Below are 57,671 nucleotides of genomic sequence, written 5' to 3' on the forward strand. Positions count from 1 at the left end.
GGCTACCAAAGTCTTCGCCCCATTCAATGTGATCATAATCATTGTTTGCTTCTTCTTTTTGTAATAACTCAATCGCATCATCGTAAGTAATACGTTTGAATGGTTCCGAAACATATTTTTCCAGTAAAGCTGTATCACGTTCTAAAACATCCAATGGATATTGTTGATTTTTCAATACTGATTTAATTAAATGTTTTACGTAAGCTTCTTGAATATCTAGTGATTCTTCATGAGTTGTGTATGCCATTTCTGGTTCAATCATCCAGAATTCCGTTAAGTGACGACGAGTTTTGGATTTTTCCGCACGGAAGGTTGGTCCAAAAGTAAAGACTTTTCCAAATGCCATCGCACCAGCTTCTGCATATAATTGACCTGTTTGTGATAAGAATGCTGGTTGTCCGAAGTAATCTGTTTCAAATAATTCTGTTGTGCCTTCTGGTGCTGAGCCTGTTAAAATTGGGCTATCAATTTTAATGAATCCTTGTTCGTTAAAGAACTCGTAAGTAGCACGAATAATTTCGTTACGAACTAACATGATTGCATGTTGTTTGCTTGAACGTAACCATAAATGACGATGATCCATTAAGAAATCTGTGCCGTGTTCTTTCGGCGTAATTGGGTAATCTTCTGAAGCGCCAACGACTTCTAAATCAGTGATATCCATTTCATAGCCGAATTTAGAACGGCTATCTTCTTTGATAACACCAGTAACCATGACTGCTGTTTCTTGTGATAAATGTTTAATTTCTTGGAATTTTTCTGTACCAGCTTCTTCACCAAAGGCTTCAATGAAGTTTGGTTTGAACACGACACCTTGGAAAAAGGCTGTCCCGTCACGTAATTGTAAAAAGGCAATTTTTCCGCTTGAGCGTTTGTTAGCAATCCAAGCGCCAATTTTTACTGTTTCTCCAACATGTTTGTTTGAATCAATAATTTGAATTTGTTCCACGTTTGTCTCTCCGTTCATTTCTTAGTTTATTCTTTTAGGCGTTGTGCTGAATTCGTTTCTTTTCTATAAAGTCGTTCATTCGCTCAATCGCTTTTTCTAACGTCATTAAATCTGTCGCATAGCTCATCCGCACATGTTCTGGTGCACCAAAGCCTTCTCCTGTTACCAGAGCAACATGCGCTTCTTGTAATAAATCTTCCACCCAATTAGTCACGTTATCATACCCACAAATTTCTAACGTTTTTTTGACATTCGGGAATAGATAAAATGCGCCTTCAGGTTTTATTAGCGAAACACCTGGCAAAGCTGCTACTTTTGGATAGATATGATTCAGGCGTTTTTCAAAGGCCTGACGCATGTCTTCAACTGTCGACTGTTCACCTGTTAAAGCCTCAATTGCCGCATATTGGCTAACCGCGACTGGATTACTGGTGGATTGTGAAGCGAGTTGTGTCATTGCTTGAATAATTTTTTCATCACCGACTGCAAAACCAATGCGCCAGCCTGTCATTGCATATGTTTTGGAAACACCATTAATAATGATTGTCTGTTGACGAATTGCTTCTGAGATGGTTGCAATTGGTGTGAACCGATGTCCATTGTACACCAAACGACCATAAATATCATCTGCAATAATGAGGATATTATGAGCAACTGCCCATTCACCAATTTGGCGTAATTCTTCTTCCGTATAAATAACACCAGTTGGGTTAGATGGTGAATTTAAAATGATTGCTTTTGTTTTGTCCGTTCGTACAGCTTCTAATTGTGCGACTGACACTTTAAATGATTGCTCTTGCGTGCTTGATACAAATACTGGCTTGCCTTCTGCTAACTTGACTTGTTCACCATAACTTACCCAATAAGGGACAGGGATAATCACTTCGTCCCCAACGTTCAAAATGGCTTGAAATAATAGATACAGCGCATATTTGGCACCATCTGTCACAATAACTTGCTTGGGTTGATAACGAAGTTGATATTCTCGTTCCACATAAGAGACAATTGCTTGCTTTAATTCAGGAATGCCGCCAGAAGGTGTGTAATAACTTGCTCTTCCATCCTCAATTGAAGCAATTGCTGCTTTTTGAATATTTTTCGGGGTTACAAAATCTGGTTCCCCAACCGTTAAGCTTAAAACATCTACACCTTTTGCTTTTAATGCTTTCGCTTTGGCGGCAGCTGCTAATGTAACAGAAGGAGTCAATTGCTGTGCTCGATTTGATACGTTCATACACCTTTCACTCCCACTTTCATCAAAACCTATCTAAATTAAATATCTTTGACAACGTTGATCTCTTCGCCTTTATCAAAGCTCATCAGATAATACGTCAGTACTCCTTGATCATTTTCGGTGACCACTTCCCATGCAGGGCGCTTATCATAAAGCCCTAACGTAGCTTTCATCACCGATTCATCGGGATGGGCTTTAGCAACAATGTCTGTTATTTGTTGTTCTGTTTGACCATCTTTTTGATTTAAGACCGTGACTTTTTCTCCCGATTTAGGGACAATCACGACAATCTCTGTGCCTTTATCATTTTTGCCGGTTAAAGTAAAATACGTATTTTTGCGTGTAAACCAGTAAAATTTATCAACTGTTTCTAAATTAGCAGAAGTTTTGGCAATTGCGGTTGCTTCTTTTTTGGCTTGAGCCATTGGTTGATTGGTTCGTACAAAAAAGATAATTATTGTTACAAGAATTGCTAAAAGGATTGCCAATAGGGTTAAAAGGACAGTAATCCGTTTCTTCTCTTTCTTTTCTTCTAATTCCTCCAAAAATCCTTCCATCCTCTCTAAACTTACTGGGTCTTATTATAGCAGAAAAATAGCGGCCTTTCACAAATATGACCTAAAAATAATCAATTATTTGTTTAAAAATTCCTTTAATTCTTCTAAAATTTCAGGCATGGGCGCTTCTTTTACTGAGAGTCCCTTGGGAAACGCTTTGATTAATCGTTTGCCATATTTTGCAGTGACTAAACGACGATCCAGAATCAGCAATGCCCCTCTATCTTCTTCAGAACGGATTAAACGGCCCAGTGCTTGTCGCAAACGTAAGGCTGCTTTCGGTACCGCTTCTTGAGCAAATGGTTGTATCCCTTCTGCTTCTAAATACGCATATTTTGCTTGCACAAGTGGTCGTTTCGGGTTTTCAAAAGGCAAACGCGTGACTATCAATAACTGTAAAGCTGTTCCTGGTAAGTCCACACCTTCCCAAAAGCTATCGGCTCCTAGCAAGACATTTGGTTTTCCATTAGAGAACCGTTTAAGAATTTTTTCACGACTGCCGCTAATCCCTTGGGCGAGGACCTCTTGTCCTTTTTCCAATAACCTTGGCTGGACTTGATGATACACGGTGGACAATAATTCATGCGAAGTAAAAAGAACCAACATTGAACGTTCCTCTTGCGCCATCAATTTTTCAATGGTATCTGAAATGTATTGACCCATTTCATAGGAAGAGGCATTTTGAATGGCTACTGCTTCTTCCGGTACATAGACTCGCGCATTTTCTGCATAGTTATATGGCGTTGGCAGGGTTTTGAACGTCACCTCTGTTAAACCTAACCGTTGCGGTAAATACTTTTTATTGTTGCCAAACTTCAATGTGCCGCTTGTATAAATAATTCGTTCATACCGCGGATACCACTTTGTTTCGGGAAGCAAACTAGCTTCTAAGTCATGAATTTCAATCAAGCCATGGTCTTCATTTTGTGGTAAATATTCTTTTACCCAACGTGGACTCCAATCATCAAGATAAATGGTAAAACAGTGGTGAATACGTTCAATTTCATCAAAAAATTGAAACAAGCGAACAAAAACGATGCGATCAGCCAAACTAAAGGTTTCCAACTGACTCATAATTGTTTGCTGTAACTTACTTTGAATAGTTAACAGCTCCTGCAGTAAAAGCTGGAGCGTTTGACTATGTTTTTCTCCCGCAGCAGATAAATAATCAATACGTTCTTTGGTTAAAAGCAACTCCTGATGGTCTATCCGCTTCTGTGTTTTACTAAATAAACGATGCAGTTCAAAAAGAAAATCTTGCCATTCATCCACAAAATCCAGTAAACCTTGCTGATAAACTTTTACAAGCCGCTGCTCTTCAGAAAACTGTTGAAAAATTTGCTGTAAAGCAACAAAAAGTTGTTCTTTTTCAATAAAATGCGTGACTTGTTTTTTTAGTATCACGCTGTTCACTCGTTCGCTCGCCATCCGACTAGCGATGTCTGGTAAATGATGTGCTTCATCAATAATTAGCCACGGACTTTCAGGTAATAACGGTTGTTTTCTTAGCGACTCTTGCGCCAAAAATGCATGATTAACAATCAACACGTTACTTTGAGCGACTTTTTTATACAAATGTCTTAAAAAGTCAACTTCATAAAGTTCATCTTTTTTTGAAAGAAAATCCAATCCGCGATGTGTAACTTCTTTCCAGAATAAATGATTTAAATTCGTCAATTGTAGTTCATCTAAATCGCCCGTTTCTGTTTCTAGCAACCAGACGAGAACGCCCATTTGATAAAGAGCGTATTGTTTTTGCGGAGTTGGCTGATTCAACGTTGCCTTAAAGCGTTGTAAATCAAGATAGTGTCGATGGCTTTTAATAACAATGCCTCGTAATTTTCCTTGGCAGATTTGATTGGCTAATGGTAAATCTTTTTCCACTAATTGATTTTGTAAAACAATCGAAACTGTTGAAATGATAACTGGTTTTTCTGGCGTTGCTAAATAGCTCATCGGCAACAGATAGCCTAATGTTTTTCCCGTTCCAGTCGCTGCTTCAATAAATAAATCTTTTGTCGTTCCTTCTGTAAAATGATCATAGACTAAATTCATCATCCGACTCTGTTCCACACGATAAGCGAAACGTTCCCCAAACAGTTTTTCTTTGGCTTTTTTAGTTTTGGGATACGTGCTAGTCTGATAGAACGTTTCTTCAAAAAGAGGAACTTCTTTTTTGCGTAAAGCAATGCCACTGACCACTTGATAAGCTGGATTTAATGGTGTGACTTGTTTTTTCATTTGTTCATACGTTTGTTGAATAAAGGCACTGGTTTCCCGCGCTGTCTGTTGACTTAATTCCGCAATTTTTTCCATAGTGACTAATGGTAAAGATTTCATTTTTTCTTGAATTAATAACAAAAGTTCGGCTGTAACCTGCGCATCACTATCTGCTTGATGGGGATTCTCATGAGACAAACCTAAACTTTCCGACAAATCACTTAAACGGAAACTTTTTTCTGTCGGTAAAAAAATCTGTGCCAATTCCACTGTATCAATGGCTGGAATAGTAAGTGGCGGCGTGCCACACCGTACCAGTTCACGAGCTAAAAAATTATAATCAAAGTGGACGTTATGCGCCACAAAAATAGTATCTTCCAGATAATGATAAATTGTATGTGCTACATCTTCAAAATAAGGCGCTTTTTGAACTTGCGTATTACTAATCCCCGTTAAACTTTGAATTTGTTTTGGTACTACTTGATTGGGATTCACATCTGTCGCAAAGTTCGCAATAATCTTTCCATCTTGAACGAGAACGCATCCAAACTGAATGATCCGATCACTTGTAGGATCTGTTCCAGTCGTCTCAAGGTCAACTACTGCATACACTTGTTTGTCTTTCAATGACTTCACGCCTTTCATTCATCTTTGAAAATTATACTACAATTTATAGGATTTTCACTAGTATTTCAAAAATTCTCTTGAAATCTTTTCCAGAGATAATAAGAAAGAGCCTGAAACAAAAATCCAAAGTGATTTTTGTTTCAGGCTTAAAAGCTGATAAACTGAACGGTTTTGTCTTACCTTCTCCTAAATAAACGATTAATAACAGTCAAGGATTTTCTGCATATACTGGTTTAATTGCCCATAGCCTTCCAATTCTCTGATTACTGGGAGCGGACAACGAACCTTTTTATTAAATAGTGTCCGCTTTTCAACATATTCTGTAACTTCGTCTAAAAATTTATCTAATCCTTTTTCTAATTTCATACAACTTAACTGATTGCAAATTCGCACGTCTCCTGCCTTTTTCTTTTGAACTTGTTTAAATGATTGTGAGAATGCTTTTGCTTCAAACATTTGTGCTTCTAACTGTCTTTTTTCAATCGTTATTTTCGGTACTGCTTGATTTCCATCAGTATCCTCTAACTGGCGACTCATAAAGCGACGATAAATTTCCTCTTCTAATTCGTCCAATTGTCGTTGAAAGTCCGCAGGAATTGTCCGACTTGATGAATTTTCTTTCTCACTTTCCATAGAGACAGCTTCTTTTTCTGGCTTCTGCTCCTCTTCTTTTTCGGCAGACTTATCCACTGAATTTAGCGAGCTTTTTTCTGTTTCTTGTGGAAAAGTAAATAAAGGTTTTGCCGCAGTGCTCTGCTGGTTTTCTTGTTTTTTTTCTAGCTGCGCTTCTTTAATTGGCGCTGGTTCAGATAACACTGGTTCTTTCGCTGGTTCTTCAAGCACTAGTTTGTTAACGGGAAGCACTGCTTCACTTGTTGCTACAGTTGTTTCACCTTCTTGATTTTCCAGATTATCAGGCGAGAGATTGACGTCTGGTTGTTCCGGATTAGTATCCTCTGATACTTTTAGCGATGCCTGTTCTGCGGCTATCACAGGAGAAGCTCTTTTCAAATGGATCGTTTTTATTTGTCTAGAAATGACGGGATTTCTCGTTTGCTTAACGGCTTCATTCAAGGAGGCTAAATTTTCTTTTAAAAGTGTCAACATTTCACGTAAGACAGCAATTTCACCAGCTAATTCCGTTAATTGATTTTCTTGCGGCACTACTTGCACATTGGTTTCATTCATACGGACTGTTTTTTTATTTTTAGTTGTCGGTATTTCATACATCCATTGTTTCAATGCGAATCGTAAGTCACGAGTGGTCGGCTCAAAGCTTCCAAAATAAACAGTGTAGTACATTAACTCCGTTTCAACATAGACATAAATCTTTTTAACAATTAACTCTTCAAACTGTTCTGATTCATCCCAACTTTCACATAAAGCCTCAAAAAATTGTTCCCCTTCTGCTAAATTTTGGTACTCTTTCGCTAAATAAAGCTTGCGAATTAAGTAAAAATTATACGGTGTTTCAACATTATCCGCATAAATTTCTCGTCCTAAAAAATCTGGATTCGTTTCTTTACAAAGAAAGACCGTTTTCTCTTCTGGTTGTGTTTCAAGTGTTTTAGTCATGAGGTTCACTTCCTTTTTCTCCGTTAATAACCATTTTTAATGATAGATACCTTTAGTATACAGGAGAAATTCTTCTGATTTTCTCATATTTTTAAGAGACAATAGAAATTTTAGAGAAAAATCGACAGAAAAAAACGTGAGACAAACAGTCCTATTGACCATTTATCTCACGAAAAATACTTAAACTGGCTATTTTATCCTTGAAACATGTAACCAATTATTCTGCTGAATCAATTGGCAAAATCGTGTCTTTTTTCTCACGACGTGCAATTGCTGGTAAAATCATTCCTAATAGAATTAAGACGATTGGTGTTACAATGTTAGAAGCTAATTGGAACAACCAGCCTTGAGGGTCTGAGGCATACTCAAATTTAGGCACCATTCCTAGGATACAAGCAAAGGCTGTAAATAGGAAACACCAGAGACCAAACACAAAACCAATTTTAGGATTTTTAACAAATTTATATTCTGAATTAAATTGTTTGTATGCTTTGTTTAGAAGCATATAGGCAAAGAAGACCCACAAGTAACGCATTGGCATAACTACAGAATTTAAGTTAGTTAGCCATTTAACCACTTCGTTCATGTCCTTCAACCCAAACATCGGTAAAGCGATAATAATACTTACTAAAATACCTGTTAATAGGTAACCATTAATTAACGTACCTTTTTTCGTACGTTTACGTAACCAACTTGGAACAAATTCTGGATCTGCTTCAGCTAAAAGAATTTTCAGTGGAGCATCAATTGAAAAGGCTAACGCAGCCACTTGACCCACTGTATTCGTTAACGCATAAACAATCATTAAGAGATTACCGACACCATAATACGCGCCTAATTTTTGGAAGGCACTATAGGCACCATTTGCCATTAAATCTTTAGGAATATTGTCACTTGAGAATAACATTCCCATTGCAAATGAACCTAAAACAGCCGATAAACCAACCATTGCTGCTAGGAAAATCATTCCTTTAGGGAACTCTTTGGCTGGATTTTTAGTTGCATTTACGTAAGGAGAAATTTTTTCAGCGCCACCTACCGCAAAAACTAACATTGATACGGTTGTAAAATAACTAAAATCAAATTTAGGAATGTAGGTGCTGACTTGTGACATGTTTGGCGTCGCAAATTCAACCGTTGAATTAATAAATGGTGCGCCTACCGCTAATAAAATGAATAAAATAGACATCACAAACATGGCGGTTCCAGCTAAACCACCAATAACTTTTAAGGTGGTTAACCCTTTTGTTGATAATAACAAGAAAACCAAGAAAATTATTAATGAAATAAATGATACCGTTACGATTGGCATCGTATTGACTAAGTTTCCATTCCCTTGAACTGCCCAACCTAAGGCAATTAAAATTGCTTGTGGTTTTTGTGCCAAGTAAGGAATGTGCACTACCCAATAAGTCCATGCTGCATAATAGGCTAGACGTTTAGTACTGGTATTTTGCACCCACGAACTAACCCCACCATTACTGTCTTTAAATGTTGAACCTAACTGTCCTACGATTAACGCATAGGGAATAAAATATAAAACTAAAATCAAAAGCCATGAAGTGACCACTGAAATCCCTTGTTGTGCATAATTATTCACAACATTTCCAAGACCCCAGACCATGTTAAAGGCAATTAACCCGACGGTGAACCATCGTAATTGCTTTTTGTCCATATAACCAATTCCTTTCTTATTAAAAAATAAAGCTCTTCATTTATCATAAGCATTTTACTTTTTATGCACAAGCTCAACATAATTAAATAAAGATGGCTTTTTAATAAGTAATTAAAACGCTTCTAGCAATGATTTTCTAATTTATTTGATGACTAAAAAAGGCCGGTGAATAAGTTGCTTCACCGGCCTTTTTCTAAGAGATTTTTCTTTTATAACATATCAAATAATGATAATTGGTTTTCATCTGGCAAGTCTTTTAAGACACCATTTTCATTCATGTATTCAATTAACGTTTTAGAAACTTTGCCTCGTGTTGCCAAATCTTCTTTCGACAAGAACGGTTGCTCTTCTCGCGCAGCGACAATGGCTTTCGCTACGTTGAGTCCTAAACTTGGCACTGCTCGGAAAGGTGCAATCAAGGTATCCCCTTCAATCACAAAATTTTCAGCGTCCGATTTGTACAAATCAATCATGCCAAATTTATAGCCCCGTTCCAGCATTTCATTACATAATTCTAAAACCGTTAATAAGTTCTTCTCTTTAGTGGAGGCGTCCATCCCTTTGTCCGTAATTTCTTTCATTCGTGCTTTCACAGCTTCTTTCCCTTGTGACATTGCCACTAAGTCAAAGTCATCCGCCCGAACGGAGAAAAATGCACAGTAATATAAGATTGGGAAATAAACTTTAAAGTAAGCGACCCGCAATGCCATTAATACGTATGCTGCCGCATGGGCTTTCGGGAACATATATTTAATTTTAGAACAAGAATCAATATACCAGTCAGGGACGTTGTTTTCTTTCATCGCATTTAAATACGTATCCCGTAGTTCATCAGGAATCTTATTCCATTGTCCTTTACGTACCGTTTCCATAATCTTAAAGGCCATCCCACTGTCCAAACCAGCATGAATTAAATATACCATGATATCATCCCGACAACCAATTACTTCAGCAAGATTGGCTTCGCCACGGCGAATCAACTCTTCTGCATTCCCTAGCCACACATCGGTTCCGTGAGACAGTCCAGAAATTTGAAGTAATTCTGCAAAAGTTGATGGATGGGTCTGCTCTAACATGCCTCGAACGAAACGTGTTCCAAATTCAGGAATTCCTAACGTTCCTGTTTTAGAATAAATTTGCTCTGCATCCACACCTAGAACCTCAGGTCCTTCAAAAATACGCATCACTTCTGGATCGTCTGTTGGGATGGTTTTTGGCTCAATCCCAGATAAATCTTGTAACATCCGAATCACGGTTGGATCATCATGTCCCAGAATATCAAGTTTTAAAATATTATCGTGAATGGAATGGAAATCAAAGTGCGTCGTTTTCCATTCTGCCTCTTGATCATCAGCAGGGTATTGAATTGGCGTAAAGTCATAAACATCCATGTAATCAGGAATTACAATAATACCGCCGGGATGCTGCCCAGTCGTCCGTTTAACCCCTGTTGAACCTTTGGCTAAGCGATCAATTTCAGCACCACGCAAATGTAAATTATGATCTCTTTCATATCCTTTAACAAAGCCATACGCTGTTTTGTCAGCTACTGTACCAATGGTTCCTGCCCGATAGACATATTCTTCACCAAAAAGAACTTTCGTGTAGTTATGGGCTTCGGCTTGATAATCGCCAGAAAAGTTCAAATCGATATCGGGAACTTTGTCGCCATGGAACCCTAAGAACGTTTCAAAAGGAATATCGTGACCATCTTTAAACAATCGAGCGCCACATTTTGGACAGGCTTTTTCAGGCATATCAAACCCTGAACCATAGGAACCATCTTCATAGAACTCAGAATATTGACACTCAGGACAATAATAATGTGGCGCTAAAGGATTTACTTCAGTAATCCCTGTCATTGTCGCAACAAAACTCGAACCGACAGAGCCCCGTGAACCGACTAAATAGCCGTCTTCATTACTTTTATGCACCAGTTTTTGAGAAATTAAATAAATGACCGAGAAACCATTCCCGTTAATCGAATTCAGTTCCTTTTCTAACCGTTTTTCGACAATTTCTGGTAAAGGATCGCCATACAATTCGCGCGCACGATTGTAGCTTAAATCAGTGATTTCTTGTTCAGACCCAGGAATTTTTGGCGTATACAAATCGTCTTTTACTGGAATAACTTCTTCACATAAATCAGCGACTTTGTTGGGATTTTCTACTACAATTCGCTTAGCGACGTCTTGTCCTAAAAATTGGAATTCCGTTAACATTTCATCGGTGGTTCTGAAATGAACCTTTGGTAAACTATGGCGATTTAACGGATTAGCGCCACCCATAGACCCGACTAAAATTTTCCGATAGATGGCATCTTCTTCATTTAAATAATGAACATTTCCAGTGGCGACAACCAGCTTGCCAAGTTCGTCACCGATTTTCACTAGATTACTAATAATTTCTTCCAAATCTGCTTCATTTTTCACCAATTCTTGTTCAATTAATGGCGCGTAAACTGGTTTGGGCATAACTTCAATATAATCGTAGAATTTGGCACGATTTTTTGCTTCTTCGACACCTTTTTGCATCATTGCTTCAAAAATTTCGCCGTTTGAACATGCGGAACCAATTAAAAGCCCTTCTCTTAACTTCGATAATTGCGAACGAGGAATCCGTGGTACTCGGAAAAAATAATCTACATTGGACATGGAAATCAATTTAAAAAGATTTTTTAATCCTGCTTGAGTTGTTGCTAAAATCGTTGCATGGAAAGGTCGAGCTCGTTTGTATGAGTCTCCTTCGCCAATATGACGATTCAAATCATCATGGAAATGCATATCATGATTCTCTTTCGCTTCTTTTAAGAAAATCCAGCACAAATGACCCGTTGATTCCGAGTCATAGATGGCGCGGTGATGTTGTTCTAAGTTGACGCCAAATTTTTTCGATAAGGTATTTAGACGATGGCTTTTGAAATGTGGATACAAGAATCTGGATAATTCTAATGTATCGATGACGGGATTAGCCGCTTCAGGTATTCCATGTTTGCCATAACTTGTGTTTAAGAATCCCATATCAAAAGAAGCGTTGTGGGCCACTAAAATAGTTCCTTCTGAAAACTCTTTAAACATGCGTAAAACTTCTTCTTCGGATTTTGAACCGCGCACCATTTCATCTGTAATCCCAGTTAAATTGATTGTCGTTTGAGATAATGGATGGCCAGGATCAATAAACTGCTCAAAAGTCTCAATGACATTTCCTTTGTGCATTTTGACAGCGGCCAATTCAATAATTGTATCATAAACAGCGGAAAGCCCCGTTGTTTCCACGTCAAAGACCACATAGGTAGCATCTGTTAATTCAATATGTTCTTCGTTGTAAGCAATGGGTACACCATCATCAACAATATTAGCTTCCACGCCGTATAAAATTTTAACGCCTGCTTTTTTACCTGCAGCATGGGCATCAGGAAACGCTTGGGCGCCGCCATGATCCGTAATTGCGATGGCCTTGTGACCCCATTTCCCCGCTTGCGCCACCAAGTCACCGACTTTATTGGTCGCATCCATTGTACTCATGTTACTATGCATGTGTAATTCTACACGTTTTTCACCTTCTGGCGCGTAGTCTTTTCTTGGCGCATGGGCGACTTCCATCAAATCTTGGGCATTCATGACTAAATCACGCATGAAGGTATCTTCTTGTACACTACCACGAACACGAATCCAACTTTGCGGTTGAATCGCATCAAAAACTTGTTCATCTTTTTCCCCATTCGAAAATTTCTTCACCACGAAAGAGGAAGTATAATCAGTTATTTTCAAAATTAAAATTTTTCGTTTAGAACGCAATTCACGCACTTCTTTATCAAAAATAAAGCCTTCAATCGTTATCCGACGTTCTTCTTCCAGTATATTTCCCATTGGCATAATGGGTTCATCATTGGGAATATTCCGACCTAAACGAATTGGACCATCAAACGCAGGCGCTTGTTGTTGTTTTTCTTTTTTCATTTGTTCATGTTTAACAAGCGATTCAGCAGCTTGTTGTTGAAAGGCTGCGGCTTGTTCTAATTTTTGCTCTTCAAACTTTTTCAGCACTTCTGCAGCTTGCTGTTGATCCATTTTTGGTTCAATATGAAATTTAGGAAACCCGTAAGAGAAATAAAGTTCCTCAATAATTGGTAAATATTGTTGCTTCAAATAAGGAATAACTGCTTCATTATCAACAGGTAAGATAATTTTCCGATCTTCAAATTGTGGTGTCTGTGTTTTTAAGACTTTCTGAACTAACGGTGTATTGCATTGACTATTTAACAAGGCCAATTGCCAATAATCCGTTAATTGTTCCTCAGTAAATGTTGTCTGATTTGTGGTTATTTGAACGGAAACCTGCGCAATTTGTTGAAAAGCTAGTTCCAATTGTTGCATAAATGTTTGATATAGCATCACTGGCATCAATTCATCAAAACTTAAATGAAATTCCCATAAGCGACTTTGTTGGTGAACAATGACCTTGTCAATCCGGCCATTTTGAATTAAGGGATGTTCTTTCGCTGTGTCATCTAACTGAATTTGCGTCATCAGTTTATCAAATAAATCGCGTGCTTTTTCTGTCACAAAATGAACCTCCTTCTATCATTGAAAAAAGGCCCTCAGACAAATCTGTCAAGTGCCTTTTTTCGGTTTCTCTGCATTCGCTTCTCTATTAAGTATACTCGTTTTTTGTAAAAAAACAATCTTGTTTCTTTTCTAAAAAGAGCTAAGAAGAGCTTGAAGCAAAAATCACTTTAGATTTTTGCTTCAAGCTTAAACGCTGATAAGTGGCGGAAACAGTTTATCCTAATCATTCTGTCCGCCCTTTTCATTATTATTCCACTTCTGATGTTGTGTTCATCAAAATAGAAAGTGTGCTTTCTAATTCTTCTTTGCGTACTTCCAACATTTCACCAGTACGTTTGATTTTGACTTCTACCACACCATCGACTGCTTTTTTCCCGACTGTAATACGGATTGGACAACCAATTAAATCAGCATCAGCAAATTTTACGCCTGCACGCTCGTTGCGGTCATCAACTAATACTTCGTAGCCCGCTTCGGTCATCATTGCTTCAACTTCTTGTGATAGTTTTGTTTGATACTCATCTTTCACATTCATTTGGACCACGTGTAAATCAAATGGCGCAATTCCTGTTGGCCAATTAATACCGCGCTCGTCTGCATTTTGTTCAACGATTGCTGAAAGTAAACGACTAACGCCGATGCCATAGCAACCCATGATCACTGATTTTTCACGACCGTTTTCATCTAAAACTGTTGCGCCCATAGCATCACTGTAACGCGTTCCTAATTTGAAGATATGACCAATTTCGATTCCTTTGGTAAAGGCTAAGACACCATTGCCATCAGGAGAAGGATCGCCTTCTTGAACAAAGCGTAAATCTTCGTAACTAATTGGTTGGAAATCACGATCTGGATTTACATTTGTCAAATGATAGCCATCTTCGTTAGCTCCAACAATGGCGTTGGCTAAATCTTGAACAGCTAAATCTGCATAAATTTTAACATCTTCGGAAACATTGACTGGACCAATTGAACCAAAGCCCGCTCCTAAGACACGGCGAGCATCTTCTTCTGTTGCTTCATCTAAGAAATCAGCGCCTAAGAAGTTTTTCAATTTGACATCATTGACATCATGATCGCCACGAACCAAGACCATTACTGGCTCTTCATCGGCAATAAATAGTACTGATTTAATAATACGTTGTGGCTCAACTTCAAAGAAGTTTGCCACTTCGGCAATTGTACCCACTTCTGGTGTTGCAATTTTTTCTAAATCTAATTGTGTTTCATGTGATTTTTTCGGCGTATAAAGACTTGTTGCCATTTCTAAATTGGCAGCATAATCACTTTCTGTTGAATAACAAATAGTATCTTCCCCAATTTCAGAAATCGCCATAAATTCTTTAGAATCTTTACCACCCATGGCACCACCGTCCCCAATAATGGCACGGAATTCTAGTCCACAGCGTTCAAAAATGCGTGAGTAAGCTTTTTCGTAATCACGGTATGATTGATCTAAACTAGCTTCATCGGCATGAAAAGAATAGCCATCTTTCATGATAAATTCACGGCCTCTTAATAAGCCAGAACGTGGGCGTTTTTCATCACGATATTTTGTTTGAATTTGGTATAAATTCAAAGGTAATCGTTTGTAAGAATTGATTTCATCACGAATTAATTCTGTGAAGGTTTCTTCATGCGTTGGGCCTAAGATATAGTCACGGTCATTGCGATCTTTTAAGCGATACAAGTTAGGTCCATAAGTTTCATAACGGCCTGATTCTTTCCAAAGTTCTGCTGGTAATAACGCAGGCATTAACATTTCAACTGCATCAATTTTCTCAAATTCTTCTCGCATAATCGTTTTTAATTTTTCTAAAACACGATTGGCTAAAGGTAAATAAGAATAGATCCCTGCAGCGACTTGACGAATATAGCCTGCGCGCAACAGAATTTGATGACTTAAGACTTCTGCATCATTTGGTACTTCTCTTAACGTTGGAATTAACATTTTTGACTGTTTCATTAAAACTCTCCTCTATTTTAAAATCAACTATTTTTGATTTCTTTACACACTTTTTTACTTAAGCTTTCTCCTTAAAAGAAAAAGCGTTGAATATCGTTCCAAGTAACTAACACCATTAACACCATGACAAACCCAAAGCCAATTAACGTAATGATGCCTTCTTTTTCAGGACTAATTGGTTTTCCACGTACACCTTCAATAATGTTTAAGACAATTTTCCCGCCATCTAAAGCTGGGATTGGCAACAAATTAATAATCCCTAAGTTCATTGACAACATGGCCATTAAGAATACAACTGTACTTACTCCAGCATTGGATGCTTCTTCCGATAATTTAAACATCATGACTGGCCCACCTAGTTTGTTTAAGCTAAAACCGGTGAATAGTGAGCCGAGTGCTTTAAAAATCTGTGTCGTACTATTTAAAGTATCCTGAATACCGCCCATCAATTTTGACGGTAAATCGGTTTTCATATAAGGATAAACGCCGACTTTACCAATCGTTTGTTTTTCCACTTTTTGTTTTTCTGGTGTCACTGTTAGTTGCTCTTCTTTGCCGTTACGCTCAACTACGAACGTTAACGGCTTTTCGGGGTTCTTCTGCACAATGGTTGTAAAATCTTCGTATTTTTTGATTTTTTGATTATTAATCGATAAGACTTTATCATTTTCTTTCAACCCAGCTTCTGCGGCTGGGCCATTAGGAATCACTTGTCCAATTTGATTCGTGTTTAAATCAGTAACGCCTCCTTGTAGAAAGACCGCTAACGTAAACAGAATAAACCCTAAGATAAAGTTATTCATGGGTCCCGCAAAGTTCGTCAAAATGCGTTGCGATAATTTCGCTGATTGAAATTGAACGTCAAGTGGCGCAATCCGCACCTCGGTTCCATCACTTTCAATAATCGTTGCATCATGGTCAACTTTATAAACGGTTTCTTCTTCCTCGTTTCCATTGACATAGCCCTTGATGAATAATTCTTTTTCAAGATCAAAATCAACGACTTCCATCGGAATACTATGAGGTAATTGTACTTTTTTACTTGTATTAATTTTAACCACATTACCCACGGCATTTAACTCAACAGATAGAGGCATACCTGGTGTGATTTCTGTCATGTCTTCGCCCATCCCAGCCATTCGCACATAGCCACCAATTGGCAATAAGCGAATCGTATAAGTGGTGCCATCTTTTCCACGATGCGCAAAAATCTTTGGTCCCATTCCGATTGCAAACTCACGAACTAAAATACCCGCTCGTTTTGCAAAATAAAAGTGGCCAAATTCATGTACGAGGACAAGAATACCGAAGACAATAATGAATGTGATAATTGTTTTCATAGATGTCCTTCTTCCTTCATTCACTGACGTTCAGTGCTTTTTATTATTACATGGGAAAGTCTCGTAAAACTTGCTCTGTTCCCTTCCCGATAAACCAGTGCAACTGTTTACTGAGAACAGTCGCCACTGTTAGTGAACAAATCTTTCCTTATGTAAGACAAGTTTTATTTTAGCATATTCACTCATAAATAACCATTGGACTTGACCACTTCGCCTAGATATTTTGTGTTTTTTTAGAAAACTCTATAAATGAGAGGAATTGATTACTACGACCAGTATTTTTTTAAAGACCTTCAACAATAGTAGCTAACTTTAGACCATAAACTTTTCCGACAGTTTGTCGTATTTTATCAACACGCTGATTGACATGTGCTACCATGAAAGTATTAATAGTAATTTTAGGGGGAATGAATCAATGTATGGAGAATTACATGGTAAAGTGGCCGTTGTCACTGGTGCAGCTACGGGTTTAGGATTATTTATTACTCTGCGTTATATCTTAGAAGGTATGAATGTTGTTGCTGACTATGTCGGTGAGCTGCCTAAAGAATTTGAAGATGTCCAAGCCAAGCACGCAGACCGCGTAAAATTCGTGAAGGCTGATGTCTCTAATGAAGAAGATATTAAAGCGTTAGCTGAAACCGCTTTAAAAGAGTTTGGTCATGTTGACATTTGGGTAAATAACGCCGGTGTGGAGGCTTCTTTTCCGACAATTGATATGCCATTAAAAGAATGGCAACGTGTCATTGATGTCAATTTAAACGGTGTCTTTTTGGGTTCTAGAGAGGCACTCCGAATATTTAGAGATCAAAAAATCAAAGGGTCAATCATTAATATGTCCTCCGTTCACCAAAGAATTCCTTGGCCAACGTTCGCCCACTATGCGGCAAGTAAAGGCGCCACCGAAATGTTCACGAAAACAATCGCTTTGGAATATGCGGAATATGGTATTCGTGCCAACTGTATTGCGCCTGGAGCGATTAACACACCTATTAATGCTGAAAAATTTTCCGATCCCGAACAGTTAAAACAAACAACGAGCATGGTTCCTATGGGCATTATTGGTAAACCAAATCAAGTAGCTGCTGCGGCCGCTTGGTTAGCTTCTGATGAATCCTCATACGTAACCGGAACAACACTCTTTGTAGATGGCGGGATGTCTCTATACCCTTCGTTCCAACACGGAGCTGGTTAAAAAGTAGTCTGCAACAAAATTCTCTATGAATTTTTGTTGCAGACTTTGTACTATCACACACAAAATCTATTCAGGAGGCTTACCATGAAACTAGTCAAAAATGTTCTTTTAATTTTAATTGGTTTAGTTATTATCGGGATTGGCGCATCCACTTTAAGAGTGGCAGGTTTAGGAGTTGATCCTTTCACTGCTATGAATATCGGACTTTCTTCGATGTTTGGTATGCAATTAGGCATTTTTCAAATTATTGTCAATGCGTTTATTTTATTCTATGTCTATTTAAAAAACAAAAAAAGCCATTGGTCTAGGAACTATTTTAAATATGCTTTTAGTAGGGATTTTGATTCAACAGATTTCTACTTGGCTTCAACCTTACGCCAATAGTTTAGGAGGCTCAACAATTGGCAAACTACTTTCTTTATTCTTCGGAGTCCTGATTTTTACATTTGGCTGCGCCTTATACATGGCTACAGATCAAGGCGAATCCCCCTATGATGCGATTGCGCCAACCATCTGTCAACAAATCAACAAACCTTACGCTTCTGTTCGAAAAGCACAAGATTTGTTGGTCCTATTAATTGGCTTTATTGCTGGTGGTCCAATTGGGATTGGTACAATTATTTGTGCATTTGGTGCTGGCCCACTCATTAGTTTCTGGAACAAGTTACTTCAACCTTTAGTAAAATAATTTTTTAACTAAAATATAAGAAAAAGCGATGACTTCATAGAGACTTTCTTCTCGAGTCATCGCTTTTTTATTTGTGCTTCTTTGAAGAAGCATGATTAGTATGTTTCTTGTTTGGCTTTCCGTTGTTGTTTTGGTTGATTATTTGTTGGTAGAGTGAAAAACTAGCCGACAGAGCCTTCCATATTGGAATCGACTTCTCAACCAGTGTCATTAACTATCAAACCAAGTTATTAAGAGTTCTTATTGTAGTTTAAAGACTCAATATTTATCAATGATTATCAAATTAGGATGGTCAAAATCTGGTCAATTTTGATGTGTTATTGGTAGCAAAAAATGTTGGGACATTTCCCAACATTTTTTATTAATTTTATACATATCAATTCAGATACCTTATAGTATTTTTTCTTTTTAAAGAAGTTTTTAAATGAATTATGGTAACTCTTTAGAGTGTCAATTGACTGTACTTATAAAAAAATAAAGTTTGATAACCAAATCCTTAGAGTAATAAATGAAAAAAAATTCTAGATAAAATCAACCAAAAGATCAATCATGCTAGACATTCTAATATTTTTCTACATACTTCGGATAACTCTGAACCAGTATTTATATTAAAATTTAATAGTTCTATACGTTCAAATTCAATTAGTATTGAATCAAATATTTTTAACCCAGAAATTTCTTGTTTATATTTTTTATTGAATATTTTTGCTTTTTTTCTAAATTCAAATATATCTATGTTATATCGTTCTTTACTAGAAAGATTTTTAATTTTTTTCGAATTATTTATTTTTTTTAATTTTTCAGAGTCTTTAACGATACATTTAAATAAATTTTCTAATGTAATATGTTTTTGAATATTATTCAAAAACATATTACATTCCCAATCTAAATAAGCCAATACTTCTAATAAATCCTCCTCTGAATTTTTAATATCTAAAGGATAAATATTAGCATGAGCATATTGATGACGAGGTTGAATCATACTATCGTAACTTTTAATCTTTGAAAAGTTTTGATTTAAAACAAATTTAAAATTACTATTTAAAGATTTTAATTCCTCTTCAAAAGATTTAAATTTAGGATTAGGACTAAACTTCTCTGGATTTAGTTTTCTGAACATAAAATTATTTACATAATCGTTACTATTATTTTTAAATTCCAGACAATGATAGATAGTATTTTTTAATAATTTTTCCGAAAATGTATAACAATCAATCAACAAAGAATACTCTGATTTTTTTATTGATTCCTTGGCTATATTAAAATCTAGACCAATTTCCTCATAAAATCGTCTATAGCTAGAAGAATTATCTGATAGACTGTTTGATACATCAACAATTCTCGAAAAATTCCTTTGAATATCAATTAAAGTGTCCTCACTATTAAATTCATAAATCATCAATACTATCTCCAATAATTTTATCGAATATACTTAATCTGGCATTAATTGATTCCGCTGTTCCTGTTGATATACTAAAAGGATTTACACCAGTTTCTTTTGCTTCTTTATCTATACTAGCCATCTTTTTTTTATAATTAATTAATATTTTCTCATCGTTGATTATTTTGTTATGCATTATTCTATCTATAACTGATGAAATCATTGCCTCAAAAATACTAATATTCATACTTCCAACAAATGTAAAATTATCTTTTTCATACCCAGCTTCTTCATTTTTAAACTCTACCCGCTTACAAAAAGAACTTTTTTCAAAAGTATTAAAAGTTATTGATATTGCTTCCTTTATCTTTTTCCCTTACTCTTCTCTACAGTATATTTCTTTCCATTCTTCTTAATCTTATTCTTTATAATCTCTTCAACACTCAAACCTAAATCATCAGCTAAAATCAAGCAATAAATCATCACATCAGCAATCTCATCTTTAATATTTTCTAAATCATCAGCTATTGCTTCTTCACTCGACTTCCATTGAAAGTTTTCCAGTAATTCTGAAGCTTCAAGAGAAACTGATAATGCTAGGTCTTTAGCATTATGAAATTGTCTCCAGTCCCTGTCATCTCTAAATTGGTTAATTTCTTTTATTAAGTCTTCCATAATGCATTCCTCCTATAAGCCCACTCGTTCTTTAACTAGTTTCTCTACATTTTTATCTTCAAAGTAAACAGCACAACCATCTATACCTCTTGAAAGTAGTACATAATAAATATTTAATATATACTCTGTTAATTCAGATAAATTAAATCCCTCTTTTAGAGGTGTCCCGCCGATATCTTTGTAGTTTTCTGGCACCGCCACAATTTTTCCATCTTTTACTGTTATATCATTGCCTACTATAACTCCGGAATAGTTTAGATCATATCCTTGAATTGCATGTATTGAACCTATTTCCTTTTCTGAGTTTGGTTTCTTTACCCAATCTTCATAAGTAGAGTTCCATCTTTTTTGTATACCATCTATATTCCAATCGTATGGCAATTCTTCAAATTTTTTACCTTTATTTTCTTTTTTCCCAGTATTTGATACCCACTCTCTGCAGTAACCAGCAATCAGTCTATTGGTCGTTTCTGGATAAGCGTGAGAATAATCATCAACATAGTCAATAACTTCTTTAAAAGTGGCTACAATTTTAAAATAGTCATCTTTAAAAACTTTAGAATTAAAACTTTTGTCATTACTTAATTGAAAACCGTATAATATGCCTTTTAAAAAATCTTCTCCTGAGAAATCTCTATCTCCTCCGATTCTAAACTGTTGCATTAAACAAACTTTTTTATAATCACTCGTAAGGCTTCTTATTTCTGCAGGTCTAATATTCTGAGGTTTAATACCTTGATATGGATCATATAACAGAACTAATCCATCTGTTAATTTTTCAAGAAGAGTGATCTCATCATCACCTTCATCAAGATGTCTTCTTGCATTCGGATGTCCTTTTCTATAGTATTTTTTCAATTTATGAGCTTCATCTACAATAATAATATCGTATTTTTGCTCATTTTTCTTTGCATCCATTATTAGTTGAGAACCTGTTTTTACTATTAATCTATTGTTCAGACCGATCGACTTAAATATCAAATTAAATTGTTTAGTTAAATTTCCTGTTGTTATCAAACCTATTCTTAAATCAGGATACACTTCAGCTAAGGAAAAAGCTAAGTTTGTAAATAGAACTGACTTACCAGAACCTGCTGGTGCTTCAATTAAATATTTTTTTGTTATGTTTTTTTCAATTTCATCAACTATTTCTTTTTGCTTAAATGATAGCTGTTTAAAAGGAGAGTACTTAAACAGAAGTCTTTCTCTTAACTCTTCAACATTAGGATTATCTACTAACCCCAGTGTATACAATTCATTATTCCATAATTTATTAAAAACTTCTGTTAATATTTCTTCCTTATTTTTATATACCAACTTAGTTTGTCCATTATTTCCATTAGCTAATACAAATTTTGTCACATCAGATTCAGCAATCATATAGTTCAATATTAATGATTCCAAATCCAGAATGGACGATTTATCAAATAGACTGGAGTATATGACTAAGCAATTTGTATAATCTCTATAATCCACTTTCGGATTGCTTTCAATCAGATGCTCATAGTGTCTTCTAATGAAGCCATTAGTCTCTCCAACATAAATTTTTTTAGTTTTAAGATTATAGTAAACATAGGTGACTGGATTATTCTCTAATACATTAACATGAATTTTTTCCAATTTATTTGATATTTCCCCATTTTTAAATATTAAATTCATGACTCTGTAACTTGACATTTTATTCACTCCAATTGTTAATTTCCTATCTATAATAAATTGTATCATACTAAGTATAAGATATATAATTAATTATTTAAGTGTATTAAATAAAAAAATAGAAGTGACTATCTCTATATTAAAATATCTCCTAAAGCCCTAATTCATGAGTAGCTTATTCTGCATCTACTCAATCAATTAACAATAAAAACTTATAGATATGAAACATTGTACAAATATTTCATATGAGTATTACAACCTGAAATAATTGTAGGTCTGTTTCATCTGCAATAACTGCCACAACTATGTAGTACTTTTTAACTATTTTTAGCAGAAAACTATTTTTTTATTTCCACATAAATGAAACAGAACATCCCTTTGTATCAGCATTCTTAACCCTAATTTCATTTAGTTTCATCTATCAAAATTTATTAACCTTTTGCAAAAGACAAAAAAAGAGTATCCCAAGTGAGCCGTGTAGCTCAATTAAAGGGTACCCTTAGTACGGTCAAATATCAACGGGGTGGGTTTCTCTATCCTATTCAATTCCTTGTATGATTCTGCCAAAGATATGATTAGCTTGGGTTGGTTGTCCATCAATTAGAGTAAGAGTGTACTCCGTTTCCAGCGGCTCTTTTAAGCTTACTGTAATCCCTTCTCCACCTTCTGCTGAACAGATAGGCAATTGCTTTCAGATGTTCAATTGCTTCTGATATAGCTTGCTGATCATTTGGAATAGACTCATCAACATAAATAGAAAAGTAACGTAATCTATCTATACAGATATTGCGAACAGCGCCCCTAAGAAAACTGGTCAAGAGTTTGCTGATATGATGGCTCATCAGTAAAAAGCTGGTCATTTCTACTATCAAGACAAAATAAAAAAGCTAGAATCCTTATACATCAAGGGTTCTAGCTCCTATAATAGGTTTATCCAACACTGCCTTCCATCTCATAACTAATCAACCGATTCAACTCAACCGCATATTCCATCGGTAATTCTTTCGTAAATGGTTCAACAAAGCCCATAACAATCATTTCTGTCGCTTCGGCTTCAGATAAGCCGCGACTCATTAAATAATATAATTGTTCTTCAGAAATTTTTGAAACTTTGGCTTCGTGTTCTAAGGACACTTGGCTGTTATGGATTTCGTTAAACGGAATCGTATCTGATTTTGATTTTTCGTCCATGATAATCGTGTCGCATTCGATGTGGGAAATCGAGCCTGCGCTGTCTTTTCCAAAAGTCACTTGGCCACGGTAGTTAACTTCGCCGCCGTCTTTAGCAATTGATTTTGAAACAATTGAGCTAGAGGTATTCGGCGCATTGTGAATCATTTTGGCCCCAGTATCTTGGATTTGGTTAGCACCAGCAAAGGCAATCGATAACATCGTGCCACGGGCGCCTTTGCCATCTAAGTAAACGCTTGGATATTTCATGGTTGTTTTAGCTCCTAGGTTACCATCAATCCATTCGACAGTGGCACCTTCGTAAGCTTTAGCACGTTTGGTTACTAAGTTGTAGACGTTATCTGACCAGTTTTGAATAGTGGTATAACGACAATAAGCATCTTTTCTTGTAAAAATTTCTACGATGGCCGCATGCAAGCTGTTACTTGAATACGTTGGTGCCGTACAACCTTCAACATAGTGAACGCTAGCCCCTTCATCGACAATAATCAAGGTCCGTTCAAATTGGCCGGTATTTTCAGCGTTGATTCGGAAATATGTTTGTAATGGTACATCAACTCGAACGCCTTTTGGTACATAAATAAAGGTTCCACCTGACCAAACAGCTGAGTTTAAAGCGGCCAGTTTATTATCTGTTGGTGGCACAAGTTTTGAAAAATACTCTTTGAATAAGTCAGGATATTCTTTTAAAGCAGAGTCAGTATCTGTAAAAATGATGCCTAATTTTTCAAATTCTTCTTTCATGTTGTGGTAAACAACTTCTGATTCATATTGAGCCGAAGCCCCAGCTAGATAAGCACGCTCAGCTTCGGGAATCCCAATTTTTTCAAAGGTTTCTTTGATTTTATCAGGTACATCATCCCAATCGCGTGCGGGTTTGTCACTCGGTTTTTGGTAATATTTAATTTTACTAAAGTCAATATCTGACAGGTCTGGACCCCATTCTTGCATGGGCATTTTATTGAATTGTTCTAACGATTTTAAACGGAAGTCAAGCATCCATTCTGGTTCGCCTTTCACGCGAGAAATTTCGCGAACGACGTCTTCTGTTAGGCCGTCTCCGGTACTAAAGACTGGTTCCACATCGTCGTGAAAGCCAAATTTATATTCTTCTAATTCAGGTACTGTACTCAATTCGTCGTCACCCTTTCTTTATTTTTCACAATGTAAATGACCGGCTTCGCCTTGGCCGTTATTAGCAACAGCCTGCTCTAAGGCTTTCCAAGCCAGGGTTGCACATTTAATCCGAGCTGGAAATTTAGCTACGCCGCTTAACATTGCTGCATCGCCTAATTTTTCATCTTCGGCCACTTCATTTCCTTGAACAAGTTGAGAGAAATCCTCTGCTAAGGCCGTTGCTTCGGCGATTGTTTTTCCTAAGACCGCATCAGTCATCATACTAGCACTTGCGGTACTGATGGAACAGCCACTTCCTTGAAAGGCGATATCTTTAATCACACCGTCTTCAATGGCCACATCCAGTTCAATCACATCTCCACAAGTAGGATTATTCAGTTCAATTGTTTGGCTAGACGCATCTAGCGTTCCGTGGTGATGTGGGTGGCTAGAATGGTCCAAAATGACTTGGCGATATAAGTTATCTAATTTAGAAAGTGCCATGCTGGAAAAACTCCTTTGTCGCTTTAATCGCTTCAACTAAGCGATCTGCGTCTTCTTTGGTATTGTATAAATAAAAACTTGCCCGTGCAGTTGCTGGCACGCTCAGATAGTTTAATAACGGTTGCGCGCAATGGTGACCCGCTCTGACAGCGACCCCTTCCATATCTAACGCCGTAGCCACATCATGTGGATGTAAACCTTCAATATTAAAAGCAATCACACCTGTGTGGTCTTTTGGATCCTGTGGACCATAAATCGTCAAGCCCTCGATAGCTTGCAACTTCGGCAAAACATAGTGAACAAGGGCTGCTTCATGTTGATGAATGGCCTCTAAACCAATTTCAGTTAAATAATCAATGGCGGCACCTAAGGCAATTGCCCCGGCAATATTAGGTGTGCCAGCTTCAAATTTCCAAGGAAGCTCTTTCCAAGTACTTTCTTGAAGATGAACAAAGTCAATCATTTCGCCACCAAATTCCACAGGTTCCATTTGTTCCAATAAATGACGTTTGCCATAAAGGACACCAATTCCAGTTGGTCCACACATTTTGTGACCACTAAATGCATAAAAATCAGCATCGATGGCTTGAACGTCCACAGGCATATGAGGAACTGCTTGCGCGCCGTCTACCACCATCACAGCGCCATTTTGATGAGCTAATTGTGTTAATTCTTCGATTGGATTAATGACCCCTAACACATTTGAAACATGAGCAATCGAAACAATTTTCGTTTTTTCTGTAATTTGTTGACGTGCACTTGCCATGTCTAAAAAGCCGTCTTCAGTGACGTCTATATACTTCAAAATGGCCCCTGTACGTTGAGCTAATTGTTGCCAGGGAATAATGTTTGAATGATGTTCCATGTAAGATATGACGATTTCATCCCCGGCTGTAACTGCCAAGTCACCATAACTTTTGGCAATCCAATTCAAACTGGTTGTTGTTCCTCGTGTAAATAAAACTTCCGCTGTTTCTTTGGCATGGATAAATTGGCGAACCTTTTCGCGGGAGGCTTCATAGTCCTTCGTTGCTCGTTCGGCTAACGTGTGCACCCCACGATGAACATTGGCATTATCGGTTTCATAATAATGTCGTAAAACATCTAACACTGCCGTTGGTTTTTGGGTTGTTGCAGCATTGTCTAAATAAACTAGCGGTTCATCATTAACTTCTTGAAATAAAATAGGAAACGATTGACGAATGGTTGCTGCATCCATCATGCGTTTAACTTCCCTTCAATTACTTCTACAAATTCATTTTGTACTTCTTTAACTGGAATTGCTGTAATGACAGAACCTAGGAAGCCACGAATCACCAAACGTTCCGCTTCTTCTTTACGCAAGCCGCGGCTCATTAAATAATACATTTCTTCTGGATCTACTCGACCAACGCTGGCTGCGTGTCCGGCAGTCACTTCATTTTCATCAATTAAAAGAATTGGATTGGCATCACCACGAGCTTTATCAGACAGCATTAAAACACGACTTTCTTGCTGTGCGTCGGCTCCTTTTGCGCCTTTTAAAATGTGGCCAATTCCGTTAAACGTTAAAGTACCACGTTCACGAATAACTCCATGTTGTAAAATATGACCAATCGAATGTGGCGCTTTGTTTGTCACTCGTGTGTCGATGCCTTGTGTTTGTTTACCTGCACTAATTGCAACGACTTTAACTTCTGAATGAGCGCCTTCGCCAACTAAATCAGAATCAAAATCAGCCACAACATCGCCATCATTCATGACGCCTAGAGCCCAATCAACAGAGGCATCCCGCATAATATAGCCACGACGATTCATATAAGTCGTTACAGTTTGCCCTAATTGATCCACAGCTGAGTATTTAACTTTTGCGCCATCTTTCGCAATCACTTCCACAACAATATTTCCAGAAGCTTTCTCTGCGTGATTACCGGTTGATTGAAAACGTTCTAAATAACTGAATTCACTATGATTATCTGCAACGATTAAAACATGTTTAAAGAAAGGTTGGTTGCTATCTGAATCCTGAATAAACAAAGATTCAATGGGCTCTTCAATCACTACGTTTTTAGGAACGTATAAGAAAACGCCACTATTCATGAAAGCTGCATGAGCTGCTGTCAGCTTATCTTCTTCTGGTAATACGGCTTTAGTCATATAGTATTCTTTAACCAATTCTGGGTGCTCTTGTAAAGCAGTAAAAATGTCTGTAAAAATTACCCCTTGTTCCGCTAATGAGGCTGGCAATTGCTCAAAAGCATGAAAAGATCCTTGTTGAACAATTAAAGGATTGTCTTTCATTTGATCAAAACTTGCGACATTTCCTTCAGAAGGCACATAACTTTCCATGTGAACATTTAATAAAGGCCAACGATGAAATTTCACACGATCAATATGTGGTAACTCACTTTCGTCAGCGTTTCTTAAAGCCGTTGTTCGCAATTCAGTCATCCAAGCTGGTTCTTCATGTTCTAGTGAAAAAGCGGTGACTTCGTCAAGATAATCCATTAGATTTACTTTTTTCATTTATCTTGTCCTCCTTACGCTTCTTCTTTGTAATCAATACCTAATTCTTGGCTGATACCAGCATAGCCTTCTGTTTCTAAACGTTTTGCCAAATCAGCCCCACCGGTTTTCACAACGCGGCCTTCCATCATGATATGAACAACATCTGGCGTGATATAGTTCAATAAGCGTTGATAATGGGTAATAATTAACGCACCAAAGTTCTCGCCGCGCATTTCATTAACCCCTTTAGAAACTACTTTTAACGCATCGATATCTAAGCCTGAATCAATTTCATCTAAAATGGCAAACGTAGGCTCTAACATCAATAATTGTAAAATTTCATTTCGTTTTTTCTCGCCGCCAGAAAAACCTTCGTTTAAGTAACGCTCAGCCATTTCTTCAGGCATATTTAATAATTCCATTTTGCTATCTAATTTTTTTAAGAACTGCATGACTGACATTTTGTTGTCTTCGTCACGTTTTGCATTGATTGCTGCACGCATGAATTCAGCATTGGTAATTCCTGGAATTTCACTTGGGTATTGCATTGCTAAGAATAAACCTAAGCGAGCACGTTCGTCTACCTCTAAATCTAAAACGTTGACGCCGTCAAATAGAATTTCTCCTTCTGTGACTTCATAGTTAGGATTTCCCATAATTGCTGCTGATAAAGTAGATTTACCAGTTCCATTAGGTCCCATAATTGCATGGATTTCTCCAGTATTAATTGTTAAATCGACCCCTTTTAGAATCTTTTTATCTTCAATTGATACGTGTAAATTTTTGATTTCTAACACAGACATGTACAATTCCCTCCAACTTGTTTTAATCGTTTTTCCGTTCTCACTCATTTTAGCCTAATTGAGAATGAATCGCAAATTACAATTGCTAAAAATAACAACTCTTATCATCAAATTTTAGGATTCAATTTGTGAAGGAAAATTTTAAAATGCTGATATTTCAAAGTTTCTCTATATTTTCAAGTGATCCTCCCTACACAAAGAAAAAAATTCTGGTAGAATAAAAAAATTTATTAAAGAAAGCGTTTTCTTAAATAATTACTTTAGAATGACTTTCGCAAAGAGAGATTTGAGATACGCCTTCCTCATCTATACAAAAAAATCCAGAGCATTTGCTTCTCTGGATTCAATAATTTTTATTAGTAATTGGTTTTATACTTCTAAAAGTTCTTGTTCTTTTTCAGCAGTAATCGCATCGATATTTTTGATGCTATCATCTGTTAATTTTTGAACATCTTTTTCAAATGAACGTAATTCATCTTCAGTGATGTCGCCATTTTTTTGAGCTTTTTTCAACTCATCCATTGCATCACGACGAACGTTACGGACAGCAACTTTTGAGTTTTCCGCTTCTTTTTTCACGTCTTTGGCTAATTCTTTCCGACGTTCTTCCGTTAATTGTGGAATCACTAAACGGATGACATTTCCATCATTGGTTGGGCTAATGCCGATATCACTCATTTGAATAGCTTTTTCAATGTCAGCGATAGAATTTTTGTCAAACGGTGTAATCATTAATACACGAGCTTCTGGGATATTGATACTTGCTAATTGGTTAACTGGTGTTGGTGCACCATAATATTCTACTTGAATACGGTCTAATAGACTTGCGTTCGCACGACCAGCACGAATTTGACCTAATTCACGGCGTAAGCTTTCTTCCGCTTTTGTCATTTTTTCTTTGGCTGTTGCTAAAACTTCTTTAGACATTCTTTATTTCCCCCTTACAGTTGTTCCGATATTTTCACCAAGGATGGCACGACGGATATTTCCTGCTTCATTTAGGTTAAAGACAACTAAAGGAATATCGTTATCCATACTTAATGAGCTTGCTGTTGAATCCATTACTTGCAGCCCTTTAGAAATAACATCTAAATGTGTTAGTTCTTCAAATTTTGTCGCTGTTTCATCCACACGTGGATCCGCAGAATAAACACCATCAACATTGTTCTTCGCCATTAAGATGACGTCCGCATCTACTTCTGCAGCTCGTAACGCAGCCGTTGTATCTGTCGAGAAGTAAGGATTTCCTGTTCCTCCGGCAAAAATAACAACGCGGCCTTTTTCTAAATGACGTTCTGCACGACGACGAATGTATGGTTCTGCAATTTGACGCATTTCAATTGATGTTTGAACACGTGTAGGCACACCAAGATTTTCTAATGTATCTTGCAATGCTAAGGCATTCATCACAGTAGCTAACATGCCCATATAATCAGCTTGTGCACGTTCCATGCCCATTTGAGCACCAATTTGTCCACGCCAGATGTTTCCGCCGCCAACCACGATGGCCATTTCGATACCTAATTCATGGACCTCTTTAATTTCTTGGACGATTTCTTTAATGACTGGTGGTTTAATGCCAAAACCGTCTTCTCCGGCTAGCGCTTCTCCACTTAACTTTAATACGACACGTTGATACTTAGGTTTAACCATCATAATTCCCTCCAAGATTCTCTAAAAATCATTCAATTCCTCATTTAGATGACTTTTCACCAAAATGATTTTTTAGACCAAGCAGTGCGATCCACTGGTTTTGCCTAAAAAAAGGGAGCGCATATCAAAGTTATGCGTTCCCAAATGGCTGAAAGACTGCCTTGAATCAAGCAGTAATCAATTTATGCAGCTTCCTTTGGGGATCGCTGTCTGTTTAGATACTTATGATTCACGGCTTTTCAACCGAGCGTTTGATGCTCTTAGTTTTTCATTTGGCTCATTACTTCATCCGCAAAGTTATCTTCACGTTTTTCGATACCTTCGCCAACTTCAAAACGTACGAATGATTTCACTTCGCCGCCTTTAGAAGCAACAAATTTTTCGACAGTCATATCTGGATCTTTAACAAATGGTTGGTCAACCAAAGCGATTTCTGCTTTGAATTTTTGTAGACGACCAACAACCATTTTTTCAACGATATTTGCTGGTTTACCTTCGTTTAATGCTTGTTCAGTTAACACAGCTTTTTCGTGTTCTAATTCTTCTTGAGGAATTTGAGATTCGTTGACATAGCGAGGGTTGATTGCCGCGATGTGCATAGCAACATCTTTCGCTACTTCTTCGTCAGTTGTGCCATCGATAACTGTTAATACAGCAATACGGCCACCCATGTGTAAGTAAGCGCCAAATGCAGCATTGTCAGCTTTTTCGACAACTTCAAAACGACGGAAGCTGATTTTTTCACCGATAACAGTTGTTGCTTCGATTAAATCAGATTCGATTGTGCCTTTTTCAGTTTTAATAGCCATTGCTTCTTCCATCGTAGCTGGTTTGTTTTCAGCAACTTTAGTCGCAATATCTTTAACTAAATCTTGGAACATTTCGTTTTTAGAAACGAAGTCAGTTTCTGAGTTTACTTCAACGATTGCTGCAACGTTACCTACAGTTGCTACGTTTGCTAAACCTTCAGCCGCAATGCGGTCATTTTTCTTCGCTGCTTTAGCCATACCATTTTCACGTAAAAAGTCTACGGCTTTTTCCATGTCGCCTTCTACTTTTACTAATGCTTTTTTAGCGTCCATCATTCCAACGCCAGTCATATCGCGTAATTCTTTTACCATTTTAGCTGTAACGTCTGCCATTATTTGTGTCCTCCTCGGATATTATCAATTCTTTTTAAAAAAGCTATCTCAAAGGAGAATCAGGCTTTTTGTCGCCTAGCCTTTGAGACAGCTCCGTAATCATTATTATTCAGCTGATTCGTTATTTCCTTCAACAACATCAACGATTTCTTCGATTGAAGTTGCTTCTGGTGTTTCTTCAACGAATAACTCTTCAGTTGCTTGGTCTTCCCCTTGGTTACCTTCGATGAAAGCGTCAGCCATTTTAGCAGTGATTAATTTCACGGCGCGGATTGCATCATCATTTGAAGGGATTACAACATCGATCTCATCAGGATCACAGTTTGTATCAACCATTGCAACGATTGGAATGTTTAATTTGTGTGCTTCTTGAACAGCAATGCGTTCTTTACGTGGGTCAACGATGTACATTACATCTGGAATTCTTGGCATATCAGCGATACCACCTAAGAATTTTTCTAAACGTTCACGTTCTTTGTTTAAGCCAGCAACTTCTTTCTTAGGTAAAACTTCGAAAGTGCCGTCTTCTTCCATTGCATTGATTTTTTTCAAGCGAGCAATACGTTTTTGGATTGTATCCCAGTTAGTTAACGTACCACCTAACCAACGATGGTTTACATAGTATTGACCAGCGCGGATTGCTTCATCTTTGATTGCTTCTTGTGCTTGTTTTTTAGTTCCTACGAATAAAGCAACGCCGCCTTCTTCTGCAACGTTTTTCATGTAATCGTAAGCTGCATCTACTAATTTCACTGTTTTTTGTAAGTCAATGATGTAGATACCGTTTCTTTCTGTGAAGATATATTTCTTCATTTTTGGGTTCCAGCGACGAGTTTGGTGACCAAAGTGTACGCCGGCTTCTAGTAATTGTTTCATAGAAATTACTGCCATGTTGTGTTTCCTCCAGTTTGGTTTTTATTTTCCTCTTCTTTTCGTCAACTCCTTGAAGAACTACCGTAGTAGCACCACTTCGCAGATGGAAAAGAATGTGGATTTCGTGTGTGAAAATCACACCTTTAACAGTATAAGATATTTTCAGAAAAATAGCAAGCCTTAAAACTAGAAATGTCGCTCCTACTGCGCTTGCCAAACAAGATGACATTCTTCGTTTCCCGTTTCATCGATGGTTCGCTTTTGTTGGACAAAGCCTTGTTTTTGATAAAAGGCGTAAGCTGCTTGATTTTCCCTGTAAACAGCCAAAGATAAGATGTCCTGTTCTTCTTTTGCTACTTGCAGTAATTTCTGACCGATGCCCTTCCCTTGAAACGCTTTTTTTATAAAAATTCCTGCGATATAGTTATCCATTAAGCCTAAAAACCCAATTATCTGACCCTCTTCTTCCGCTAAGATCAGTGTTGCTTTTGGCAACGCAGCGCGGACAAATGCCTTATTTTCTTGCCAATAAGTTGGTGCGACAAATGGATGAGCTTCTAGATTCGTTTGCAGCCAAATAGCCATAATGGTTTCTAATTCTTTTTCTGTTAACTGGGTTGTCTTTTTGATAGTCAGCATTTTTTGACACTCGTTTCTGTTATTGATTATTTTCAAAATAAAACATTAACACGCCTGCTGCGATAGCGACATTCAATGATTCCGCTTGACCTTTCATTGGAATATAAAGATTTTTCGTGGTTTCTGCTAACAATTCTGGCGAAACCCCGCTACCTTCATTGCCTAAAATCAACGCATAATTTTCCACTGCCTCTTGTTCATAATAAGCAATCGCAGCTTCATTTAGTTCTGTACCGAAAACTGGTAGACCTTGCTTCTTGAATGCCTGAACCACTTCAGTCAACTCTCGTTGAAGAACTGGTAAATGATAGTGGCTTCCCTGCATTGAGCGCAACACTTTTGTATTGTAAATATCTGCTGTGCCCTTACCTAAAATCACGCCTGCTAAACCCGCTGCATCAGCTGTGCGAATCATCGTACCAACATTACCAGGGTCTTGGATATTATCTAAAAGTAACCAACCACCTTTAAAAGAAAGCGACTGCTCTTGTTGCGTTTCCAAGGTGACAATTGCCAAAATTCCTTGTGAAGTTGGCAGCTCCGACAAACTATTTAAAACCTCATCACTTACAAAAATTAATTTTTCTGTTTCTTGTTCAGCTAACCAAGTTCCCCATTCTTGTTGACCTCTTTGGTTAAACAAAATCCACTGGACATCGGCATTGGCGTTCACAGCTTCTTCAACTAAATGAAATCCTTCTATTATATATTGGTTCAGTTCTTCTCGGTACTTCTTTTTGTGTAATTTTTTCCATTCTTTTAATTGGTTATTTTTCGTTGATGTAATTTCTTTCATAAGTCACCTCGCCTTTGTATTATAGCATGCTTCTAGCTTGCTTGGATACTTGCTAGAACCAAGAAAAATCGCTATCATAAAGAAAAAAGCAAAGGAAGTGTCTCTCATGGAAAAACTAAGAATGAATGTACAAGGGCGTGTCCAAGGTGTTGGCTTCCGCTACATGACCAAAATGGTGGCAGATCAATTAGGTGTCACTGGTTCAGTGAGGAACGAAGACGACGGGTCCGTTTCAATTACAGCAATTGCACCCGAAGACATAATGGAAACATTTATCAAAAAAATCAAAGATTCCCCCAGTCCAGCGGGACGTGTAACGTATGTTGATATTCAAGAAGACCCTTTGTTAGAAGAAACGGAACAATTTAAAGTGATTCAATAAACTTACTTTCTAACGATTGATTTCTTTGGGAAGAAGCCTTGAACAGCAAGTAGTTCCTGCTTTTTATTGATTTTTGTAAGAGCTTCTTTTCGATTTTGATTGAAAAAGAGCGCTGTTTCAAGTATAGTTAACCATGTAAAAATTTTTTAGAAAAGGACCGAATTACATGCGTAAATTAAACCGATGGCTTTACGGCTCTGGCTTACTATTTTTAGTAATGTTTTTATCAGGCTGTGTGAAAACAGGAGCAGATGGACAACCAACTGGTGAAGGTTTTGTCTATAACTTCCTTGTTTTACCGATGAGTAATGCAATTACTTATCTTGTCGATAACTTTAATTGGAACTATGGTTGGGCGATTATTTTTATCACCATTATTGTACGGATCATTATTTTACCGTTAGGCTTACATCAATCGAAAAAAAGCTTTATCCAAACGGAAAAAATGCAAGCAATCAAACCCCAAGTGGATGTTGCACAAGCAAAAATGAAACAAGCAAGTACGCGTGAAGAACAAATGGCCGCACAAGCAGAACTACAAAAGATTTATAAAGAAAACAATGTGAGTATGGTTGGCGGAATTGGTTGTTTGCCTTTATTAATTCAAATGCCTATTTTCTCATCTCTGTTCTTTGCTGCTCGTTATACAAAAGGTATTGCCACAGCAAGCTTCTTAGGAATGAATTTAGGGCAACCAAATATGATTTTAGTGGCATTAGCTGGTTTAGCCTATTTAGCTCAAGGCTATATTTCAATGATTGGTATTCCTGAAGAACAAAAGAAAACAATGAAATCAATGCTGATTGTTTCACCATTAATGATTGTTTTCATGTCCTTTAGCTCACCTGCAGGCGTAGCGCTTTACTGGGTAGTTGGTGGTATTTTCACATGTATTCAATCTGCCATCACAAATATCCTCTTACGTCCAAGAATTAAAAAACAAGTACAAGAAGAATTGAAAAATAACCCACCAAAACAAGTGGTTACTCCTATCAAGGATGTGACACCAAAAGAAACAAACAAAGTAACGCAAAAAGCGAACCAACCAAAAGCAAACGGCAATAAAGGTCGCAATGCTGGAAAACAAAAACGTAAATAAAAAAAGGATCGCCTCTAAACGGCGATCCTTTTTTTATTTCAATTCTTTCCCAGTCATCTCTTCAATAGTTCGAATAGACTTTGGACCAAAGCCATGCAACGAAAGTAACGCTTTTCGGCCTCGTGCGTAGAGTTCATCCACACTGTCGATTTTTTCATTCGTTAGCGCACGAACAGCTGGCTTTGATAATTGTGTTAAAATTTGTTCAAATGTTGTTTCTAGCATGCTGTCGGTTCCTCCTTAGCGGTCGAAAAACAGCGCTTTTTATTTTACAATTAATAAGTCTAAGCTAGCAATTGATAACGCCATTTTAGCAATTTGCATTAATTGTTTTAATCGGTTTTGTTTGACTTTTTCATCCTCAACCATAACCATCGTTTCATTGAAGTACGCATCAATTAACGGACGTAGATTTACTAGTGCTTCATAGTTTTCTGCAATCGTGCGTGTCGCAAATGCTTCAGATAAATCGTTAACCGCTTGATACAGTTCTTTTTCTGCCTTATTTTCAAACAGACTTGGATCAATCCCTTCTTCAGTATCACCTAAAAGTTCTTGACCTTTTTTCGCTAAATTAATAACACGCGTTAAGGCTTCCATTGATGGTTTAAAATCTTGATCTTCAAAACGGCTTTTTAAAATATTTGCTGAAGCAAATAATTTCGATAAATCGGCTTGCTCAGCAGACACCACTGCATCGATAATGTCATGGCGAACATTTTTCGTCATTAATAATTGACGTAAGCGAGCTTTCACAAATTCAACGACTTCTGCTTGTCCTTCGTTTAGTAAAACGCCATATTTCTCAACATCTTGATTCACTGCTTCATCAACTTCTGTTTGTAATTGGACTAATGGGAAGGTCCAGCCTTTATCTTCAATAATTCGGATAACGCCATAGGTTTGACGACGAAGTGCATAAGGATCGTTAGAACCTGTTGGAATCATACCAACTGAGAAGAATGAAAAGACGCTGTCAAGCTTATCGGCTAAGGCCAAAACAGCCCCGATTGCTGTTTCTGGCAATTCACCTTCACTGGAAGTTGGTAGATAATGTTCTCGAATCGCCGTTGCTACGGCTGGTTTTTCGCCTTGTAATAAGGCATATTTTTCTCCCATAATTCCTTGTAATTCTGGGAATTCACCAACCATATTTGTTACTAAGTCAAATTTATAAATTTCAGAGGCACGTTTTAAATCTTCCAATTCCTCCTCAGATAAGCCAACTTTTCGACCAATGATTTGTGCAATCAAAGCAACCCGTTGCATTTTTTCATAAATTGAGCCAATCTTTTCATGGAAAGTCACATTTTTTAGTTTTTCAACACATGCTTCAATCGTTAATTTTTTATCTTCATTGTAAAAGAATTCTGCATCTTCTAAACGAGCAATTAACACTTTTTCATTTCCTTTAATCACGTTTTCAAGGTGAACATTATCCCCATTGCGAACAGCGATAAAATGCGGCATTAATAAGCCTTGGTCGTTACGAACTTCAAAGTAACGTTGGTGTTCTTTCATAGAAGTCACTAATACTTCATCTGGAACAGATAAATATTTTTCATCAAAACTGCCTACAAATGCAGTTGGATATTCCACTAAATTCGTAACTTCTTCCAATAACTCTTCATCTAAAGCTAACTGCCAATTTTTTTCTGCAGCGAGTGCGTTCGCTTGATCAACAATCATTTGTTTCCGTTCATTCGGTTGAACCACTACAAATTGTTCTTTTAATTTTGTTTCATATTCATTAGCATGTTGGAACGTCACATCGTCTCCCAAGAAACGGTGGCCACGAGAAGTTTGCCCTGTCGTCACGTCTAACACTTTGAAAGGAATTACTTCATCATCAAGTAGTGCCACAATCCAATGAATTGGACGAATATATTCGAAATCATAGTTTGACCAGTGCATTGTTACCGGGAAAGTTAGACTTGTAATCACGTCATTTAATTTTGTTAATACCTCTTTGGCACTTTGGCCTTTGGTAAACTTCGTCACATAGACATATTCGACACCATTTAATTCTTTGAAAACAATGTCCTCAGTTGTAACTCCTTGGCCGCGTACAAAACCTTGTGCAGCTTTTGACCAATTTCCTTCAGCATCTAAAGCAATTTTTTTCGCTGGACCTTTTACTTCTTCTTCAACATCCGCTTGTTTTTCAGGAATCGCAGTTACTTTCACGGCTAAACGGCGAGGTGTGGCAAAGGATTGCACTGTTTCATAGTCTAAATGATGTTCATCTAAAAATTTGATTACTTTTTCTTCAAGTTGGATACGGCTTGGTGTGACAACATGTGCGGGCATTTCTTCTAAGCCAATTTCTAATAATAAATCTTTTGCCATGTTATTCTGCCTCCTTGGATACACTTTGATCTTTATTTAATAATGGGAACCCTAATTTTTCACGTTCAGCCACAAAAATTTTCGCTACGGAACGAGCCATATTCCGAATGCGGGCTAAATATCCTGCACGTTCCGTTACAGAGACAGCGCCGCGAGCATCTAATAAATTGAATGTATGGCTACATTTTAAAATATAATCATAGGCTGGATGAACTAAGCTTTCTTCAATACAGCGTTTAGCTTCTTTTTCAAATTTGTCAAAGTTTTCTAAAAGCATTTCTTGGTTACTAATTTCAAAGGAATATTTTGAATGTTCATATTCAGGTTGCACAAAAATTTCACCATATTTAACGCCTTGTGTCCATTCTAAATCATAGACACTTTCGACTTCTTGGATATATGATGCCAAGCGTTCTAACCCGTAAGTAATTTCAGAAGTGACAGGATGACATTGTAAGCCGCCAACTTGTTGGAAATACGTAAATTGGGTAATTTCCATGCCATCTAACCAAACTTCCCAACCTAAACCAGCACAGCCCATTGAAGGATTTTCCCAGTTATCTTCTACAAAACGAATGTCATGTTCTAATGGATCAATTCCTAATAATTTTAAACTTTCTAGATAAAGTTCTTGGATATTTTCAGGAGAAGGCTTCATTACAACTTGGAATTGATGATGTTGGTATAGACGGTTTGGATTTTCGCCATAGCGTCCATCAGCTGGACGACGAGAAGGTTCTACGTAGGCAGCATTCCATGGTTCAGGTCCAATGGCACGTAAAAACGTGTAAGGACTCATGGTGCCGGCTCCCTTTTCTGTATCATAGGCTTGCATTAACATACAGCCATTAGATGACCAAAATTTTTGCAAGGTTAAAATCATTTCTTGTACGGTTAACTTGTTTTTCATTGTTTTCCTCCTTGGAATATTTTTTATAGACATAGGGATTGGCTTTGCTTCGGGAATGTAAATTTAAAAAGGGCTACAGAGAAACAATTTTGTAGAATGAGATAATTTTTATGCTGTTATAACGTTCCACATCTACTCCATGTTTTTGGCTAAGCAGTTTGTTTTAACACAGAGGAGACAACGTTCCCTTTGGTCACCTTGTGCTGTTCATCATCTACTCCATGTTTTTGGCTAAGCAGTTTGTTTTAACATAGAGGAGACAACGTTCCCTTTGGTCACCTTGTACTGTTCATCATCTACTCTGTCGCATTTGCGCCAATCGTAGTGATTCACAGCAAAAAGTCCCCATGCCTATTAATAGACATAGGGACGAATAATTATCGCGGTTCCACCCTACTTCCGATGTGTTCATCGGCAGCTTCGTTTGTCGTACTCCAAAGTGCCTTTCAAAAGTTCCGTGTTTCTGGCTCCCACTCTCCCAGATTCGCTTAACAGAGGGTTCTTTTTACTTCTCTTTTTCTTCGTACGTATTTAACTTCTCTATCATAATACGGTGTCTGAGGGAAGTTGTCAAATTTTTTTTAGAAAAACGTCTGCTTGTTTATGTTTCTTTTTCTTCCTTCTTTCGTGGTGGAATTTTTAACGTATTTTCCCACGTTTTCATTTGATCAATAAATTTTTTGCTTTTTAAGTGCAACCCGACATATTCATCGTATAACATATCAATCGTTTCTCGAATACTTTTCTTAGTTTCTTCTTTTACTTGAATGTTTTGGACTTTTTCATAGGAGACTTGCGAAAATAAGCGAATAAAATGAATTGCTCTAGGATCTGCATGGTAGCGCTGTTCATCTAAATGCCAATGTTTTTCACAAAGCACACCGCTATATTTTGAGGAATAATCAAATTTCCCTTGTGTTTCGCCACAAGCCACACAATGATGCCATTCTGGTCGTACACCAAACCGTTCTAACAATTGAATTTCAAAAATATTTGTAATGATTTCCGGATCTTTTTGCTCATTTAAAGCGGATAATGCCATGTGGGTAAATTGAAATAAGTTCGGATCATAGTGCTGATCTTCAATTGCTGCATCGACTAAGTTTAAAATATATGTTCCATATGCGTTAATAAATATATCTTGTTGAATGTTTCGAAAAGGTTGAACTCCTTTGCTGCTATTGAGAAAAGATAAGCCTTCTTCTCTAAAGTTTCCGATGTAGACGGCTTCTGTAAATGGCAGAATCGCTGGCAAAAGAGGATTATTTTTTCGATGCGCGCCTTTCACAAAAAACATCAATTTTCCATAGGATTCTGTAAAAATTTTGACGAGTTTATCCTTCTCTTTAAAATCCTTCGTAAATAAAATAATGCCTTTGGTCTCCCCTAATGCCATTCAATTCACTTCCATTTCTTATGTAAATTAGTGTAGTGTTTGGAAAGTTCGTTTATACACTCGCTTCCCAAACACTACTTTCTTAATATTCTTCTTTGCGATAACCAAAATCTTGTAAATAGATTTTTTTGTCACGCCAGTCTTTTTGGACTTTTACCCAAAGCTCCAAATACACTTTGTCATCTAATAAATATTCAATATCTTGACGCGCCTTGGTACCAATTTGTTTCAGCATTTTTCCGCCTTTGCCAATAATGATACCTTTTTGACTGTCCCGTTCCACAATAATGGTTGCTTGGACATGGACTTTATCGTTTTCATCCCGTTTCATTGAGTCCACAACGACAGCGACAGAATGAGGAATCTCATCTCTTGTTAAAAGTAACACTTTTTCACGAATTAATTCGGAAACGATAAAATATTCTGGATGATCCGTAATTTGGTCATCAGGGAAATATTGTGGTCCTTCTGGCATTTGCTCAACGAGAACATCCATCAAATGCTCAAAATTATTTCCTTCAGTGGCAGAAATGGGAATAATTTCTTTAAAGTCCATTTGTTTCGAATAGTCTTCAATAATACTCAATAAATCATCTGGATGGACTTTGTCAATTTTATTAATAATCAAGTAGACTGGACTATTATTATTTTTCAATCGTTCAATAATAAAGTCGTCACCTTTCCCGCGTTTTTGATCAGCACTTACCATAAATAAAGTAGCATCTACTTCACGCATCGCATTGTAGGCACTTTCCACCATGAAATCGCCTAAGCGGTGTTTAGGTTTATGAATCCCTGGAGTATCGATAAAAACAATTTGTGCTTCAGGAATTGTATAAATTCCTTGAATCTTATTACGAGTTGTTTGTGCTTTGTCACTCATAATTGCAATTTTTTGGCCGACAATTCGATTTAACAATGTTGATTTTCCAACATTTGGTCTGCCGACAATGGCTACGAAACCAGATTTATGTTCAGTTGTCATTGTATTACTCCTCTTATTTCCACATTTGAATGATTTGTAAAATTTTTGGTACAAATAGAATTAGTCCTACTAGCACTGCGAAACCGGCTGTTAATAAAACAGCTCCTGCGGCCATGTCTTTAACTTTTTTTCCGATTGGATGAAAGTGAAAATCCGTAAACATATCTACGACATTTTCAAAAATTGTGTTGATAATTTCTGCCAACCAGACGAGAAAAACGGCCAATAACAACCACAGCCATTCAGCAAGTGTTAAGGAAAACAAGAAACCAAACACAATGGCAGTGACACCAAACGCCACATGTTTGCGCATATTACGTTCTTCTCGAAAAACTGTTTTGATTCCTTGCCAGGCAAATTCTAATGAATTAATAAAATGTTTATTTTTTCCTGTTTGCTCATCTTTTAAGGCCATACGCATCTAAAATCTCTTTCTGTAAACCAAACATTTCTTTTTCATCTTCAGGTTCCATATGATCGTACCCATTCAAATGTAAAAAGCCATGTACTGCCAAAAAGCCCATTTCTCGCTCCAATGTGTGCCCATATTCAACTGCTTGTTCTGCTGCTCGCTCTGTTGAAATAATTAAATCACCTAGATTCCGTGGTAGCTCTGCCAACTCTTCATCATCAAAAATAATTGGCAATTCGTCTTCCCCTTCATCCTCTAAAGCAAAACTGATGACATCTGTAGGCATATCTTTGCCCCGATAGTCACGATTAATCACTTGGATACCTGCGTTATCTGTAAAAGTCACCGACATCTCCGTATCTTCGGCAATTTCTAGAAAACCCGCTGCAAATTGCAGCAAGTTTTCGATTTCTTTGATTTCTTCTGTTGGTACTTTCTCGGTTTCATCAATGAAAGTAATATCCATTAGTCATCTCTCTTTTCTTGTTCATCTTTCATTTCTTCTGCTTCAGCTTTCATTTTTGGATACTTAATCCGTGAATGGAAGGTACTGCATAATCCATTAATTAATGATTTTTCAATGATGCGAATCTCTTTCATCGTTAACCCGCATTCATCTAATTGGCCATCTGAAATTCTATCTTGAATCACATTATGCACAAAGGCTTGAATTTTTTCGTTGGTGGGATGATCCATCGCCCGCACAGCAGCCTCACAAGTATCAGCAATACTCACAATCCCTGCTTCTCGTGTTTGCGGACGTGGTCCAGGATAACGGAAGTCTGATTCTTTAATTTCAGGATTGCGTTCTTTTGCTTTCACATAGAAAAATTTCATCAATGTTGTGCCATGATGTTGACGACAAATGTCAATCACCATTTGCGGCATATTGTACTCTTCTAAAATTTTGGCGCCATCAATTACGTGGCCAAAAATAATTTGTTTACTATCTTCTGGTAATAAAAAGTTATGTGGATTTTCTGCACCAGCAGGTAAGTTTTCCACAAAGAAATTGGCGTGTTTAATTTTGCCAATGTCATGGTAATAACAAGCAACTCGTGTTAATAGCGACCGCCCGCCAATCTCAGCAACAGCGTTAGCGCTCAAACTAGCCACCATCATGCTATGATGATAGGTACCTGGCGCTTCTTCTAACAGTTGTTTTAACAACGGATGGTTCGGATTACTTAATTCATTCAAGACAATCATACTATCATCAGTCACTAATAATTCGATATATGGATGCAAGCCCATTGTTGCTAAAAATGAAAGTACCGTTCCTGCACCTGCACAAATTAAAGCTGTCCACGTTTTACCATCTGTTAAACTCATTCCTTGATAAATCATTAAGACAACCGCCATGAAAACAGGAAAGACCACTACCCACATTAAAGCTGGGAAAACTTGCTCACTCATCCGTTTCCGTTTAACAACTGTTGCTAGAAATCCTGAGAATAAGTACATAATCAGAATAACCGTCAACGAGTTTGTGCCAATAGAATTATAAAAGATAAATAACGCAAAAACGACTTGGAAAATGGCAGCGATTATCCCTGAACGACGATTTACAAAATGATTTAGAATCAGCGGCGCAAAGGCTGCCGGATAGAACAAGGGAATATACATCAACTGCTCTGTTTGGAAAATCTGGAAGAATTTCATTAAAATAACACTGATTAGCATAGCACCCGTGTAAAAGATAATAAACGAGCGTTGTCGTGAAGGCTCAGTCACTTGTTTTGTAAAGAAAATCAACACTTCAACTTGAAGTAAAATAGCTAATGCTAATGCCACCATTGGAAAAATAGAGGTATTTTGACTAGTCATTCCTAGTAGCTCAAGTTTTTCGACCGCTTTTGCATCAATTTGAGTACCTTCACGAACAATAATTTCGCCTTGATAAATCATTGCGGGTTGGACAGCATTCATCGCTTTTTGGCGTAGCTCTTCTGTTCGTTTTTCATTGGCAATATCGTTTACCACAATCCCTTGGTTAACAATGTAACGAATGACTTGTTGCATGGTACTCGTAATATCTAAGTATTGAATTTTACCGTTAGCTTCTTGGCGAATTTTATCTAAATCAGATTCTCGAACGTGATTTTGCATTGCGTCGTCCACCAACATCAAACTTTCTGAACGAACCTTATCCAATTGCTCAGAGGTTAATGTAAAGATTGTTTGATAAAAAACATTAGGAAAACTTTGATAAAACGTAACTTCATCTTGCGGTAAAGATTCAAACAATGACTTTAAGCTAGCTACTCGTTCTTCCACGGTCGGCGCAGGAATCGTTTCTTCCTTTTTGGCCTTCGCTTGCTTATTGCTGTACTCTTTGTCTACTTTTTCATTCGCAGAATCAATCAATTTAAATAATTTATCAATACGATTATGTTGGACAGATGCCGTATCTTCTTGATAAATATATTCGGGTGTGACAGCTTCTGCTGCCAATTTTTTTCTTTGTTCTGTTTCGTAGGTATTCTCGATATTTTTATTTGCACGAATGGTTTTCTCGGCCAGTTGACCTTCTTTAATTTCTACTCTTTTCTGATGGACACTGCCAAACATAATCATAAATAAAAGAAGAGAAAAAACGGCTAATAAAATAGGTAAATAGGCTTTACCTAAACGATCCCCTAACTTTGTAAGTACTTTTTTCAAAAGGTACTTTCACTCCTTCCCTAACTGCTTAGGAATGCTTTTGTTGTTCCTTTTCATAGGCTTGAATAATTTGTGCTACAACCGGATGACGCACAACGTCACTGGCTTCAAAATTTACAAAGGCAATTTTTTCAATGTCTTTTAACGTACGCTCGGCGTTAACTAAACCACTTGTTACACCACGTGGCAAGTCAATCTGACTAGTATCTCCATTAACAATCATTTTTGAACTAAACCCTAAACGAGTTAAAAACATTTTCATTTGGGCAACCGTGGTATTTTGTGCTTCATCTAGAATGACAAAAGCATCATCCAATGTACGACCACGCATATAAGCAAGCGGGGCAATTTCAATAACGCCGCGTTCCATTAAACGATTTGTATGATCCATACCAAAAATTTGATACAAGGCATCGTAAACTGGACGTAAATAAGGATCGACTTTTTCTTTTAAGTCACCTGGTAAAAAGCCCAAGCTTTCGCCAGCTTCCACCGCTGGACGAGTTAAAATAATTTTTTGTACTTCGCCTTTTTTTAAGGCTGCTACTGCCATCACCACGGCCAAAAAGGTTTTTCCTGTCCCCGCAGGTCCCACCCCGAAAATGACGTCATGAGTTTTAACTGCATCGATATATTTTTTTTGACCAACATTCTTAATTCGGATCGCCCGACCATGATGGTCCTTCATAATTTCTTCTTCATACATGGCAATAAACGCCTCTAAATTTCCAGCTTTGGCCATTTTAAAAGCAGAAACGACATCTGGCGTATGCACTTTGATGCCTCGTTGAATTAATGTTTGTAGCGCTCTTAACACGGAAGCGACTAACTCTACCTCTGATGATTCGCCAATTAACTGAATAACTTCGCCACGACTATTAATCGTTACGTGGGTATTCTCTTCTAAAAATTTGATATGTTTATCATGTGTTCCTAAAAGCATGTGTGCATCATCAGAATCAGTAAGTATTAATTCCAAAGATTTTGACTGATTATCTGTCAAAAAACGTCCATCTCCTTTATTATATAGTCCTTTACAATGATACCACATTCTTATCTGTTTAAAAAGAAGTCGTACCTGATTTGACTTTGAAAGTCAAAAAAGAGAAAACCGTAAAAAGCTACCGGTTTTCTCTTTGCATAAAAAAACTAGGACAGTATCCTGTCCTAGTTTCGATAACGCTCTTAGTTTTCTTGTAATAATTCTTTCACAATTGCGTTAACTTGGTTGCCATCGGCTTTGCCTTTGACTTTCGGCATCATAGCGCCCATCACTTTACCAAAATCTTTTGGTGAAGTGGCGCCAGTTTGCGTCATTACCTCTTGAACTAGTTGACGAATTTCTTCCTCCGTTAGTTGTTGAGGCATATATTTTTCAACAATTGCTATTTCAACTTTTACTTTTTCAACAAGATCGTCGCGTCCCGCCTTTTCAAACTCTGATAAAGAATCTTTTCTCTGTTTCATCTCACGAGACAATACAGTGAGTTCTTCTTCTCCGTTCAATTCACGGCCCGCTTTAATCTGATCATTTTGAATGGCAGTCTTTAACATACGAAGTACGGCTAAAGTTTCTTTGTCTTTAGCTTTCATCGCTGTTTTAATGTCGTCATTCAATGTGGTTAGCAATGACATACCACCAACTCCAATTCATTCAAAACTAGAATTTTTTACGTTTTCTAGCTGCTTCAGATTTTTTCTTACGCTTTACACTTGGTTTTTCGTAGAATTCACGTTTACGTGATTCTTGTAAAGTACCCGCTTTTGAAACGGAACGTTTGAAGCGACGAAGAGCATCATCAAGAGATTCGTTTTTACGAACGACTGTTTTTGACATGTTATTCCCTCCCTCCGAGCTTAAAAAGTAACCGTTTTTCTTATTTGTGGGAAAAACCCACAAATTAAAATACTGTCCTTGTTATATTATAGCTAAAGCATAAATAACCGTCAACCACTCTACTGATAAAATACGAAATTTTTGTTTGATTTTTCGTCTTATTCGCTATTTTTCGCAACAATCGGCACAACGACCAAGTATTTCAAAGCGATGTCCTTCAATTGAACAACCTTTTAACTGTTCTTCAAAAAAATTCATCGGACACATGTGAATTTCTTCCGTTTTGCCACAAACCGTACAAATAAAGTGATGATGATGTTCCACCTCTTGGCAACAACGGAAGCGAAACTTTTGTTCGCCATTTAATTCTGTTTTTTCCAGCAATTCTAAGCGCTCAAAGTCATGCAAGTTACGATAAACCGTATCATAACTGACTCCTTTAAAGGTTTCATTCATAAATTCATACACTTCACGTGCAGAAACATACCGATTTCGCTTAATCAAATAGCTCATCAGTAATTCTCGTTTTTTAGTATATTTTAATCCACTGGCTTTCATGGTTTCTAAGGCTTGTTCAATATTGGTTTTTACTGGTGCCATCGCCATTTCCTCCCTCACCAACCTAAATCAGAATCATTACGAAATAGATTCTGGACTTATGGTATAATAAAATTATTAAAAATGCAAGAAAGGACTTACCCTCTATGACTATTTCTGAAGAAAAAAAATGTGTGACGATTTTTGTCATCTCAGATTCTGCTGGCGAGACCGCTTCAAAATTGGCGGCTGCTTCAATGGCCCAGTACCCCACTGTTGATTTTACTTTGATTAGACGAACATTCGTTAAAGACGAAGATAAACTGGTGCAAGCGTTAGAAGATGCCAAAAAAGCAGAAGCCATGGTGCTGCATACTATTATTAATGATCATCTCGTGGCGATTGCAAATCAATTTTTCAATGAGCATCAATTGTTCCATTTTGACATTTTGACACCACCAGTTGCGGAAATCGAACGATTAACAGGTGTCGCGCCCATGCGGGAACCAGGTGCCTTACATCATCTGAATGAAAATTATTTTAAACGAATTGAAGCAATGGAATTTGCTGTCAAATATGACGATGGCAAGGACCCACGAGGCTTTTTAGAAGCGGATGTGTTACTTCTTGGCGTTTCCCGAACTTCTAAAACACCGCTAAGTCTCTTTTTAGCCAACAAGAACTTAAAAGTTGCTAATTTGCCACTAATTCCTGAAGCACATTTACCGAAACAATTATTCGAAATGGACCCTAAAAAAATTGTTGGCTTAACCAATGATCCCAATGTTTTAAACGGGATTCGTAAAGAACGAATGCGCGCATATGGATTACCTGAAAATACTTCTTATTCAGATATTGAAAAAATTCGGCGAGAACTGGCTTTTGCTAATGATCTTTATCAAAAATTGGGTTGTATCGTTATTGATGTCGCTTCTCTTTCAATTGAAGAAACTGCCTCAATGATTCTTAATGCTTTGAACTTAGAAGATCATAGTTATTATTCCACGGAAACAGCCGAGGATTAAAAAAAAACGAGAAAAAATCACTAGTGATTTTTTCTCGTTTTTTTAAAAGACTTGAACGCCTTCTTGATCAATATTGAAAATTTGGATGCTCGCTTTGGTAGATAATTTCTCCAAACTTTGAACAATTTCGTTGGTTCGTTCTTCTGGCGACAAGATTAGCACAGTTGGACCAGCACCGCTTAAGAAAGAGCCATAAGCACCTCTTTGCTGGGTTAAACGACGAATTTCTTTTAAGTGAGGAACCAATGAACGACGATACGTTTCATGCCATTTATCTTGTTCCATCATTTTGCCTGCTAAAGGTAAATCCCCGTTTAAAATTGCGGCAATCATAACATTGGCAATTGAGCTGGCCGCGACCGCTTCTTTATAAGCCAATTTTTCGGGCAAAACAGCACGACTTTTTTCGGTAAATAATGGTTCCTCTGGAATAAATGCAATGACATCACACATTGGAAAGTGATGTTTGACATGGTAGACTTGGTTTTCTACATGGCTAGCCACCACGAAATCTCCTAAAATAGCTGGGGCAACATTATCCGGATGTCCTTCCATCTCTGTGGCCAAACGGACTTTTTCTTTAGGGGACAAATTTAAATGTGCTAGTCGGTTAGCTAATTCAATGCCTGCTACAATCACACTTGAGCTACTGCCTAGTCCTCTTGCAAGGGGAATATCAGAAACCATCCGAATAACTTTTGGTGTTAATTCTGGTGCAATTTTCAATGCCGTTTGAATTAATAAATTCTCTTCATTAGTAGGGATTTCTTCTCCCAAAGTATGTTGAATTTCCCAAAATTCACTTTCACCTAAAACGTTGATTGTTAAATAAGCGGATAATGCAATGCCACATGAATCAAAGCCAGGTCCTAAGTTGGCACTAGTGGCAGGTACTCTTATTTTCATAGTGTTGCGACTCCTTTTCGTAAGTGCAGACGCATTTCTTCCACGTCACTCATTTTTGAAATAGTTACTTCTGTCTCCATTGCTGTATCAGGATCTTTCAGTCCGTTACCAGTAAAGACTGCCACGACGGTTTCACCTGCTTTGATTTTACCGCTTTTAACATGTTGAATAACTCCAGCTAATGAGGCAGCCGAACCAGGTTCAATGAAAACCCCATCTTGAGCAGCAATTTTTCGGTAAGCCGTTAAAATTTCTTGATCTGTCACGGCATCAATGAAACCACCCGATTCATCGCGTGCCTGTTCTGCTAATTGCCAACTAGCAGGATTTCCAATCCGGATCGCTGTTGCCACGGTTTCAGGTTGCTCAATCACTTGGCCTTTCACGATCGCTGCGGCACCTTCTGCTTCAAAACCATGCATTCTTGGTAAAGTTGTTCCTTGTTTTTCATGCCATTCTTTAAAGCCTTTCCAGTAAGCGGAAATATTGCCGGCATTTCCAACTGGAATCGCTAAGACATCGGGCGCTTGACCTAATTGTTCACAAACTTCAAAAGCTGCTGTCTTTTGCCCTTCTAAGCGATAAGGATTCACTGAATTAACTAGCGCAACTGCCTCAGTTTTCGCAATCTCTCGCACCGCTTTTAATGCTTCATCAAAGTTACCTGGAATCGAAATAATGTCCGCCCCATACATAATAGCTTGCGCCAATTTTCCCAGTGCGATTTTTCCTTCTGGAATCACTACATACGCTTTAATGCCTGCTCTTGTGGCATAAGCAGCAGCGGCGGCACTAGTATTTCCTGTAGAAGCACAAACAATCGCTTTGGCACCTTCTTCTACCGCTTTTGCTACAGCCATCACCATCCCGCGATCTTTGAATGAGCCAGTGGGATTTAAGCCTTCGTATTTTCCATATAATTGAATACCTAATTCTTTGGATAAATTAGGTAAAGGAATCAGTGGCGTATTTCCTTCGGCTAAAGAAATCATTGGTGTTTTTTCTGTTACGGGCAAATACGCTTGATACTGTTTTAACAAACCTTCATACATGTTTACTCATCTCCTATAACCTTCATTACATTCAATAACTGAAAGGCTTCCGTATTTTGAATAGCTGTCACAACTTGTTGCATTTGTGCTTTTGATATCTGGTGTGTAATGGCAACAATTCTTGCTCGCTGTCCATCTGATTTCTGTTGAACTAATTGATCAAAACTGACTTCTGCTTTAGTCATTAATTGCGTCAACTGCAAAAATTGTCCTGGTGTATCTGGAACATCTAATGAAAAATAGTACTGCCCAAATACATTTTCGGAACTCGTCAATTGGGTTTTATGTTGATACGAATTGAACATATGGCCAGTCGTTGCCAAGCGAATGTTTTTAGCAATCGTAATTAAATCACTGACCACACTGGTTGCTGTCGGTTTAGCGCCAGCTCCTGGACCGTAATACATTGATTCGCCCACGCCTGCACTTTTTATAAATACTGCATTGTACTCATTCCGAACAGATGCAATAGGATGCTTTTGATTGACTAGCATAGGCGCCACTTCCACCGAGATACTATGCTCATTTTGTTCAGCAGAGCCAATCAATTTGATTTCATACCCCAGTTGTTTAGCCATGGCGACATCATCTAAAGACAATCCGCGAATTCCACGAATATCAACTTGTGGTAATGAAACATTCATCCCAAAAGCAAATTGACTTAAAATAACCATTTTATAGGCTGCGTCAATTCCATCGACATCATTTGTCGGATCCGCTTCAGCAAATCCCAACGCTTGCGCTTCTGCTAAAGCTTCTTCATAAGTTTTATCAGCAGAAACCATTTGCGTAAGCATATAATTCGTCGTACCGTTCACAATCCCTAAAACTTGTTGAATATTGTCTGCCGCTAAGCTATTAGCAATTGTTCTTAAAATTGGAATCCCGCCAGCAACACTTGCTTCGTAATATAAATCACAGTGATGTTTTTGGGCTAACGCTACTAATTCACTCCCATGTTGCGCCAGTAAATCTTTATTAGCAGTCACAATATGTTTGCCCTTTTCTAAAGCTTTCATGATATAGGTTTTAGCTGGTTCAATGGTTCCCATTAATTCCACAACGATTTGAATCTCTTTATCTTCTAAAATATCATCAATTGAAGTTGTTAAAGACAGACCGTATTCTTCCGCTTGCGCTTGTTTCGTTTCAAGATTTCGGACAAATGCTTTTTCAATGACTACATTCATTCCTGTCACTTGTGAAATTTTCTCTTGATGTTCTTTCAAAAGAGTTAAAACGCCAGTGCCTACAGTCCCTAATCCTAGTAACCCGATCTTTAAGGTATCCTTCATTTTTACCTCCATCAACAGCGCTATTCTAGTTACGCTATTTTTTCCCTACTTTTTATCGATGTTCAATATGCTCAAAGGTCTGATTTAAAATATCTATTACATGATGATCATCTAATGTATAAAAAATCGTTTTTCCTTCACGACGTGCCTTGACAACCCGGCTATCTCTTAATAATTTTAGTTGATGAGAAACGGCGGACTGTTCCATTCCCAATTGTTCACTAATCGCCGTTACGTTATGCTCGCCTTCTTTTAAAAGTAGCAAAATTCTTAAACGTGTTGGATCACTTAATACTTTATATAATTGACTTACTTGTTTGATTTCTTCCATTTGTTTCATTATAGTCGCCTCACTTTGCACTCATTATAACACAGAGTTTTTTAAAATAAGAACTGCGATTGTTCTTTCCTACGAAAAATATGGCACAAAGAAAGTTGGAAAAATGACAAACTTGTCGATTTTCCAACTTTCTTCATCTATTCGTGGTTGGCTTGCTGAACTGCATCCATCACGGCATAACGGAAGCCATTTTTTTCTAGAGCTACGACACCGCGAATCGTACTTCCTCCTGGAGAAGTCACTTCATCTTTCAATGCTCCTGGGTGTTTTTTCGTGTCTAAGGCTAAGGTCGCCGTTCCTTTTATCATTTGAGCGACAATTTCATAAGATAAGTCTCTTGGTAACCCTTCTAAGACTGCTGCATCTCCCAATGCTTCCATAAAGATATCAACAAAAGCTGGACTGCAACCAGCCACAGTACCAAAAGTTTCCAGTTGCGCTTCACGAATTTCTTTGACTAACCCTAAAGTAGCAAGAAGTTCCATTACCAGGTCCTTCGTTTGGCCTTCAATTGTTGGTGCCAAGGCTACGCCAATCACACCCTGATTCACGCTAACTGGTGTATTAGGAATGGCATGAACAACTTTGGCTTCTTTATTGCCAAGAGCCATTTGTGCTTCTTGTATGGTATGACCTGTTGCAACAGAAATCAATAGACTTTCGTTGGAAAAATGAGGAGCTAATTCCTGAAGAACAGGTAACACGACCTTTGCTCCTGTCGCAATAAAAATAACCTTACATTCTTGGAAAAGTGCATAATCTGTGACAAGTTGAAAGCCCCACTCTTTTTGAAGTGCTTCTGCTGTTCCACTTGAGCCGCCTTTCACATATAAATGTTCCTTCTTGACTGCCTCAGCTTTCAGTAACCCTTTAATCATGGCACCGCCCATACTGCCAGCACCGATAAAGCCAATTTTCATAGCATTCCCTCCTTAGTTAAATAAAGTGTTTGTGTCAAAAGTCAATTAGCTTTTGACACAAACACTAACATTCGTACTTTTTTCCGTACAGCCTGTTTCGTTTATTTTATTTTGTTAATTCATTAACGACTGCTTCAAACGCAGCAATTTTTTCAGAAGCTTCTGAACTACTTGTTGCTTTTGTCGCTAGATAGAATTTAATTTTTGGTTCTGTTCCTGATGGTCGGATAGCAATCCAACTGCCATCTTCTAAATGATATTTCAGCACATCAGAAGGAGGCGTTTGTAATTGTTCTGTTTGACCATCTGCAAAAGTGCGTGTTAATTCTTTAAAATCTTCCGTTTGAGCAACTTGAATCCCGGCAAACTCAGTTGGGGCTTGTTCACGACATTTTGCCATTAAAGCTTTGATTTTGCCGCTGCCTTCAATTCCGCTCATTGTTACGGAAATAGTTTTTTCTTCAAAGTAACCAAATTCTTCAAAGATATCTTGTAAGCCATCGTATAATGTTTTTCCTTGTTTTTTATAGAAAGCCGCTACTTCTGCTAATAAAACTAACGCTTGAATCGCATCTTTATCACGAACAAAAGGTTTCACTAAGTAACCATAACTTTCTTCAAAACCAAACATAAACGTTTGACTGTGGTCTTCTTCGTATTGTTGAATTTTTTCAGCAATAAATTTGAAACCTGTTAAAACATTAAACATCTTCGTATTATATTTCTCAGCAATCGCTGTAGCAAGTTCACTAGAAACGATTGATTTTAGAACCGCAGCATTTTGAGGCAACGTGCCTGCTTGTTGATGGGCTTCTAAAATATAATGAATCATAATTGAACCTAATTGATTTCCTGTTAATACTTGGTAGTCTCCGTTTGGCATCCGCACAGCAGCACCTAAACGATCAGCATCTGGATCTGTTGCAATCAATAAATCAGCGCCTTCTTTTTCCCCTAAACGAATCGCGTATTCAAAAGCTGAATGTTCTTCAGGGTTTGGTGACTTAACTGTAGTAAAGTCAGGATCAGCAACAGCTTGCTCAGGTACTAAAACAAATTTTTCAAAACCGGCTTGTTTTAATGCCTTTTCTCCTAACATTTTCCCAGTTCCATGTAAGGGAGTGTAAACTAATTTTAATTCTTTACCCATTTCGTTAATTAATTCTTGATTAATCGTAACTGTTTTAATTTCTTTCAAATACGCGTTATCGACTTCTTCACCAACAATGTTAATTAAACCGCTGTGGGCAACTTCTTCATCTGATAAGACATCAATTTTCAAAGGATTTTCGATACTACGAACATATTTAGTTAATGCATCTGCATCAGCTGGCGGCATTTGACCACCGTCTTCACCATAGACTTTGTAGCCATTATAGGCAGCTGGATTGTGAGAAGCCGTAATCATGATTCCCGCAAAAGCTTTAAAGTAGCGGACCGCAAAAGATAATTCTGGTGTTGGTCGTAAGCTTTCAAACACAAAAGAAGGAATATCATGTTTAGCTAATGTTTTAGCTGCTTCCATTGCAAATTCTGGAGACATATGACGTGAATCATAGGCAATGGCTACACCGCGACGTTTTGTTTCAGGATCTTGCGTATCCATAAAACGTGCAAGCCCTTCTGTCGCTTGACGAACCGTAAAGATATTCATCCGATTAATACCGGCGCCTAAAATTCCGCGCATCCCGGCAGTCCCAAATTCTAATGGTGCGTAAAATGCATCTTCACATTTTTCAGGGTCTGTATTTAAGTCCTTTAATTCATTTTTTAAATTTTCTGGAATATTTTCTTCATTTAACCATTGTTGGTAAACTTGTTCCCAAGACATGGAAAACACCTCATTTGTTTTTTTGTTTTTACTTTTTAAGTATAGCATTGGATATTCGTTTAGAAAAGGGAAGTTGTAGCGTTTTCTCTCAGCAAATGATTTTTATAAGAAAAATCTTACTTACTGTTCTATTTTTGTTTGTCTATTTTCAGAAAGTTGTCGTGTAATCCGTACCATTCGCTCACAAAAAAGAGGCATTTCTTCTGGTGAAATTCGGGAACAGTTCAAGCGAATACTTCCACGTTTTTCACTAAAAGCGACACTTGGTGCTACCAAAACACCTTCTCGTAAAAACACTTGCCAATCTTCTGGCTTAAGTGCCCCTTGACGCCAATGCGCCCATAAATAAAAGCCGCCTTTTACTGGCGAAACTTCCCATTCTGACAACGATTTAAATACTTGATATACAGCTGTTGCTCGTTGTTCCACTTGTTTATTTAATAACATAATTTTTTCAGAAAAAGAAGGATCTTCAATCGCCATTTTAGCGAGCATCTGCGGAAAAATACTCAACGAAACATCCATCATTTTTCTGGCTTCTGCAATTTGTTTCGTCACGGAGGCGGGCGCACTTAACCAACCAATTTTCGTGGTCGAACCTAAAATTTTTGACAACGAACCGATATACAAGACATTGTCTGGATCTAATTTTTTTAAAGGAGGAATTTCTGTTTTCGGGATAAAACTTAGCTGCCCAAAAACATCATCTTCTAAAATAGGAACTTGATACGTTTGACAGACTTTCACGAGCTGTTCTCTTTTTCTTAAAGGCATCACTGTCCCAGTCGGATTTTGAAAGGAAGGATTAACCATAACCATTTTGATGCGATGTTGTCGGATTGTTTGTTCTAGCGCTTCAAGATCAATCCCTTCATCTGTCATGGGCACACCAAATAAGCGCACACCAGCAGCTTGGAAAATTGGTAAGGCATAGAAGAAAGATGGATCTTCTACAGCAACACTATCTCCTTGTCTCAATAAAACTTGCAAAACTAAAAAAAGTGCTTGTTGCGCACCTGAAGTAAGCAATAAACTTTCACTTGGTAAATGAAGCTGATATTCCGTTGCTGTAATGGCTTGGATTTCTTTTCTTAACGGCAAATAACCTAATTCATCTTGTGCTTCCTCTTTTAAAAATTGTTTCCAATTTAATGCTGGAAAATCGAAACTGGGAATTAAGTCTAACGGCAACTCGCCTGTATACATATCTAAGTCAGTCGGCAAATTTTGTTTAGCACGTAACTCAATCTCTGCCACCAAGGGATGAACTTGTTTGAACACATTTTGTTCTAAATAACGATGCCAATCCGTTCGTGGCGTCATCATTACCCCCCATTTTCCTTCGTTGACAATCGTTCCGCTCCCTCTTTTTCGCACAATCCAGCCTAAGTCCACCAGTTCGTCTAATGCATGAACAACGGTTGAACGATTGACAGACAAGTACTCTGCCAGTTTACGTTCCGAAGGGATTTTTTCGCCTGGTAATAATTCGCCTGTTTGAATCTTTTGAACAATCATTTCCATAATACTGCGATAAATGGGAACATTTTGTTCTTTTTTAAGTTGCCACATAGCAATCACCTCAACAATTGGATGAGTTAAAAGTAATCCAGTTTAATGCTTTTGTCAATCGAAAATACAAGAAAAGTGAGACAACCGTTTTGACGAATGTCCCACTTTTCTGTTTTACTATTAACAGGTTTGTCTCAATGTTTGTGTAAAAATGCTTGGATGGTGTTATAAAAGATTCCTGCGAACATAAAGATTAACCAACTAAACCGCCAATCCCCTAAAACAAAACTAATAAATAGATAGAGTGCAACAACTAAGGGCCAATAAACGGATGCAATAATTGCACCGACAGGATTCCCCACAGGTCCTTCCTCTGTTTTTGTTTGTTGAGGGGCAAAATCAGGATGACCAACATGTTCTGAATAAAAATAAGTTTCATTCAACAATTTATTAAAACTTCCTTTAATTACTCCACCAAATATAAACAAGAAGACGCCAACCGATACTAAAAAGAAGAGCCAACTAATCCCCATCGTTCCATTATAATATTGTCCGCCCATCATTTGATGCATGGAACGGCGCATCATCAGATGAAGGCCACTACTAAAGACAACAACTGGGATTAAACCCAAAATACAAAAAACGACGCCCGCTGCCATACAAAAAATAAATGATCGTTGAAAACTTTGTTCTCTTTGTGCAACTTCTTTTTTTAACTTAATCGGAATCAATCGTTGCCCCAGTTGTTTGTCCATTGCAACAAACCGATTACCAGCAACAATAAATAATGGAACGCCGATTGCCACACCTATGAAAAGACAAACTAAACCAAGACCGTTAGAAAGAATACCACGCATACCAACCAGCAAGCCAACACCCACCATGATTGCAACAACACCAAGGCCAATTTGAATCGCACCTTTACGTTGGACAGCTAAATAGTCAAGTCCTTCCTCCACTGAAATTTCTGGCAAACCGTTCATTGAATCGTTTGTTTCATCCACTTGTTTATTTTCTAAATTCAATTCTTCCATTAATTCATCAATAGTACCAAATTCAGAAATAATTGTACCAATTGCTTCATTTTCCGATTTTCCTTGGCTGAGCAAATCTTCATAACGATCCTCAGCATTTGCTAATAAGTCCGCCTTTAATTGTTTTGTTTCAGATGTTTCAACAACGCCTGAAAATAAGCTATCAATAAATTCTTCTATAATCTTCATTTTCCCATCTCCTTTACAAATGCTTCGACGACGTCTTTTGTTACTTCCCATTCTAGTAACTTTTCCTCTAAATAACGCTCTCCTGCATGGGTTATTTGATAATAGGTCCGCTTTTTGCCATGCGTTACTTCTCCTGGAAATGATTCAATGTAGCCATTTTTCTCTAAACGTGTAAAAGCAGAATAAAGTGTCGTTTCTTTAATCGAATATTGTTCTTTAGAAATTTCACGAATGCGTTTAGAAATCGCATAACCATATGAAGCGCCGGATTGTAAGATTGAGAGAATAAAGGTATCGTTGTATCCTCGAATTGCATCACTACCAATCACATAAATTCCTCCCTCAAGTACTTCAACTATCGTACTACGTCTGTCGTTGTAATTATCTTAACACGATTACTACGATAGGTAAAGTAAAAAAAGCACTTAATGCAGAAATCATTTTAATTTCTGCACTACGTGCTGTCTTCTTTTCAGTCTATAGTTGAATCTTAAATGGTATCACCATTAAAAATAGAATTTTTTACAATCACATAATCAACTTTACGAATCGCTTCTAAATCGCGACCTCCCGCGTATGAAATGGAAGATTGTAAATCTTGTTGCATTTCGACTAAAGTATCTGCCAACTTCCCTTTATGGCGTAACCAGATTTTTTTACCTTCAACGTTTTTCTTTTCGCCTTTTTGGAATTCAGAGGCGCTACCAAAGTATTCTTTGTAAACAACACCATCTTCCACTTTTGTTTCACCTGGTGATTCTTCATGTCCAGCAAATAGTGAACCAATCATGACCATAGTTGCCCCAAAACGCACAGATTTTGCAATGTCTCCATGGGTCCGAATTCCACCATCTGCAATAATTGGTTTCCGAGCAGCTTTGGCACACCAACGTAAAGCCGCTAACTGCCAGCCACCTGTCCCAAAGCCAGTCTTAATTTTAGTAATGCATACTTTTCCTGGTCCAATCCCCACTTTGGTGGCATCGGCTCCAGCGTTTTCTAATTCGCGAACGGCTTCTGGCGTTCCAACATTGCCCGCAATAACGAACGTTTCTGGTAAAAATTTTTTTAAGTGTTGAATCATATTAATCACCGCATTTGAATGACCATGGGCGATATCAATTGTCACGTAATCAGGAACTAAACCTTCTCGGGCTAACGTTTCAACAAAAGCGTATTCCCCTTCTTTCACACCCACACTAATTGACGTGATCAAGCCTTTTTGTTGCATTTTTTTAATAAATGGCACTCGCGCCTCTTCATCAAACCGATGCATGATATAAAAATAACCATTTTCAGCAAGGGTTTCCGCAATCGTTTCATCAATAATTGTTTGCATGTTCGCTGGAACAACAGGCATTTTAAACGAATGTTTTCCTAAAGTTACTGTAGTATCACATTCAGAACGACTATTCACGATACATTTATTGGGAATTAATTGGACATCTTCATAATCAAAAACTTTCATACTTACTGCCTCCTAGTT

Annotated in this window: 50 protein-coding genes and 1 pseudogene (1 of these 51 running past the window's edge); 5 read left to right on the forward strand and 46 right to left on the reverse strand. The window is 37.5% G+C overall.

Annotated elements, in window-relative coordinates:
- The 9 genes from asnS to rseP all read right to left on the reverse strand — a co-directional run.
- A protein-coding gene (gene asnS, locus IGK03_RS09515; RefSeq protein WP_002376912.1) for an asparagine--tRNA ligase crosses the window boundary here: on the reverse strand, positions 1-967 show its 5' portion. It extends 386 nt beyond the left edge of the window; 967 of the gene's 1,353 nt are visible here — the first part of the coding sequence; its start codon is at positions 965-967; its stop codon lies off the left edge, out of view.
- A gap of 16 nt (positions 968-983) precedes the next feature.
- A complete protein-coding gene (locus IGK03_RS09520; protein ID WP_002359774.1) occupies positions 984-2,183 on the reverse strand; it encodes a pyridoxal phosphate-dependent aminotransferase in 1,200 nt (399 codons plus the stop codon).
- A 38-nt stretch (positions 2,184-2,221) separates the two neighbouring features.
- On the reverse strand, positions 2,222-2,740 hold the full coding sequence (locus IGK03_RS09525) for a DUF5590 domain-containing protein (RefSeq protein WP_002382785.1): 519 nt from the start codon (positions 2,738-2,740) through the stop codon (positions 2,222-2,224).
- A 75-nt stretch (positions 2,741-2,815) separates the two neighbouring features.
- On the reverse strand, positions 2,816-5,605 hold the full coding sequence (locus IGK03_RS09530) for an ATP-dependent DNA helicase DinG (protein ID WP_430602262.1): 2,790 nt from the start codon (positions 5,603-5,605) through the stop codon (positions 2,816-2,818).
- 180 nt (positions 5,606-5,785) lie between these two features.
- Positions 5,786-7,162 carry a hypothetical protein gene (locus IGK03_RS09535; RefSeq protein WP_002400823.1) on the reverse strand — a complete coding sequence of 459 codons (1,377 nt, stop codon included), beginning with the start codon at positions 7,160-7,162 and terminating at the stop codon, positions 5,786-5,788.
- Positions 7,163-7,379: 217 nt separating this feature from the next.
- Positions 7,380-8,837, reverse strand: coding sequence for an amino acid permease (locus IGK03_RS09540; protein WP_002356790.1), 1,458 nt, complete (start codon positions 8,835-8,837; stop codon positions 7,380-7,382).
- A 209-nt stretch (positions 8,838-9,046) separates the two neighbouring features.
- On the reverse strand, positions 9,047-13,402 hold the full coding sequence (locus IGK03_RS09545; RefSeq protein ID WP_002400824.1) for a PolC-type DNA polymerase III: 4,356 nt from the start codon (positions 13,400-13,402) through the stop codon (positions 9,047-9,049).
- Between the two features lie 250 nt (positions 13,403-13,652).
- Complete coding sequence (locus IGK03_RS09550) at positions 13,653-15,371, reverse strand: proline--tRNA ligase (protein WP_002359769.1); 1,719 nt, start codon at positions 15,369-15,371, stop codon at positions 13,653-13,655.
- A 71-nt stretch (positions 15,372-15,442) separates the two neighbouring features.
- The gene (gene rseP, locus IGK03_RS09555) at positions 15,443-16,711 is read right to left on the reverse strand and encodes an RIP metalloprotease RseP (RefSeq protein WP_002362168.1); all 1,269 of its coding nucleotides are present in this window, start codon (positions 16,709-16,711) and stop codon (positions 15,443-15,445) included.
- Positions 16,712-17,126: 415 nt separating this feature from the next.
- Between rseP and IGK03_RS09560 the strand changes: the two genes are divergently transcribed.
- On the forward strand, positions 17,127-17,906 hold the full coding sequence (locus IGK03_RS09560) for an SDR family oxidoreductase (RefSeq protein WP_002359767.1): 780 nt from the start codon (positions 17,127-17,129) through the stop codon (positions 17,904-17,906).
- Between the two features lie 84 nt (positions 17,907-17,990).
- Positions 17,991-18,594 (forward strand): annotated as a pseudogene (locus IGK03_RS09565) (YczE/YyaS/YitT family protein).
- A 547-nt stretch (positions 18,595-19,141) separates the two neighbouring features.
- On the opposite strand, the gene IGK03_RS09570 reads toward IGK03_RS09565, so the two are convergent.
- The 15 genes from IGK03_RS09570 to IGK03_RS09640 all read right to left on the reverse strand — a co-directional run bounded on the left by IGK03_RS09570 (position 19,142) and on the right by IGK03_RS09640 (position 33,510).
- A complete protein-coding gene (locus IGK03_RS09570; RefSeq protein WP_033625071.1) occupies positions 19,142-19,993 on the reverse strand; it encodes a hypothetical protein in 852 nt (283 codons plus the stop codon).
- A complete protein-coding gene (locus tag IGK03_RS09575) occupies positions 19,983-20,222 on the reverse strand; it encodes a hypothetical protein (RefSeq protein WP_033625072.1) in 240 nt (79 codons plus the stop codon). Before IGK03_RS09575 ends, IGK03_RS09570 begins: the two co-directional genes overlap by 11 nt.
- A gap of 116 nt (positions 20,223-20,338) precedes the next feature.
- Positions 20,339-20,650 carry a nucleotide pyrophosphohydrolase gene (locus IGK03_RS09580; RefSeq protein WP_080270540.1) on the reverse strand — a complete coding sequence of 104 codons (312 nt, stop codon included), beginning with the start codon at positions 20,648-20,650 and terminating at the stop codon, positions 20,339-20,341.
- Between the two features lie 12 nt (positions 20,651-20,662).
- Positions 20,663-22,327, reverse strand: coding sequence for a DUF2075 domain-containing protein (locus tag IGK03_RS09585; RefSeq protein ID WP_010713219.1), 1,665 nt, complete (start codon positions 22,325-22,327; stop codon positions 20,663-20,665).
- Between the two features lie 909 nt (positions 22,328-23,236).
- Complete coding sequence (gene sufB / locus IGK03_RS09590) at positions 23,237-24,631, reverse strand: Fe-S cluster assembly protein SufB (RefSeq protein WP_002356769.1); 1,395 nt, start codon at positions 24,629-24,631, stop codon at positions 23,237-23,239.
- Positions 24,632-24,649: 18 nt separating this feature from the next.
- A complete protein-coding gene (gene sufU / locus IGK03_RS09595) occupies positions 24,650-25,117 on the reverse strand; it encodes a Fe-S cluster assembly sulfur transfer protein SufU (RefSeq protein WP_002356768.1) in 468 nt (155 codons plus the stop codon).
- On the reverse strand, positions 25,104-26,339 hold the full coding sequence (locus tag IGK03_RS09600) for a cysteine desulfurase (RefSeq protein WP_002376739.1): 1,236 nt from the start codon (positions 26,337-26,339) through the stop codon (positions 25,104-25,106). The genes sufU and IGK03_RS09600 overlap by 14 nt, the downstream gene beginning before the upstream one ends.
- Positions 26,336-27,622, reverse strand: coding sequence for a Fe-S cluster assembly protein SufD (gene sufD / locus IGK03_RS09605; protein ID WP_010776000.1), 1,287 nt, complete (start codon positions 27,620-27,622; stop codon positions 26,336-26,338). Before sufD ends, IGK03_RS09600 begins: the two co-directional genes overlap by 4 nt.
- A gap of 14 nt (positions 27,623-27,636) precedes the next feature.
- Positions 27,637-28,407: a Fe-S cluster assembly ATPase SufC gene (gene sufC / locus IGK03_RS09610; RefSeq protein ID WP_002356763.1), complete on the reverse strand. Its 771-nt coding sequence runs from the start codon at positions 28,405-28,407 to the stop codon at positions 27,637-27,639.
- Positions 28,408-28,776: 369 nt separating this feature from the next.
- Positions 28,777-29,334: a ribosome recycling factor gene (gene frr / locus IGK03_RS09615; RefSeq protein ID WP_002356762.1), complete on the reverse strand. Its 558-nt coding sequence runs from the start codon at positions 29,332-29,334 to the stop codon at positions 28,777-28,779.
- 3 nt (positions 29,335-29,337) lie between these two features.
- On the reverse strand, positions 29,338-30,060 hold the full coding sequence (gene pyrH, locus IGK03_RS09620; RefSeq protein ID WP_002356761.1) for a UMP kinase: 723 nt from the start codon (positions 30,058-30,060) through the stop codon (positions 29,338-29,340).
- A 260-nt stretch (positions 30,061-30,320) separates the two neighbouring features.
- The gene (gene tsf, locus IGK03_RS09625; protein ID WP_002356760.1) at positions 30,321-31,202 is read right to left on the reverse strand and encodes a translation elongation factor Ts; all 882 of its coding nucleotides are present in this window, start codon (positions 31,200-31,202) and stop codon (positions 30,321-30,323) included.
- 105 nt (positions 31,203-31,307) lie between these two features.
- Positions 31,308-32,093, reverse strand: coding sequence for a 30S ribosomal protein S2 (gene rpsB, locus IGK03_RS09630; RefSeq protein ID WP_002356759.1), 786 nt, complete (start codon positions 32,091-32,093; stop codon positions 31,308-31,310).
- Positions 32,094-32,276: 183 nt separating this feature from the next.
- Entirely contained in the window at positions 32,277-32,714 is a 438-nt protein-coding gene (locus IGK03_RS09635; protein ID WP_010712668.1) for a GNAT family N-acetyltransferase, read from the reverse strand.
- Positions 32,715-32,733: 19 nt separating this feature from the next.
- On the reverse strand, positions 32,734-33,510 hold the full coding sequence (locus IGK03_RS09640) for a TrmH family RNA methyltransferase (protein ID WP_033625079.1): 777 nt from the start codon (positions 33,508-33,510) through the stop codon (positions 32,734-32,736).
- 106 nt (positions 33,511-33,616) lie between these two features.
- Between IGK03_RS09640 and IGK03_RS09645 the strand changes: the two genes are divergently transcribed.
- Positions 33,617-33,892 carry an acylphosphatase gene (locus IGK03_RS09645; protein WP_010706543.1) on the forward strand — a complete coding sequence of 92 codons (276 nt, stop codon included), beginning with the start codon at positions 33,617-33,619 and terminating at the stop codon, positions 33,890-33,892.
- Between the two features lie 166 nt (positions 33,893-34,058).
- Positions 34,059-34,991 (forward strand): membrane protein insertase YidC, encoded by a 933-nt coding sequence (gene yidC / locus IGK03_RS09650; protein ID WP_010776001.1) that lies wholly within the window; start codon positions 34,059-34,061, stop codon positions 34,989-34,991.
- Between the two features lie 33 nt (positions 34,992-35,024).
- Here the strand turns inward: yidC and IGK03_RS09655 are convergent, their stop codons facing one another.
- The 12 genes from IGK03_RS09655 to IGK03_RS09710 form a co-directional block, all read right to left on the reverse strand.
- Positions 35,025-35,216: a DNA-directed RNA polymerase subunit alpha C-terminal domain-containing protein gene (locus IGK03_RS09655; RefSeq protein ID WP_002356753.1), complete on the reverse strand. Its 192-nt coding sequence runs from the start codon at positions 35,214-35,216 to the stop codon at positions 35,025-35,027.
- A gap of 39 nt (positions 35,217-35,255) precedes the next feature.
- Positions 35,256-37,340, reverse strand: a complete 2,085-nt coding sequence (gene glyS / locus IGK03_RS09660; RefSeq protein WP_010823845.1) for a glycine--tRNA ligase subunit beta — start codon at positions 37,338-37,340, stop codon at positions 35,256-35,258.
- Between the two features lies 1 nt (position 37,341).
- Positions 37,342-38,250 carry a glycine--tRNA ligase subunit alpha gene (gene glyQ / locus IGK03_RS09665; protein ID WP_002379669.1) on the reverse strand — a complete coding sequence of 303 codons (909 nt, stop codon included), beginning with the start codon at positions 38,248-38,250 and terminating at the stop codon, positions 37,342-37,344.
- Positions 38,251-38,851: 601 nt separating this feature from the next.
- Complete coding sequence (gene recO / locus IGK03_RS09670) at positions 38,852-39,646, reverse strand: DNA repair protein RecO (protein WP_010713216.1); 795 nt, start codon at positions 39,644-39,646, stop codon at positions 38,852-38,854.
- Positions 39,647-39,728: 82 nt separating this feature from the next.
- Positions 39,729-40,631, reverse strand: coding sequence for a GTPase Era (gene era, locus IGK03_RS09675; RefSeq protein ID WP_002359745.1), 903 nt, complete (start codon positions 40,629-40,631; stop codon positions 39,729-39,731).
- 13 nt (positions 40,632-40,644) lie between these two features.
- Positions 40,645-41,046 (reverse strand): diacylglycerol kinase family protein, encoded by a 402-nt coding sequence (locus IGK03_RS09680; RefSeq protein WP_002382764.1) that lies wholly within the window; start codon positions 41,044-41,046, stop codon positions 40,645-40,647.
- On the reverse strand, positions 41,030-41,509 hold the full coding sequence (ybeY, locus tag IGK03_RS09685) for an rRNA maturation RNase YbeY (protein ID WP_002356745.1): 480 nt from the start codon (positions 41,507-41,509) through the stop codon (positions 41,030-41,032). Before ybeY ends, IGK03_RS09680 begins: the two co-directional genes overlap by 17 nt.
- Positions 41,509-43,707, reverse strand: coding sequence for an HD family phosphohydrolase (locus IGK03_RS09690; RefSeq protein ID WP_002382763.1), 2,199 nt, complete (start codon positions 43,705-43,707; stop codon positions 41,509-41,511). The genes ybeY and IGK03_RS09690 overlap by 1 nt, the downstream gene beginning before the upstream one ends.
- A 28-nt stretch (positions 43,708-43,735) precedes the next feature.
- Positions 43,736-44,650, reverse strand: a complete 915-nt coding sequence (locus tag IGK03_RS09695) for a PhoH family protein (RefSeq protein ID WP_373409089.1) — start codon at positions 44,648-44,650, stop codon at positions 43,736-43,738.
- A 242-nt stretch (positions 44,651-44,892) separates the two neighbouring features.
- On the reverse strand, positions 44,893-45,342 hold the full coding sequence (locus IGK03_RS09700; protein WP_002356741.1) for a GatB/YqeY domain-containing protein: 450 nt from the start codon (positions 45,340-45,342) through the stop codon (positions 44,893-44,895).
- Positions 45,343-45,367: 25 nt separating this feature from the next.
- Positions 45,368-45,544: a 30S ribosomal protein S21 gene (rpsU, locus tag IGK03_RS09705; protein WP_002356740.1), complete on the reverse strand. Its 177-nt coding sequence runs from the start codon at positions 45,542-45,544 to the stop codon at positions 45,368-45,370.
- A gap of 165 nt (positions 45,545-45,709) precedes the next feature.
- A complete protein-coding gene (locus tag IGK03_RS09710) occupies positions 45,710-46,150 on the reverse strand; it encodes a Fur family transcriptional regulator (RefSeq protein WP_002387080.1) in 441 nt (146 codons plus the stop codon).
- A gap of 98 nt (positions 46,151-46,248) precedes the next feature.
- On the opposite strand from IGK03_RS09710, the gene IGK03_RS09715 reads away from it, so the two are divergent.
- Complete coding sequence (locus IGK03_RS09715; protein ID WP_002389973.1) at positions 46,249-47,106, forward strand: pyruvate, water dikinase regulatory protein; 858 nt, start codon at positions 46,249-46,251, stop codon at positions 47,104-47,106.
- 42 nt (positions 47,107-47,148) lie between these two features.
- Here IGK03_RS09715 and thrB read toward each other — a convergent pair whose 3' ends face one another.
- The 10 genes from thrB to guaC form a co-directional block, all read right to left on the reverse strand.
- On the reverse strand, positions 47,149-48,012 hold the full coding sequence (gene thrB, locus IGK03_RS09720; RefSeq protein WP_010709745.1) for a homoserine kinase: 864 nt from the start codon (positions 48,010-48,012) through the stop codon (positions 47,149-47,151).
- Positions 48,009-49,064, reverse strand: coding sequence for a threonine synthase (gene thrC / locus IGK03_RS09725; RefSeq protein WP_002368976.1), 1,056 nt, complete (start codon positions 49,062-49,064; stop codon positions 48,009-48,011). Before thrC ends, thrB begins: the two co-directional genes overlap by 4 nt.
- Positions 49,065-49,066: 2 nt before the next feature.
- A complete protein-coding gene (locus tag IGK03_RS09730; RefSeq protein WP_033625082.1) occupies positions 49,067-50,359 on the reverse strand; it encodes a homoserine dehydrogenase in 1,293 nt (430 codons plus the stop codon).
- 52 nt (positions 50,360-50,411) lie between these two features.
- Positions 50,412-50,720: an ArsR/SmtB family transcription factor gene (locus IGK03_RS09735; protein ID WP_002356730.1), complete on the reverse strand. Its 309-nt coding sequence runs from the start codon at positions 50,718-50,720 to the stop codon at positions 50,412-50,414.
- A gap of 116 nt (positions 50,721-50,836) precedes the next feature.
- Positions 50,837-51,619: a pyrroline-5-carboxylate reductase gene (gene proC, locus IGK03_RS09740; protein ID WP_002362189.1), complete on the reverse strand. Its 783-nt coding sequence runs from the start codon at positions 51,617-51,619 to the stop codon at positions 50,837-50,839.
- Between the two features lie 106 nt (positions 51,620-51,725).
- The gene (locus IGK03_RS09745; RefSeq protein ID WP_002356727.1) at positions 51,726-53,450 is read right to left on the reverse strand and encodes a phospho-sugar mutase; all 1,725 of its coding nucleotides are present in this window, start codon (positions 53,448-53,450) and stop codon (positions 51,726-51,728) included.
- Between the two features lie 120 nt (positions 53,451-53,570).
- Positions 53,571-55,022: a PLP-dependent aminotransferase family protein gene (locus IGK03_RS09750; RefSeq protein WP_202334878.1), complete on the reverse strand. Its 1,452-nt coding sequence runs from the start codon at positions 55,020-55,022 to the stop codon at positions 53,571-53,573.
- A 134-nt stretch (positions 55,023-55,156) separates the two neighbouring features.
- Entirely contained in the window at positions 55,157-56,185 is a 1,029-nt protein-coding gene (locus IGK03_RS09755; protein WP_202334879.1) for a permease prefix domain 1-containing protein, read from the reverse strand.
- Positions 56,182-56,514 carry a PadR family transcriptional regulator gene (locus IGK03_RS09760; protein ID WP_002356722.1) on the reverse strand — a complete coding sequence of 111 codons (333 nt, stop codon included), beginning with the start codon at positions 56,512-56,514 and terminating at the stop codon, positions 56,182-56,184. Before IGK03_RS09760 ends, IGK03_RS09755 begins: the two co-directional genes overlap by 4 nt.
- Positions 56,515-56,675: 161 nt before the next feature.
- Positions 56,676-57,653, reverse strand: a complete 978-nt coding sequence (gene guaC / locus IGK03_RS09765; protein ID WP_002362677.1) for a GMP reductase — start codon at positions 57,651-57,653, stop codon at positions 56,676-56,678.
- Between the last annotated feature and the right edge of the window lie 18 nt (positions 57,654-57,671).

Origin of the sequence: Enterococcus sp. DIV2453a (assembly GCF_050533535.1) — a bacterium.
GTDB classification, from domain to species: domain Bacteria; phylum Bacillota; class Bacilli; order Lactobacillales; family Enterococcaceae; genus Enterococcus; species Enterococcus faecalis.

What these genes read in the sequence shown, in the direction of transcription:
- IGK03_RS09575 (WP_033625072.1), bottom strand. Translation starts at nt 20,222, where the DNA reads ATGAATATTAGTATTTTTGAGGCAATGATTTCATCAGTTATAGATAGA.
- sufC (WP_002356763.1), bottom strand. Translation starts at nt 28,407, where the DNA reads ATGTCTGTGTTAGAAATCAAAAATTTACACGTATCAATTGAAGATAAA.
- IGK03_RS09645 (WP_010706543.1), top strand. Translation starts at nt 33,617, where the DNA reads ATGGAAAAACTAAGAATGAATGTACAAGGGCGTGTCCAAGGTGTTGGC.
- IGK03_RS09535 (WP_002400823.1), bottom strand. Translation starts at nt 7,162, where the DNA reads ATGACTAAAACACTTGAAACACAACCAGAAGAGAAAACGGTCTTTCTT.
- IGK03_RS09525 (WP_002382785.1), bottom strand. Translation starts at nt 2,740, where the DNA reads ATGGAAGGATTTTTGGAGGAATTAGAAGAAAAGAAAGAGAAGAAACGG.
- glyS (WP_010823845.1), bottom strand. Translation starts at nt 37,340, where the DNA reads ATGGCAAAAGATTTATTATTAGAAATTGGCTTAGAAGAAATGCCCGCA.
- ybeY (WP_002356745.1), bottom strand. Translation starts at nt 41,509, where the DNA reads ATGGATATTACTTTCATTGATGAAACCGAGAAAGTACCAACAGAAGAA.
- IGK03_RS09560 (WP_002359767.1), top strand. Translation starts at nt 17,127, where the DNA reads ATGTATGGAGAATTACATGGTAAAGTGGCCGTTGTCACTGGTGCAGCT.
- IGK03_RS09600 (WP_002376739.1), bottom strand. Translation starts at nt 26,339, where the DNA reads ATGATGGATGCAGCAACCATTCGTCAATCGTTTCCTATTTTATTTCAA.
- IGK03_RS09580 (WP_080270540.1), bottom strand. Translation starts at nt 20,650, where the DNA reads ATGGAAGACTTAATAAAAGAAATTAACCAATTTAGAGATGACAGGGAC.
- IGK03_RS09585 (WP_010713219.1), bottom strand. Translation starts at nt 22,327, where the DNA reads ATGTCAAGTTACAGAGTCATGAATTTAATATTTAAAAATGGGGAAATA.
- IGK03_RS09730 (WP_033625082.1), bottom strand. Translation starts at nt 50,359, where the DNA reads ATGAAGGATACCTTAAAGATCGGGTTACTAGGATTAGGGACTGTAGGC.
- pyrH (WP_002356761.1), bottom strand. Translation starts at nt 30,060, where the DNA reads ATGGTTAAACCTAAGTATCAACGTGTCGTATTAAAGTTAAGTGGAGAA.
- IGK03_RS09540 (WP_002356790.1), bottom strand. Translation starts at nt 8,837, where the DNA reads ATGGACAAAAAGCAATTACGATGGTTCACCGTCGGGTTAATTGCCTTT.
- IGK03_RS09530 (WP_430602262.1), bottom strand. Translation starts at nt 5,605, where the DNA reads ATGAAAGGCGTGAAGTCATTGAAAGACAAACAAGTGTATGCAGTAGTT.
- thrB (WP_010709745.1), bottom strand. Translation starts at nt 48,012, where the DNA reads ATGAAAATAAGAGTACCTGCCACTAGTGCCAACTTAGGACCTGGCTTT.
- IGK03_RS09695 (WP_373409089.1), bottom strand. Translation starts at nt 44,650, where the DNA reads ATGCTTTTAGGAACACATGATAAACATATCAAATTTTTAGAAGAGAAT.
- proC (WP_002362189.1), bottom strand. Translation starts at nt 51,619, where the DNA reads ATGAAAATTGGCTTTATCGGTGCTGGCAGTATGGGCGGTGCCATGATT.
- IGK03_RS09680 (WP_002382764.1), bottom strand. Translation starts at nt 41,046, where the DNA reads ATGGCCTTAAAAGATGAGCAAACAGGAAAAAATAAACATTTTATTAAT.
- sufU (WP_002356768.1), bottom strand. Translation starts at nt 25,117, where the DNA reads ATGGCACTTTCTAAATTAGATAACTTATATCGCCAAGTCATTTTGGAC.
- rpsU (WP_002356740.1), bottom strand. Translation starts at nt 45,544, where the DNA reads ATGTCAAAAACAGTCGTTCGTAAAAACGAATCTCTTGATGATGCTCTT.
- IGK03_RS09635 (WP_010712668.1), bottom strand. Translation starts at nt 32,714, where the DNA reads ATGCTGACTATCAAAAAGACAACCCAGTTAACAGAAAAAGAATTAGAA.
- IGK03_RS09755 (WP_202334879.1), bottom strand. Translation starts at nt 56,185, where the DNA reads ATGAAGATTATAGAAGAATTTATTGATAGCTTATTTTCAGGCGTTGTT.
- frr (WP_002356762.1), bottom strand. Translation starts at nt 29,334, where the DNA reads ATGTCTAAAGAAGTTTTAGCAACAGCCAAAGAAAAAATGACAAAAGCG.
- recO (WP_010713216.1), bottom strand. Translation starts at nt 39,646, where the DNA reads ATGGCATTAGGGGAGACCAAAGGCATTATTTTATTTACGAAGGATTTT.
- tsf (WP_002356760.1), bottom strand. Translation starts at nt 31,202, where the DNA reads ATGGCAGACGTTACAGCTAAAATGGTAAAAGAATTACGCGATATGACT.
- sufD (WP_010776000.1), bottom strand. Translation starts at nt 27,622, where the DNA reads ATGAAAAAAGTAAATCTAATGGATTATCTTGACGAAGTCACCGCTTTT.
- rpsB (WP_002356759.1), bottom strand. Translation starts at nt 32,093, where the DNA reads ATGGCAGTAATTTCTATGAAACAATTACTAGAAGCCGGCGTACACTTT.
- IGK03_RS09550 (WP_002359769.1), bottom strand. Translation starts at nt 15,371, where the DNA reads ATGAAACAGTCAAAAATGTTAATTCCAACGTTAAGAGAAGTACCAAAT.
- IGK03_RS09745 (WP_002356727.1), bottom strand. Translation starts at nt 53,450, where the DNA reads ATGTCTTGGGAACAAGTTTACCAACAATGGTTAAATGAAGAAAATATT.
- rseP (WP_002362168.1), bottom strand. Translation starts at nt 16,711, where the DNA reads ATGAAAACAATTATCACATTCATTATTGTCTTCGGTATTCTTGTCCTC.
- glyQ (WP_002379669.1), bottom strand. Translation starts at nt 38,250, where the DNA reads ATGAAAAACAAGTTAACCGTACAAGAAATGATTTTAACCTTGCAAAAA.
- IGK03_RS09520 (WP_002359774.1), bottom strand. Translation starts at nt 2,183, where the DNA reads ATGAACGTATCAAATCGAGCACAGCAATTGACTCCTTCTGTTACATTA.
- IGK03_RS09640 (WP_033625079.1), bottom strand. Translation starts at nt 33,510, where the DNA reads ATGAAAGAAATTACATCAACGAAAAATAACCAATTAAAAGAATGGAAA.
- yidC (WP_010776001.1), top strand. Translation starts at nt 34,059, where the DNA reads ATGCGTAAATTAAACCGATGGCTTTACGGCTCTGGCTTACTATTTTTA.
- IGK03_RS09750 (WP_202334878.1), bottom strand. Translation starts at nt 55,022, where the DNA reads ATGTGGCAACTTAAAAAAGAACAAAATGTTCCCATTTATCGCAGTATT.
- thrC (WP_002368976.1), bottom strand. Translation starts at nt 49,064, where the DNA reads ATGTATGAAGGTTTGTTAAAACAGTATCAAGCGTATTTGCCCGTAACA.
- IGK03_RS09715 (WP_002389973.1), top strand. Translation starts at nt 46,249, where the DNA reads ATGACTATTTCTGAAGAAAAAAAATGTGTGACGATTTTTGTCATCTCA.
- IGK03_RS09655 (WP_002356753.1), bottom strand. Translation starts at nt 35,216, where the DNA reads ATGCTAGAAACAACATTTGAACAAATTTTAACACAATTATCAAAGCCA.
- guaC (WP_002362677.1), bottom strand. Translation starts at nt 57,653, where the DNA reads ATGAAAGTTTTTGATTATGAAGATGTCCAATTAATTCCCAATAAATGT.
- IGK03_RS09710 (WP_002387080.1), bottom strand. Translation starts at nt 46,150, where the DNA reads ATGGCGATGGCACCAGTAAAAACCAATATTGAACAAGCCTTAGAAACC.
- IGK03_RS09700 (WP_002356741.1), bottom strand. Translation starts at nt 45,342, where the DNA reads ATGTCATTGCTAACCACATTGAATGACGACATTAAAACAGCGATGAAA.
- era (WP_002359745.1), bottom strand. Translation starts at nt 40,631, where the DNA reads ATGACAACTGAACATAAATCTGGTTTCGTAGCCATTGTCGGCAGACCA.
- IGK03_RS09570 (WP_033625071.1), bottom strand. Translation starts at nt 19,993, where the DNA reads ATGATTTATGAATTTAATAGTGAGGACACTTTAATTGATATTCAAAGG.